This window comes from Streptomyces sp. NPDC103540 (genome assembly GCF_055584445.1).
The window spans coordinates 1-55,350 of sequence record NZ_JBVJMA010000012.1 but is presented as its reverse complement, the minus strand read 5'-3'; the positions used below and the strand labels follow the sequence as shown (position 1 = coordinate 55,350).

General features: G+C 72.5%; 56 protein-coding genes and 1 pseudogene (1 of these 57 only partly in view). 29 read left to right on the top strand and 28 right to left on the bottom strand.

Annotated elements, in window-relative coordinates:
- The 10 genes from ACZ6ZI_RS27280 to ACZ6ZI_RS27235 form a co-directional block, all read right to left on the bottom strand.
- Positions 1-409 carry the 5' portion of a TetR/AcrR family transcriptional regulator gene (locus tag ACZ6ZI_RS27280; RefSeq protein ID WP_469524993.1) on the bottom strand. The gene continues 341 nt to the left of window position 1, outside the view, so the window shows 409 of its 750 coding nt (coding positions 1-409); it begins with the start codon at positions 407-409; its stop codon lies off the left edge, out of view.
- Positions 410-420: 11 nt separating this feature from the next.
- Complete coding sequence (locus tag ACZ6ZI_RS27275) at positions 421-855, bottom strand: thiol-disulfide oxidoreductase DCC family protein (protein ID WP_469524992.1); 435 nt, start codon at positions 853-855, stop codon at positions 421-423.
- 3 nt (positions 856-858) lie between these two features.
- Positions 859-1,263, bottom strand: coding sequence for a hypothetical protein (locus ACZ6ZI_RS27270; protein WP_363058002.1), 405 nt, complete (start codon positions 1,261-1,263; stop codon positions 859-861).
- Between the two features lie 105 nt (positions 1,264-1,368).
- Positions 1,369-2,472 carry a BUD32 family EKC/KEOPS complex subunit gene (locus ACZ6ZI_RS27265; RefSeq protein WP_469524989.1) on the bottom strand — a complete coding sequence of 368 codons (1,104 nt, stop codon included), beginning with the start codon at positions 2,470-2,472 and terminating at the stop codon, positions 1,369-1,371.
- A 105-nt stretch (positions 2,473-2,577) separates the two neighbouring features.
- A complete protein-coding gene (locus tag ACZ6ZI_RS27260; RefSeq protein WP_469524987.1) occupies positions 2,578-3,132 on the bottom strand; it encodes a hypothetical protein in 555 nt (184 codons plus the stop codon).
- A gap of 153 nt (positions 3,133-3,285) precedes the next feature.
- Positions 3,286-4,044, bottom strand: coding sequence for a succinate dehydrogenase iron-sulfur subunit (locus ACZ6ZI_RS27255; protein WP_469524984.1), 759 nt, complete (start codon positions 4,042-4,044; stop codon positions 3,286-3,288).
- Positions 4,044-5,798, bottom strand: coding sequence for a succinate dehydrogenase flavoprotein subunit (sdhA, locus tag ACZ6ZI_RS27250; RefSeq protein ID WP_363057992.1), 1,755 nt, complete (start codon positions 5,796-5,798; stop codon positions 4,044-4,046). Before sdhA ends, ACZ6ZI_RS27255 begins: the two co-directional genes overlap by 1 nt.
- Before the next feature lie 23 nt (positions 5,799-5,821).
- The gene (locus ACZ6ZI_RS27245; RefSeq protein ID WP_363057990.1) at positions 5,822-6,304 is read right to left on the bottom strand and encodes a succinate dehydrogenase hydrophobic membrane anchor subunit; all 483 of its coding nucleotides are present in this window, start codon (positions 6,302-6,304) and stop codon (positions 5,822-5,824) included.
- A 5-nt stretch (positions 6,305-6,309) separates the two neighbouring features.
- Positions 6,310-6,690, bottom strand: a complete 381-nt coding sequence (gene sdhC / locus ACZ6ZI_RS27240) for a succinate dehydrogenase, cytochrome b556 subunit (protein WP_360872662.1) — start codon at positions 6,688-6,690, stop codon at positions 6,310-6,312.
- A gap of 152 nt (positions 6,691-6,842) precedes the next feature.
- Positions 6,843-7,475 (bottom strand): 2-oxo-4-hydroxy-4-carboxy-5-ureidoimidazoline decarboxylase, encoded by a 633-nt coding sequence (locus ACZ6ZI_RS27235; protein ID WP_469524981.1) that lies wholly within the window; start codon positions 7,473-7,475, stop codon positions 6,843-6,845.
- 318 nt (positions 7,476-7,793) lie between these two features.
- Between ACZ6ZI_RS27235 and ACZ6ZI_RS27230 the strand changes: the two genes are divergently transcribed.
- Positions 7,794-8,525, top strand: coding sequence for an RNA polymerase sigma factor (locus ACZ6ZI_RS27230; RefSeq protein ID WP_469525305.1), 732 nt, complete (start codon positions 7,794-7,796; stop codon positions 8,523-8,525).
- Positions 8,525-9,541: a hypothetical protein gene (locus ACZ6ZI_RS27225; RefSeq protein WP_469524980.1), complete on the top strand. Its 1,017-nt coding sequence runs from the start codon at positions 8,525-8,527 to the stop codon at positions 9,539-9,541. Before ACZ6ZI_RS27230 ends, ACZ6ZI_RS27225 begins: the two co-directional genes overlap by 1 nt.
- Positions 9,542-9,784: 243 nt before the next feature.
- Here ACZ6ZI_RS27225 and ACZ6ZI_RS27220 read toward each other — a convergent pair whose 3' ends face one another.
- Positions 9,785-10,666, bottom strand: coding sequence for a L,D-transpeptidase family protein (locus ACZ6ZI_RS27220; protein ID WP_469524977.1), 882 nt, complete (start codon positions 10,664-10,666; stop codon positions 9,785-9,787).
- A gap of 298 nt (positions 10,667-10,964) precedes the next feature.
- Between ACZ6ZI_RS27220 and leuE the strand changes: the two genes are divergently transcribed.
- Positions 10,965-11,615, top strand: coding sequence for a leucine efflux protein LeuE (gene leuE, locus ACZ6ZI_RS27215; protein ID WP_363057984.1), 651 nt, complete (start codon positions 10,965-10,967; stop codon positions 11,613-11,615).
- Here the strand turns inward: leuE and ACZ6ZI_RS27210 are convergent.
- Both ACZ6ZI_RS27210 and ACZ6ZI_RS27205 read right to left on the bottom strand, forming a co-directional pair.
- Positions 11,608-12,966, bottom strand: a complete 1,359-nt coding sequence (locus ACZ6ZI_RS27210; RefSeq protein ID WP_469524974.1) for a polysialyltransferase family glycosyltransferase — start codon at positions 12,964-12,966, stop codon at positions 11,608-11,610. The two genes, leuE and ACZ6ZI_RS27210, sit on opposite strands and share 8 nt — an antisense overlap.
- Positions 12,963-13,991 carry a glycosyltransferase family 2 protein gene (locus ACZ6ZI_RS27205; RefSeq protein WP_469524972.1) on the bottom strand — a complete coding sequence of 343 codons (1,029 nt, stop codon included), beginning with the start codon at positions 13,989-13,991 and terminating at the stop codon, positions 12,963-12,965. The genes ACZ6ZI_RS27210 and ACZ6ZI_RS27205 overlap by 4 nt, the downstream gene beginning before the upstream one ends.
- Before the next feature lie 203 nt (positions 13,992-14,194).
- Between ACZ6ZI_RS27205 and ACZ6ZI_RS27200 the strand changes: the two genes are divergently transcribed.
- From ACZ6ZI_RS27200 to ACZ6ZI_RS27145, 12 genes and pseudogenes are all read left to right on the top strand, one after another.
- Positions 14,195-15,529: a DUF6716 putative glycosyltransferase gene (locus tag ACZ6ZI_RS27200; RefSeq protein WP_469525303.1), complete on the top strand. Its 1,335-nt coding sequence runs from the start codon at positions 14,195-14,197 to the stop codon at positions 15,527-15,529.
- A pseudogene (locus tag ACZ6ZI_RS27195) lies at positions 15,526-16,026 on the top strand (acylneuraminate cytidylyltransferase family protein); the annotation flags it as partial. The gene ACZ6ZI_RS27200 and the pseudogene ACZ6ZI_RS27195, both read left to right, overlap by 4 nt.
- Before the next feature lie 366 nt (positions 16,027-16,392).
- Positions 16,393-17,322: an N-acetylneuraminate synthase family protein gene (locus ACZ6ZI_RS27190; protein WP_469525301.1), complete on the top strand. Its 930-nt coding sequence runs from the start codon at positions 16,393-16,395 to the stop codon at positions 17,320-17,322.
- A 36-nt stretch (positions 17,323-17,358) separates the two neighbouring features.
- Positions 17,359-18,531: a hypothetical protein gene (locus tag ACZ6ZI_RS27185; protein WP_469524970.1), complete on the top strand. Its 1,173-nt coding sequence runs from the start codon at positions 17,359-17,361 to the stop codon at positions 18,529-18,531.
- A gap of 137 nt (positions 18,532-18,668) precedes the next feature.
- Complete coding sequence (locus tag ACZ6ZI_RS27180; protein WP_469525299.1) at positions 18,669-19,913, top strand: amidohydrolase; 1,245 nt, start codon at positions 18,669-18,671, stop codon at positions 19,911-19,913.
- Positions 19,914-20,143: 230 nt separating this feature from the next.
- On the top strand, positions 20,144-21,205 hold the full coding sequence (locus tag ACZ6ZI_RS27175) for a BMP family lipoprotein (protein WP_469524968.1): 1,062 nt from the start codon (positions 20,144-20,146) through the stop codon (positions 21,203-21,205).
- A gap of 199 nt (positions 21,206-21,404) precedes the next feature.
- Complete coding sequence (locus ACZ6ZI_RS27170; protein WP_469524967.1) at positions 21,405-23,111, top strand: ABC transporter ATP-binding protein; 1,707 nt, start codon at positions 21,405-21,407, stop codon at positions 23,109-23,111.
- Positions 23,108-24,223 carry an ABC transporter permease gene (locus ACZ6ZI_RS27165; RefSeq protein ID WP_469524964.1) on the top strand — a complete coding sequence of 372 codons (1,116 nt, stop codon included), beginning with the start codon at positions 23,108-23,110 and terminating at the stop codon, positions 24,221-24,223. Before ACZ6ZI_RS27170 ends, ACZ6ZI_RS27165 begins: the two co-directional genes overlap by 4 nt.
- On the top strand, positions 24,220-25,482 hold the full coding sequence (locus ACZ6ZI_RS27160) for an ABC transporter permease (RefSeq protein ID WP_363057972.1): 1,263 nt from the start codon (positions 24,220-24,222) through the stop codon (positions 25,480-25,482). The genes ACZ6ZI_RS27165 and ACZ6ZI_RS27160 overlap by 4 nt, the downstream gene beginning before the upstream one ends.
- Positions 25,479-25,895: a cytidine deaminase gene (locus tag ACZ6ZI_RS27155; RefSeq protein ID WP_363057970.1), complete on the top strand. Its 417-nt coding sequence runs from the start codon at positions 25,479-25,481 to the stop codon at positions 25,893-25,895. Before ACZ6ZI_RS27160 ends, ACZ6ZI_RS27155 begins: the two co-directional genes overlap by 4 nt.
- Positions 25,896-25,990: 95 nt before the next feature.
- Complete coding sequence (locus tag ACZ6ZI_RS27150; protein ID WP_469524963.1) at positions 25,991-27,268, top strand: thymidine phosphorylase; 1,278 nt, start codon at positions 25,991-25,993, stop codon at positions 27,266-27,268.
- Between the two features lie 121 nt (positions 27,269-27,389).
- On the top strand, positions 27,390-27,728 hold the full coding sequence (locus ACZ6ZI_RS27145; RefSeq protein ID WP_363057967.1) for an STAS domain-containing protein: 339 nt from the start codon (positions 27,390-27,392) through the stop codon (positions 27,726-27,728).
- Here ACZ6ZI_RS27145 and ACZ6ZI_RS27140 read toward each other — a convergent pair.
- The 3 genes from ACZ6ZI_RS27140 to ACZ6ZI_RS27130 all read right to left on the bottom strand — a co-directional run bounded on the left by ACZ6ZI_RS27140 (position 27,615) and on the right by ACZ6ZI_RS27130 (position 30,944).
- Positions 27,615-28,640, bottom strand: coding sequence for a sigma-70 family RNA polymerase sigma factor (locus ACZ6ZI_RS27140; RefSeq protein ID WP_469524960.1), 1,026 nt, complete (start codon positions 28,638-28,640; stop codon positions 27,615-27,617). The genes ACZ6ZI_RS27145 and ACZ6ZI_RS27140 overlap by 114 nt on opposite strands.
- Before the next feature lie 76 nt (positions 28,641-28,716).
- Entirely contained in the window at positions 28,717-29,424 is a 708-nt protein-coding gene (locus ACZ6ZI_RS27135) for a L,D-transpeptidase family protein (protein ID WP_469524958.1), read from the bottom strand.
- Positions 29,425-29,600: 176 nt separating this feature from the next.
- Positions 29,601-30,944, bottom strand: a complete 1,344-nt coding sequence (locus tag ACZ6ZI_RS27130) for an MFS transporter (RefSeq protein ID WP_469524956.1) — start codon at positions 30,942-30,944, stop codon at positions 29,601-29,603.
- Between the two features lie 119 nt (positions 30,945-31,063).
- Between ACZ6ZI_RS27130 and ACZ6ZI_RS27125 the strand changes: the two genes are divergently transcribed.
- Complete coding sequence (locus ACZ6ZI_RS27125; RefSeq protein WP_363057960.1) at positions 31,064-31,981, top strand: LysR family transcriptional regulator; 918 nt, start codon at positions 31,064-31,066, stop codon at positions 31,979-31,981.
- A 37-nt stretch (positions 31,982-32,018) separates the two neighbouring features.
- Here the strand turns inward: ACZ6ZI_RS27125 and ACZ6ZI_RS27120 are convergent, their stop codons facing one another.
- Positions 32,019-33,089, bottom strand: coding sequence for a LuxR C-terminal-related transcriptional regulator (locus ACZ6ZI_RS27120; RefSeq protein WP_469524953.1), 1,071 nt, complete (start codon positions 33,087-33,089; stop codon positions 32,019-32,021).
- A gap of 264 nt (positions 33,090-33,353) precedes the next feature.
- On the opposite strand from ACZ6ZI_RS27120, the gene ACZ6ZI_RS27115 reads away from it, so the two are divergent.
- Entirely contained in the window at positions 33,354-34,466 is a 1,113-nt protein-coding gene (locus tag ACZ6ZI_RS27115) for an ATP-grasp domain-containing protein (RefSeq protein WP_469524952.1), read from the top strand.
- Here ACZ6ZI_RS27115 and ACZ6ZI_RS27110 read toward each other — a convergent pair.
- Positions 34,448-34,813 carry a cupin domain-containing protein gene (locus ACZ6ZI_RS27110; RefSeq protein ID WP_469524950.1) on the bottom strand — a complete coding sequence of 122 codons (366 nt, stop codon included), beginning with the start codon at positions 34,811-34,813 and terminating at the stop codon, positions 34,448-34,450. The genes ACZ6ZI_RS27115 and ACZ6ZI_RS27110 overlap by 19 nt on opposite strands.
- A gap of 45 nt (positions 34,814-34,858) precedes the next feature.
- The gene (locus ACZ6ZI_RS27105) at positions 34,859-35,602 is read right to left on the bottom strand and encodes an alpha/beta hydrolase (protein ID WP_469524948.1); all 744 of its coding nucleotides are present in this window, start codon (positions 35,600-35,602) and stop codon (positions 34,859-34,861) included.
- 113 nt (positions 35,603-35,715) lie between these two features.
- Between ACZ6ZI_RS27105 and ACZ6ZI_RS27100 the strand changes: the two genes are divergently transcribed.
- The 3 genes from ACZ6ZI_RS27100 (at position 35,716) to ACZ6ZI_RS27090 (ending at position 38,131) form a co-directional block, all read left to right on the top strand.
- Positions 35,716-36,864, top strand: coding sequence for an adenosine deaminase (locus tag ACZ6ZI_RS27100; protein ID WP_363057950.1), 1,149 nt, complete (start codon positions 35,716-35,718; stop codon positions 36,862-36,864).
- Between the two features lie 139 nt (positions 36,865-37,003).
- Complete coding sequence (locus tag ACZ6ZI_RS27095; protein ID WP_363057948.1) at positions 37,004-37,255, top strand: hypothetical protein; 252 nt, start codon at positions 37,004-37,006, stop codon at positions 37,253-37,255.
- Positions 37,256-37,381: 126 nt separating this feature from the next.
- Entirely contained in the window at positions 37,382-38,131 is a 750-nt protein-coding gene (locus tag ACZ6ZI_RS27090; RefSeq protein WP_469524945.1) for a hypothetical protein, read from the top strand.
- A gap of 36 nt (positions 38,132-38,167) precedes the next feature.
- Here the strand turns inward: ACZ6ZI_RS27090 and ACZ6ZI_RS27085 are convergent, their stop codons facing one another.
- The 3 genes from ACZ6ZI_RS27085 to ACZ6ZI_RS27075 all read right to left on the bottom strand — a co-directional run bounded on the left by ACZ6ZI_RS27085 (position 38,168) and on the right by ACZ6ZI_RS27075 (position 39,774).
- On the bottom strand, positions 38,168-38,380 hold the full coding sequence (locus ACZ6ZI_RS27085; RefSeq protein WP_363057945.1) for a PspC domain-containing protein: 213 nt from the start codon (positions 38,378-38,380) through the stop codon (positions 38,168-38,170).
- 53 nt (positions 38,381-38,433) lie between these two features.
- Positions 38,434-39,000: a VanZ family protein gene (locus tag ACZ6ZI_RS27080; protein WP_469524942.1), complete on the bottom strand. Its 567-nt coding sequence runs from the start codon at positions 38,998-39,000 to the stop codon at positions 38,434-38,436.
- A gap of 123 nt (positions 39,001-39,123) precedes the next feature.
- A complete protein-coding gene (locus ACZ6ZI_RS27075) occupies positions 39,124-39,774 on the bottom strand; it encodes a PH domain-containing protein (protein WP_469524940.1) in 651 nt (216 codons plus the stop codon).
- 118 nt (positions 39,775-39,892) lie between these two features.
- On the opposite strand from ACZ6ZI_RS27075, the gene deoC reads away from it, so the two are divergent.
- From deoC to ACZ6ZI_RS27060, 3 genes are read left to right on the top strand one after another with little or no spacing between them, the layout of a single operon-like run.
- Entirely contained in the window at positions 39,893-40,861 is a 969-nt protein-coding gene (deoC, locus tag ACZ6ZI_RS27070) for a deoxyribose-phosphate aldolase (RefSeq protein ID WP_469524939.1), read from the top strand.
- 5 nt (positions 40,862-40,866) lie between these two features.
- The gene (locus ACZ6ZI_RS27065) at positions 40,867-42,303 is read left to right on the top strand and encodes an aldehyde dehydrogenase family protein (protein WP_469524936.1); all 1,437 of its coding nucleotides are present in this window, start codon (positions 40,867-40,869) and stop codon (positions 42,301-42,303) included.
- Positions 42,296-43,195, top strand: a complete 900-nt coding sequence (locus ACZ6ZI_RS27060; RefSeq protein WP_469524934.1) for an aldehyde dehydrogenase family protein — start codon at positions 42,296-42,298, stop codon at positions 43,193-43,195. Before ACZ6ZI_RS27065 ends, ACZ6ZI_RS27060 begins: the two co-directional genes overlap by 8 nt.
- 333 nt (positions 43,196-43,528) lie before the next feature.
- On the opposite strand, the gene ACZ6ZI_RS27055 is transcribed toward ACZ6ZI_RS27060, so the two are convergent.
- Positions 43,529-43,885: a hypothetical protein gene (locus ACZ6ZI_RS27055; RefSeq protein ID WP_469524932.1), complete on the bottom strand. Its 357-nt coding sequence runs from the start codon at positions 43,883-43,885 to the stop codon at positions 43,529-43,531.
- A gap of 155 nt (positions 43,886-44,040) precedes the next feature.
- Here ACZ6ZI_RS27055 and ACZ6ZI_RS27050 point away from each other — a divergent pair, with 155 nt between their 5' ends.
- Positions 44,041-44,682: a uridine kinase family protein gene (locus ACZ6ZI_RS27050; protein WP_469524930.1), complete on the top strand. Its 642-nt coding sequence runs from the start codon at positions 44,041-44,043 to the stop codon at positions 44,680-44,682.
- A 147-nt stretch (positions 44,683-44,829) separates the two neighbouring features.
- Here ACZ6ZI_RS27050 and ACZ6ZI_RS27045 read toward each other — a convergent pair whose 3' ends face one another.
- Positions 44,830-45,525: a SigE family RNA polymerase sigma factor gene (locus ACZ6ZI_RS27045; RefSeq protein ID WP_363057929.1), complete on the bottom strand. Its 696-nt coding sequence runs from the start codon at positions 45,523-45,525 to the stop codon at positions 44,830-44,832.
- Positions 45,526-45,700: 175 nt separating this feature from the next.
- Here ACZ6ZI_RS27045 and afsQ1 point away from each other — a divergent pair, with 175 nt between their 5' ends.
- Genes afsQ1 through ACZ6ZI_RS27030 form a run of 3 tightly spaced genes read left to right on the top strand, consistent with a single transcriptional unit; the run spans position 45,701 to position 48,601 of the window.
- Positions 45,701-46,378: a two-component system response regulator AfsQ1 gene (afsQ1, locus tag ACZ6ZI_RS27040; RefSeq protein WP_180291024.1), complete on the top strand. Its 678-nt coding sequence runs from the start codon at positions 45,701-45,703 to the stop codon at positions 46,376-46,378.
- Entirely contained in the window at positions 46,276-47,862 is a 1,587-nt protein-coding gene (locus ACZ6ZI_RS27035) for a sensor histidine kinase (RefSeq protein ID WP_469525297.1), read from the top strand. The genes afsQ1 and ACZ6ZI_RS27035 overlap by 103 nt, the downstream gene beginning before the upstream one ends.
- A complete protein-coding gene (locus tag ACZ6ZI_RS27030) occupies positions 47,846-48,601 on the top strand; it encodes a GerMN domain-containing protein (RefSeq protein WP_469524926.1) in 756 nt (251 codons plus the stop codon). Before ACZ6ZI_RS27035 ends, ACZ6ZI_RS27030 begins: the two co-directional genes overlap by 17 nt.
- 87 nt (positions 48,602-48,688) lie before the next feature.
- Here the strand turns inward: ACZ6ZI_RS27030 and ACZ6ZI_RS27025 are convergent, their stop codons facing one another.
- From ACZ6ZI_RS27025 to ACZ6ZI_RS27015, 3 genes are all read right to left on the bottom strand, one after another.
- Positions 48,689-50,350 (bottom strand): phospho-sugar mutase, encoded by a 1,662-nt coding sequence (locus ACZ6ZI_RS27025; protein ID WP_469524925.1) that lies wholly within the window; start codon positions 50,348-50,350, stop codon positions 48,689-48,691.
- A gap of 31 nt (positions 50,351-50,381) precedes the next feature.
- Entirely contained in the window at positions 50,382-51,188 is an 807-nt protein-coding gene (locus ACZ6ZI_RS27020; RefSeq protein ID WP_363057921.1) for a purine-nucleoside phosphorylase, read from the bottom strand.
- 192 nt (positions 51,189-51,380) lie between these two features.
- On the bottom strand, positions 51,381-51,818 hold the full coding sequence (locus ACZ6ZI_RS27015) for a gamma-glutamylcyclotransferase family protein (protein ID WP_363057919.1): 438 nt from the start codon (positions 51,816-51,818) through the stop codon (positions 51,381-51,383).
- Positions 51,819-52,138: 320 nt separating this feature from the next.
- Between ACZ6ZI_RS27015 and ACZ6ZI_RS27010 the strand changes: the two genes are divergently transcribed.
- Together ACZ6ZI_RS27010 and ACZ6ZI_RS27005 are read left to right on the top strand one after the other, a co-directional pair.
- Positions 52,139-53,578: an NAD(P)H-quinone dehydrogenase gene (locus tag ACZ6ZI_RS27010; RefSeq protein WP_363057917.1), complete on the top strand. Its 1,440-nt coding sequence runs from the start codon at positions 52,139-52,141 to the stop codon at positions 53,576-53,578.
- 223 nt (positions 53,579-53,801) lie between these two features.
- Positions 53,802-54,746, top strand: a complete 945-nt coding sequence (locus ACZ6ZI_RS27005; RefSeq protein WP_469525294.1) for a DeoR/GlpR family DNA-binding transcription regulator — start codon at positions 53,802-53,804, stop codon at positions 54,744-54,746.
- A 94-nt stretch (positions 54,747-54,840) separates the two neighbouring features.
- On the opposite strand, the gene ACZ6ZI_RS27000 is transcribed toward ACZ6ZI_RS27005, so the two are convergent.
- Positions 54,841-55,350 (bottom strand): biotin/lipoyl-containing protein (locus ACZ6ZI_RS27000; protein ID WP_469524922.1); only part of this gene is annotated, 510 nt, incomplete at its 5' end.

The window sequence follows — 55,350 nt, the reverse complement described above, 5'->3', positions numbered from 1 at the left end:
TGTCGATGGCTGCGTTGCGGGCCGGCTCCGACTCCGGGGAGAACGGGCTGAGCGGGCTCTCCGGGTCCGCCGCGTTCTTGAAGAACTGCGAGGCGAACTCGTGGTACGGCGCCGCGATGTCCATCCAGCTCGTCAGGACGCCGGCGAGCCGCTTCTGGAGGTCCGCCTCGTTGTCCAGGATCGGCCGGACCGCCGCCTGGTGGGCCGCGCCGATCCGGTCGTAGAACCCCTGGACGAGGTGTTCCTTCGACTCGAAGTAGTAGTACGCGTTCCCGACCGAGACCCCCGCCTCCTTGGCGATGCCCCGCATGGTCGTCTTGTCGAAGCCGCGCTCCTGGAAGAGCCGGAGCGCGGTTTCGAGGATGAGCGTCCGGGTCTGCTCGCTCTTGGGTGCCTTCTGCTCTGTCACGGTGTCCGACCTTATCGGGGTGCGGCGCACCGGTCGTCACAGGCCGGGTCCTGGGCCGGTGACCCGGGCTCGGTGCGCACCGCGTGGCGCACCGCCGCCGCCGTGTGCATGGCCGCCCGGGCGAAGGGCCGCCCGGTCGGGGTGGCCAGCCAGTTGGCCTTCTGGCGGTGCTCGGCCAGGGCCCACAGGCACACCACGAAGGCGTCCGTGCCGGTCCAGAACTGGCCCTCGTCCCCGATCACGGTGATCTCGCGCAGCGTCGCCGCGTGGTCCAGGAGGGGGAAGCGCCGCCGCGCCTCGAAGGAGCCCGCCGGCACCAGCCGCAACGGTACGAGCCACCGCCGGCCGAGCAGCCAGTGCCGGATGTGGACGCACACCGGGCAGTCGGCGTCGTAGAGCACGGTCAGGTGCCGGACGGTCCCCGTGGTCCCCGTCGCGCGGGCCACGGTTCAGACCCCGGCCTGCGCGGTCCACCCCTGGGGGGCGACCGGCGGGGTGTGCTGCCGCTCCTGAATCCCGCGCCGGCGCATCCGGTTCAGCACCCACACGTTGCCCAGGTGCATGAAACCGAGGACCAGCAGGACGACGCCGAGCTTGACCGAGAGGGCCTCGAAGAGGTCGCGGGCTTCGAGGATCGTGTCCGCCGAGCGCAGGTAGAGGGTCACGAAGCCGATGTTGACGAGGTAGAAGCCGACGACCAGGAGGTGGTTCACCGCGTCCGCGAGCTTCTCGTTGCCCTGGAGGACGTCGCCGATGAAGACGCGGCCGTTGCGGCTGAGGGTCCGGGCCACCCAGATGGTCAGGCCGATGCTGATGAACAGGTAGATGACGTACGCGACCACGGTGAGGTCCATTGCCCCAGCCCCCTTTGAACGTGTTCAACTGCTGACGTCGTTGACTCTAGACCTCTTTTTGAACAGGTTCAAGCGAATGGGCGGGGCGGTTCCGGGCCCGGCCCCCTACGGCTGCCCGTACCCGTATGCCCCTCCCGCCCCGTACGTCTTCTCGTCCCCGTACGTCTCCCCGTGCTCGGGGTCGTGTTCGTGCCGGGCCAGCGCCTCCGCCGGGTAGGGGGTCCGCTTCGTCTCCTCCGTCAGCCGCCGGTGGAACTCGTCCAGCACGGCCGAGGTCCCCGCGCGCCGGTCCAACAGCGCCGCCACCTCGGGCCGCAGCCCGCCGGCCGGACGCCGCCCCGCCACCCAGCCCCGCAGCAACTCCTCGTGCTCCAGGCCGGCCCGGTCCCGCGACGACAGGTGGTGGCGCAGCAGGTGCGCGGCCGAGTACGCGCCGTCGTAGCCCAGGTGCGCCGTCAGGAAGCGGCGCTCCTCGGGGGACAGGTCGAAGGCCTCGGCGCAGGCCAGCCCGAAGTCGGTGAGGTAGAGCATCCGCCCGTCGGTGAGCACGTTGTGGAAGTGGGCGTCGAAGTGCACCAGGCCGCGCGAGCGCGTGAACTCCGCCGTCCGCGCGAGCGCCTCGGCCACCCAGGGCAGTTCCGCCACCGGATCGCGGCGACCCGCCAACCAGTCGGACAGCCGGTGCGGGACGTACTCCAGGAACAGCACGAGGCTGTGCGAGGCCCGCCCGATCGCCTCCAGCCGCCGGCGCACCGCGTCGGACCCCTCCCAGTGCGCGACGGCCCCGTCTATCCCGCCGAAGGCGTCCGCGAGGTGCTCGGGAGGGGAGTCCGGCAGCAGCCGCCAGTGGTACATGAGCGGGAAGCCGCGGTGGGCGCCGCCGAGCACCCAGTGCGTGGTCATGACGTGCGCGGCCAGCTCCCGCCACGCCCCGAACCCGGCCGAGCCGATCCCGTACTGGTAGAACAACGGCAGCCCGAAGAGGTTCTCCGTCGAACGCAGCCGGCGCGGCAGCAGCTCCGCGTCCGTGACCGGCACCCGCTTCACGAACACCCGCGTCCCGCCCACGTCCAGCTCCGCCGAACGGCCGCCGAGCCCCGCCCCGAGCGGGGCCGCGGCCGAGACCATCGCACCCAGGCGGTGGTCGCTGAGCAGGGACAGGGCGGTCGCGACGGCTCCGTGGGCCGCGAGGCGTTCATCGCTGTGCATGCGCGGACACTACCCATCGGTACCGGCCATGCCGACGTCGTTTTCCGGCGGTTCCCGATCAAGGCACGAGGGGCCGTCCGCGCCCGGCGGCGCCGGGCGGGCGACTCAGACGCTCAGCGAGCGCGCGTAGCTGAGCTGACCCATCACCCACTGCATCGTGTAGGCGTCCGCCGCCGGGATCATCGTCGCGTGGTGCCGGCCCCCGCTGGAGACGGTGACCTGGATGAACCCGGTGGTGACCTTCTCCTTCATCAGGAGGAAGAGCAGGCCCAGCAGGCAGGCAAGCGCGAAGACGATGGCCAGGACGATCGCGTGGGTCGGGATCTTCTCCTCGGTCCGCGAGAAGTCGACGGCGTTCCACATCGCGCCCTTGAGCGGCATCGTCCCCGACGGGGTGATGATCTGGTCGCCGGCGACGGTGATGTCGCCCAACGCGAAACCCCCCGCGCCGAAACCCCCCGCGCCGAAACCTGCGGCGCCGAATCCGCCCGCGCCGGGGCCCGGACCGAAACCGGGTGCGGGCATCCCGGCGCCCAGCGTCGGCTGCTGGTTCGCCGGCAGCTCCCCGTAGGGCTGCGGGTAGCCGTAACCGGGATTGCCGGGCCCCCACTTGTAGTCGCCCGAGTGGTCCGAGTACGGGTTCGGCTGCTGCTCGCTCATGCCCTGATCCTTGCACAGCCCCCCGACCCGCGACCGGGCGATCGCCCCGCCGGTCCCCACCCCCTCGGCGGGCCCTTCGGGGGAGACGCGGCGAGGGCCCCCGCCCCGGAACGAGTCCGGGGCGGGGGCCCTCGTGCGCGTACGTACCGCGGATCAGAAGCGGCGGGTGATCAGGGCCCGCTTGACTTCCTGGATGGCCTTCGTGACCTCGATGCCACGCGGGCACGCGTCGGTGCAGTTGAAGGTCGTGCGGCAACGCCACACGCCGTCCTTGTCGTTCAGGATCTCCAGGCGCTGCTCGCCCGCCTCGTCACGCGAGTCGAAGATGAAGCGGTGCGCGTTGACGATCGCCGCCGGGCCGAAGTACTGGCCGTCGTTCCAGAACACCGGGCACGAGGACGTGCACGCGGCGCACAGGATGCACTTGGTGGTGTCGTCGAAGCGCTCGCGGTCCTCGGCGGACTGCCGGCGCTCGCGCGTCGGCTCGTTGCCCTTGGTGACCAGGAACGGCATGACGTCCCGGTACGCCTGGAAGAACGGCTCCATGTCCACGACCAGGTCCTTCAGGACCGTCAGGCCCTTGATGGCCTCGACCGTGATCGGCTTCTCCGGGTTGATGTCCTTGATCAGCGTCTTGCAGGCGAGCCTGTTCTTGCCGTTGATCCGCATCGCGTCGGAGCCGCAGATGCCGTGCGCGCACGAGCGACGGAAGGTCAGCGTGCCGTCGAGGTCCCACTTGATCTTGTGGAGACCGTCGAGCACGCGCTCCTTCGGGTCGATCTCGACCTGGAAGTCCTGCCACTCGGCCTGGTCGGAGACCTCGGGGTTGAAGCGGCGGATCCGGAACGTGACCGTGATGAACGGCGAGGCGGCGGCGGCCGCCTCCATCTTGTCCAGGGTGGGGGTGGCCATCAGTACTTACGCTCCATCGGCTGGTAGCGGGTGACGACGACGGGCTTGTAGTCCAGGCGGACGGAGTCCTTGCCGTCGGCGCCGACCTCGCGGTACGCCATGGTGTGGCGCATGAAGTTGACGTCGTCGCGGTTCGGGTAGTCCTCGCGGTAGTGACCACCGCGGGACTCCTTGCGCGCGAGCGCGGACACGGCCATGACCTCGGCCAGGTCGAGCAGGTTGCCCAGCTCGATGGCCTCCAGCAGGTCCGTGTTGAAGCGCTTGCCCTTGTCCTGGACGGACACGTTCTCGTACCGCTCGCGCAGCTCCGCGATCTTCTCGACCGCGGTCTTGATGGTCTGCTCCGTACGGAACACCATCACGTTCGCGTCCATCGTCTCCTGGAGCTCCAGGCGCAGGTCGGCGACCCGCTCGGTGCCCGTGGAGTTGCGCAGGCGCTCGACGAGGTCGACGACGAGCTGCGCCGGGTTCTCCGGCAGCTCGACGTAGTCGTTCTCGGCCGAGTACTTGGCCGCCGCGATGCCCGAACGCTTGCCGAAGACGTTGATGTCCAGCAGCGAGTTGGTGCCCAGGCGGTTGGCGCCGTGCACCGACACGCACGCGACCTCGCCGGCCGCGTACAGGCCGGGGACGACGGTGGTGTTGTCCGACAGGACCTCACCCTCGACGTTGGTCGGGATGCCGCCCATGGCGTAGTGCGCGGTGGGCTGGATCGGGATCGGGTCCGTGTAGGGCTCGATGCCGAGGTAGGTGCGCGCGAACTCGGTGATGTCCGGGAGCTTCGCGTCGAGCTGCTCCGGCGGCAGGTGCGTCAGGTCCAGGTACACGTGGTCACCGGCGGGACCGCAGCCGCGGCCCTCACGGATCTCGGTGTAGATGGAGCGCGAGACGACGTCACGGGACGCGAGGTCCTTCATGACCGGCGCGTACTTCTCCATGAAGCGCTCGCCGTCCTTGTTGCGGAGGATGCCGCCCTCACCGCGGGCGCCCTCCGTCAGCAGGATGCCCATGCGCCAGATGCCCGTCGGGTGGAACTGGAAGAACTCCATGTCCTCCAGCGGCAGGCCGCGGCGGTAGCAGGCCGCCTGGCCGTCACCCGTGAGGGTGTGCGCGTTGGAGGTCACCTTGAAGAACTTGCCGGTGCCGCCGGAGGCGTAGATGACGGCCTTCGCCTGGAACACGTGGATCTCGCCCGTGGCGAGCTCGTACGCGACCACACCGGCCGACTTCTTGACGCCGTCCTCTTCGACGATGAGCTGGTCGAGGACGTAGAACTCGTTGAAGAACTCCACGCCCTCCTTGACGCAGTTCTGGTACAGCGTCTGGAGGATCATGTGACCGGTGCGGTCCGCGGCGTAGCAGGACCGGCGGACCGGCGCCTCGCCGTGGTTGCGGGAGTGACCGCCGAAGCGGCGCTGGTCGATGGTGCCGTCCGGGGTGCGGTTGAACGGCAGGCCCATCTTCTCGAGGTCGAGGACCGCGTCGATGGCCTCCTTCGCCAGGATCTCGGCGGCGTCCTGGTCGACCAGGTAGTCACCACCCTTGACCGTGTCGAAGGTGTGCCACTCCCAGTTGTCGTCCTCCACGTTGGCCAGCGCGGCGGCCATGCCGCCCTGCGCGGCGCCCGTGTGGGAGCGGGTGGGGTAGAGCTTCGTCAGCACGGCGGTGCGGCTGCGCTTCGTCGCCTCGATGGCGGCGCGCATGCCCGCGCCACCGGCGCCGACGATGACGGTGTCGTACTTGTGGATCTTCATGGGATTCGCCTCAGCCCCGTTGCCTAGCGGATGTTCGGGTCGAAGGTGAAGATCACCAGCGTGCCCAGAAGGATGGTGAACACCGTGGCGGTGTAGAGCAGGCCCTTCAGCCACAGCCGCGTGTTGGCGCGCTCCGCGTAGTCGTTGATGACGGTACGCAGACCGTTGGCGCCGTGCAGCATGGCCAGCCACAGCATCAGCAGGTCCCAGACCTGCCAGAACGGGGACGCCCAGCGGCCGGCCACGAAGGCGAAGCCGATCTTGGAGACGCCGCCGTCCAGCACCAGCTGGATCACCAGGTGGCCGATGACGAGGACGACGAGCACGATGCCCGAGAGGCGCATGAAGAGCCACGCGACCATCTCGAAGTTGCCGCGGGTCGAGCGCGGGGTCTTGCCCGTGCGCTTGCGCGGGGCCTCGATGTACGGCGCCGGGTTGTCGACGTCGTAGAGGGACACGCCCTCTACGTCGCCGATCGTCTTGGCGGAAGAAGTGTCAGAGGACATGCGCGTCACTTCCCGAACAGTTCAGCGGCTGCGTGGCCGAGCACGGGGTACAGGGCCCCGACCATCAGCACGACCCAGATGCCCACGACGGTCCAGAGCATCTGCTTCTGGTAGCGCGGGCCCTTGGACCAGAAGTCCACAGCGATGACACGGAGACCGTTGAGCGCGTGGAAGAGGATTGCGGCGACGAGGCCGTACTCCAGCAGCGCGACGATCGGAGTCTTGTAGGTAGCCACGACATCGTCGTACGCCTCGGGGGAGACGCGGACGAGAGCGGTGTCGAGGACGTGTACGAACAGGAAGAAGAAAATGAGGACGCCGGTGACTCGATGAGCCACCCAGGACCACATTCCTTCCCGGCCGCGGTACAACGTTCCAGCCGGCACGGAAAACCCTCCGGAAGCGGGGCGGGGGCCAGCCGGCTTCTTTGTCGGTCGGGCCCGGCCGGGTACGGTCCACCGGCCCCGGACATCGTAGCGACGCTTTGTCGGTTCCCTCGCGCGGGGTCCTTCGGTGTGATCAAACAGGCACGGACGGGCTATCCCACAGGGGCGAATAGCCCGAAATCAGCCGCAGACAGCCCATCGTCGGGCCCCTCCCCGGCCGTACCGGCCAGGGTGTCGAGCAAACGGACCAGTCGGGATCGCGCCACGAGCCGCAGTTCGTCGGCGGCGATCGAGCGTTCCTCGTCCACTTCGTGAGCCATCCTGCGGCGGATCGCGGCCAGCAGCTGGTCCACCCGCTCCTCCGGCGGGTGCCCGTCCAGGCAGATCACGAAGGCGTGCCCGAAGGTCCGCTCGTACTCCGCCCGCGCCGCGTCGAGGGCCAGCAGCGCGGCATAGGGGGCGCCGCGCCCCAGTTCCGCCGAGGACTCCCCGGCCAGGGCCTCGGTCAGATCGCCCTGCGAGAGGTCGTACGCCGCCTCGTCGGCCCCCGCCAGCAGCGCGGCCACGTCGGGGTAGGGGCGGTGGGCGGCCATCCGGTGCGCCCACCGGCGGCTGCCGCAGCAGTGCAGCAGGGCGGCCCGGGCGCTCTCGTACGGAAGGGAGTTCAGACGCGCCAGCCCCGAACCCGGGGCGGAGCCGGGGCCGCGGACCTGCGCCGGAAGGTGGCTGGACAGCGGAGGTCTCCTCGGGGCGGGACGGGGGTGTACCGCCACGCTAGCGAGCACGGAGAGGGTGTGGCGTACCCGTGTGAGGATTTCACCCGGAAGTGAGCCGAAAGGATGAAGGACGCGCCATGCGGTCGTCCGGAGGAAGGGGAGGACGACCGAGGCCGCCACCCCCCACAGGAGAGGCCCCGGTCGCCATCCGACACGGGCTCGTGCGACAAGCCCGTATCCCTGTCAGCGCCGCGGGTGCGTTTTGTGTCACACCTCGCTCCGCGCAGGGTTGGTTGCTGGTTGTACAACTCGTGGACGAGAGGTACGTGAAAGCCGTAACGTGCGGATTTGCGCCACACGTACAGGACGTTGAACGGGTTGGGGACTTTGCTGGGGGACGACGCGGAGCTGACCGCCGCGGTGCTCGCGGCACAGGACGGCGACGAGAGCGCGTTCCGGACTGTGTACCGCGCCGTGCACCCGCGCCTGCTCGGATACGTGCGCACGCTCGTCGGTGACGGCGACGCCGAGGACGTGACCTCCGAGGCCTGGCTGCAGATCGCCCGCGACCTCGACTCCTTCACCGGCGACGCCGACCGCTTCCGCGGCTGGGCCGCCCGCATCGCCCGCAACCGGGCCCTCGACCACATCCGCATGCGCGGACGCCGCCCCGCCATCGGCGGCGACGAGAGCGAACTGACGGGCCGCGCCGCCGACAGCGACACGGCGGGCGAGGCCATGGAGGCCCTCTCCACGGGCGACACCATGGCCCTCATAGCCCAGCTGCCCCAGGACCAGGCCGAGGCCGTCGTCCTGCGGGTGGTCGTCGGCCTGGACGCCAAGAGCGCCGCCGAGACCCTCGGCAAGCGGCCCGGCGCCGTACGCACCGCCGCGCACCGCGGCCTGAAGAAGCTCGCCGAGCTGCTGGCCGACGGGGCCGGCGCCGCGGGCCGGCGGGAAAACGAAGCGGAGCCACGCGCGGGGGTCGGCCATAATGCCGGGGGCCAGGCGTGGGAGGGCGACCTCGACGCGGTACCGGCGCAGCGCGCGCGGGCCGCCGAGCTCGTGGAACGAACCGGTGTGACGCATTCACGTTGGCGGACGCAGAAGGACATGTGATGGCCGACGAGCACAAGGGGTGGCTGGACGCCGCCGCGGCGGACCGACTGCTGCGCGGAGAACCGGCCGGCCCGGTCGGAGCCGACGCCGATCGCGTCGCCCGGGCCGAGGCCGCGCGGCTGCGCGCCGCCCTGGACGCCCTGACCCCGCCCCGATCCGCCGGGACCGCGGAACTGCCGGGCGAGGCCGCCGCCGTCGCCGCGTTCCGGGCCGCCGCGGCCGCCCGGAACGCCGTGCCCGCCGCGGACCGTCCCGCCGCGCGCCGGGCCGCGCCGGTCGCCGTGGCGGACGAACCCCTGGTCGACCTGGCGCCGATACCGCCCGTACGGATCCCCGCGCAGCGGCGCGCCGGCGCGCCCGTCCGCTTCGGGCTGGCCGCGGCCCTCGCCGGGGTCGCGGTCGGAGGGATCGCCGCCGTCGCGGGCACGGGCCTGTTCGACCGGGACTCCCACCACACGGCGGGCCCCGCCCCGGCGGTGTCCGTCAGCTCCGACACGGACCCGGCGCCCGCCGGCGACAGCGCCGCCCCCACCCTCGTCCCCCAACTGCGGCCCACGCCCCGGTTCGACGGCGACCACCTCCCGCCGTCCGCGGCGCCGGGTTTCTCGCGCGCGCCGGGCCCGGAGGAGAGTCGTACGACGCCCGGGACCACTCCCGCCACGCCCTGGACGCCGATCACCTCCGGCGCCGCCACCGTCGCCCCGGACGGGGGCCACGAGCCCACGCCCGACCGCAACTCCCTCACCGAGGACAAGGGGCGCGACCGGGACGGCCAGGCGGCGAAGCCGGTCGACCTGTGCCGCGAGTACAAGACGGGCAAGATCAGCGGGGAGCGGCGCGAGCGGCTGGTCAAGCTGGCCGGAACCCTGGCGAAGGTGTCCCGCTTCTGCGAGACGGCCATGGACGGCGGTCCCCGCGGCAACCCGCCGAAGGGTGGCTCCGCCGACCAGGGCAGTGCCGTCGTCAGCCCGCCGCCGCAGAAGCCGGGCGGTTCGCTCGGCTTCCGCAGCCGCTGACGGCGCCCCGGGCGCGGTCCGGGAAACACTCCCGTACGAGGGCAGTAACACTTTTCGAAGCCGCGGCGCAGTACATATTGAGCCGACTGGTCATCGGCCGCGCATGAGCCGGGGTTCCCCCCGTACCCCTGGGCTCTGCGCACCCGGCGCGGGCGGGGCACGTTCCCCCGGCCCTGCCCGCGCCCTCAATCTCCGACCCGAGTCCGGGTCCGGTTCCCGGCCCGATTCCGAGCCCGCCGCGGCTCACCAGTAGACGACGACCTTGTCGTTCACCTGGACCTGGTCGAACAGCGTCGCCAGCTTTCCGCGGTCGCGGACGTTTACGCAGCCGTGCGAGGCGCCGGCGTAGCCCCGGGCCGCGAAGTCCGAGGAGTAGTGCACGGCCTGGCCGTGGCTGAAGAACATCGAGTACGGCATGTCGGTGTGGTAGATCGTCGACCTCCACTCGCGGGCCTTCCACTCCACCTTGAACTCGCCCTCGCGGGTCGGCGTGTTCTCGGAGCCGAAGCGCACGTCCATCGTCGAGACGATCTTGCCGTCGATCATCCAGGCGAGGGTGCGGCTCTCCTTGCTGATGCACATGACCCGACCCTGCATGCAGCGCGGGTCCGGGGCGTCCACCTCGTTGGTGGTCGGCGGGCGCAGCTCCTCCTCCGTCGGCTGCTTGCTGACGGAGCGCACCTTCTCCCAGGTGGCCTGGTCCACCGCGCCGGTCGCGCCCAGTCCGTGCTGCGACTGGAAGGTCTTCACCGCCGCCGTGGTCTTCGATCCGTAGAAGCCCGTGGGCGCGGTGGACATCAGCTTGAGCTGGCGCAGCCGGGCCTGGAGTTCGCGGATCTGGTCGCTCTCGTCGCCGTTGGCCATGATCGGCTTGACGCCGGGGGAGGCCGAGGCGCCGGGGGAGGCCGCGGACGAGGACGGGGAGGGCGAGGACCCGCCCGGCTTGTCGTCCGAGGAGGGGGAAGCGGAGCCGGGGGCGGAGGGCGAACCGCCGGCGGACGGCGACGTGGACGTCGTCGCGCCGGCGTTCGGGTTCTGCGGACCGCAGCCGGTCGCGGCGGTCGCGGCGAGCGCGACGGCCGTCGCCAGGCCGAGCGTACGGATCATGACTGTCTGGCGCTGCATCGCGTTTCCCCCGTTTTCACGTCGTGTATCTAGGTGATGCCTGACGGGCGCCGACAGTTGCGGACAGTTCCGGGATGTTGCGCCATTGTGACCAGCGGCCGTCGCGGGGACGGTCGTACCGGTCCCGCGGGGCGATCGGGGGACACGACCCGAGCCGCGCCCCGACCCGCGGCACGTGCCGGCGAGGCCGGTAAGCGGAATGCCCGGCGCGCCGGTGCGCGGGCCGCCGGGCCGCGCCCCGCGGCTGGGACGAAAATCACGGGGCTGACAGGTGCAACCCTGTGGGACACTCCTGCTCATGCTGGGTGTCACTGACCTTCCGACGTACCTCGCCGCCGTGGTGCTCATCGTGCTGCTGCCGGGGCCGAACTCCCTCTACGTGCTCTCCGTCGCCTCCCGGCGCGGGGTCCGCGAGGGCTACAAGGCCGCGGCCGGGGTGTTCACCGGCGACACGGTGCTGATGGTGCTGGCGGCGGTCGGCGCGGGCGCGCTGCTGACGACCAGTCCGCTGCTGTTCACCGTCGTCAAGGTCCTCGGCGCCGGCTACCTCGGCTGGCTCGCCGTCGGCATGCTGCGGGCCGCCTGGGGCATGTGGCGCGACCGCGGCACGCGGCACGAGGACGCGGCGCCGCAGGGGGAGCCCGCGGGCGCCGCCGAGCGGCCCTACCGGCGGGCGCTGGTGGTGAGCCTGCTCAACCCGAAGGCCATCCTCTTCCTGCTGTCCTTCTTCGTGCAGTTCGTGGACCCGGACTACGCCTACCCGGCCGTGTCCTTCCTGCTCCTGGGCGCCGTCTCCCAGCTCGTCAGCTTCCTCTACCTGTCCACGCTGATATTCGCCGGCACCCGGTTGTCCGCCGCCTTCCGCCGCCGCAAGCGGCTCTCGGCGGGGGCCACCTCGGCGGCGGGCGTGATCTTCCTCGGCTTCGCCGCCAAGCTCGCCGTCAGCTGACCCGGCGCAACCCCCGCCGCAGCCGGTGCGCGGCGCGCCGCACGGCGGGGCTGCGGGGCAGGAACGCCAACCGGGCGGGGATCCCGCCCGGCAGGCCCAGCGCGGTGAGCCGGCGCCGCGTGAAGTAGCGCCGGGTGTCCGCGTCCGGGCCGCCGGCCAGATAGGCCTCCGTCCGCGCGCGGTGCTCGGCGAGGACGCGGGGCTGCATGCTGAAGCCGACCGCGCCGACGAGGCCCGGCAGGTCGGCGGGAGGGCGGTGCTCCGCCGCCTCGACCAGGTCCGGGACCAGGGCGTCCACCAGCGTCAGCGGGATCCGGTTGCTGTTCTGGTACGGGGCCAGGCGGGCCAGTATCGTCCCCGTCCCGGTCCGCGCCACGGGGATCCCGTACAGCGCCCGCGCGGTCAGCAGGCCGGTCGAGAAGCAGCCGACGACCAGCGCGGGGCTCAGCCGGAGGTACAACGTCTCGGCCAGGACCGGGGCGTCGAGCACCGTCAGGCGGGCCCCGAGCCGCTCGGCCTCGGCGCGGGCGCGCCGGCAGTGGGCGGCGGGGGCGTTCGGGTGCGGTTTGAAGACCAGTTCCCGGTGGCCCCGCCCGACCGCGCCGCGCACCATCGCGACGTGCAGTTCCTCCTCCTCCGCCGGCGACATCAGCTCCAGCGCCGACAGGTACTGGCCCAGCAGCAGGGCGGGCGGTTCGTCGGCGCGGGGCGCGTACGCGCCGGCGCCCACCGGGTCGGGCAGGTCGGCCAGCTCCGCCAGCACCTTCGCGAGGGCCGGGGAGGGGACCGGTTCCGCGCGGACGCCGAACTCCGTCAGCAGCAGCGGTCGCAGCCCCGGCACCAGGTCCGGGTGCAGGACGCGGCGCACGCGCGCGCCGATCTGCGGGTCGAGGCGGAAGCGGGTGGGGCCGTAGGACATGAGCCCGTCGGCGTAGACGTCGATCGCGGCTCCCGGGAAGAGCCGGGCCAGGCTCTGCGCCGGGGGCACCTGGAGGGACTCCACCACCAGCTCGACGCGGTCCTCGCCCAGCGACCACAGGGCGCGCAGCTGCCGCTCCCACAGCGGGACGTCCTCCGGGCGGGGGGCCCAGGTGCTCGGGTGCTGCGGGGCGAGCACCGCGTTCCAGTCGAGGACCTCGTCGAAGCGGGTGCGCAGGGAGGCGAAGCCGGGCATGGTCTCGATCCCCGGGGTGACCTCGGGGGCGGGGGAGTGGTTGCTCGTCAGCAGGATCCGCCGGGCGGCCGCGGGGAAGGCGCCCGCGTCAACGCAGGCGGCGAGGGTGGCCGTCCCGTAGAGGGTCGAGGCGAGGAAGACCTGGGTGACGCGGGCGCCGGGCCCGGTGCGGGTCACGCGGCGGCCCCGGGGGCGTCGGGGGCGTCCGGGGTCCGGGCGGGGCGGGCGGCGCGGCCGGGGCGGGCGGGGGTGCGTCGGCGCAGCCGGCGCAGCACGGCGGACCGTTCGACGTCCATCGAGTCCAGGGCCCCGTCCAGGACCGACCGGGGCATCCGCGCGAGTGCGTCGGAGGCCATGGCCCGGAGTTTCTTCGCCACGGCCGGTTCGAACCTTTCGATGGATCCGATGTGATGCGCGATGATCGCACAATATGTTCGGACGGCTTTGGGGAGCAGGAGTTCGGATTCCCGATCCCGTTCCGTTTCCGCCAATACCTGATCGAATGCGCGGATGAAATCGAGCTGCCGCTCGTCCCCGACCTGCGTGAGCGAGGTGGAAATGCCGCGCCGGTAGAACACCCCCGCCGTGCCGACCGCCGCGAAGGAGTCGGCCTCCCGGTGCAGCCGCCAGATCCACGGCCGGTCCTCCGCCGTCCGCAACCCGTCGGTGAAGTGCAGCAACCCGCGGTCCAACAGCCGCCGGTGGTACATCCCGGCCCAGGCGTACGGATAGTCCACCGCCGTCGCCCGCGAGGCCGGCAGGATGCCCGCGCGCGGATCGCCCACCACCCCCTGCGGACCGTACGGAACGCGCTGCACGCTCCGGTTCCGACCCGTCACCCGCACATGGTCCGTCCGGACGAAATCGCAGCTCAGGGCCTCGATGGCGGCCAGCGTACGGGCCAGGTGACCCGGCGCCAGCCAGTCGTCGCCGTCCAGGAAGGCGATGTACTCCCCGCGCGCCGCGTCCAGTCCGGTGTTGCGGGCGGTGGCCAGGCCGCCGTTGCGGTCCCGTCTGAGGAACACCGCCCCCGGCAGCGAGCGGGCGGCCCGCTCCAGCAGCTCGGGCGTCCCGTCCGTGGAACGGTCGTCGACGAGCAGGAACTCGAAATCATCCCGGGCGTTGAGTTCGAGCGCCTTCAGGGCTTCCGGTGCGTATGTCTGCACGTTGTAGAACGGCACGACGACAGAGAGCTTGGGCACCCGCGAGAGATTAGGGCGCGGTTCACCGTTCGGCGTGGCCCGGACGCGGATTCCATGTGAACGAAACGGGGCGGGCGCGTTAACCCGTGCGCTTTCGCATTTCGTCGACGGGTTGTTAACCCACCGTTGTGCGGTCGTTGGGCCGAACAGCGGAAATGCGGAATAGCTTCTGCCGGGTGTCAGCGCCACTGAGCAGAACGCCGATGGGCCGCAACCCGGCCGATCTCCGGATCGCCGTACTCGCCGATTCCGACACGCGGTGGAAATGGGGCGCGCTCACCGCGCGCCGCCTCGCCCCCGACACCGCCCCACGGCGGATCGACGGGTACCTGCTGCGCGGCCGCGCCACCCCCACCGCCCGCCAGCTCGGCGAGGTGGGCGCGGGCGAGGCGGTCGAGGTCACCTGCGCGCGGTTCCTCGCCCGGCTGTGCGAGGAGCCGTACGACGTGGTCGTGCTCGCCCTCGTCGGCGGGGCCGTCCAGGCCGTGCTGCACGGGATCCGGGCCCAGTGGCCCGAACCCGCCGCCCGCCCCGTCCTCGTCACCGGCTACGTCGGGGTGGTCTACGAGAAGCTCGCCGACGGACTGCTGCTGCGGCACGGCGCCGACCTCGTCCTCGCCAACTCCCGGCACGACGCGGACCGCTTCCGCGCCGTCTACGCGGGCGTCGGGGCGAGCACCGACGCCGTCACCGAGACCGCGCTGCCCTTCCTCGAAGGGGCCCCGTACGAGAGCCCCGGCGGCCGGGCCCACCGGGTGGTCTTCGCCGTCCAGCCCTCGGTGCCGGAGGGCCGGGCCGACCGCGCGTACCTGCTGGAGCGGGCCGCCCACCACGCGCGGGCGCACCCCGGGCGGGAGGTCCTGGTCAAACTGCGCAGCCGGCCCGGGGAGCACACCACGCACCTGGAGGAGCACCCCTACCAACGCCTGGTCGAGCGGCTGCCCGCCGGGCTCCCGCCCAACTGCCGCCTGGAGTACGGGAACATGGGCGAGGTCCTCGACACCACCGACCTGCTGGTCACCGTCTCCTCCACGGCCGCGCTGGAGTCCCTGCACCGGGGCATCCCGACCGCCGTCCTGACCGACCTCGGCGTCCGCGAGAGCCTCGGCAACCACCACTTCCTCGGCTCGGGCTGCCTGACGTCCTGGGACCACCTCGACGCGGGCCTCCTGCCGACCCCCGACCCCGCCTGGCTCGCCGCGCACGGAGTCCCCGGCGCGCGGGCCGCCGCCGCGGGGGAGCGCGACCCCCACGCCGCCGCCCGCGCGCGCCTCGCCGCCCTGCTCGGAGCCGGGGAACTCCCGCCCGTCGCCCCCTACTACACGCCCGCCACCGCCCCCGGATACCTGCCGGGGATCCTGGCCCGCCACCACCTCGCCCCCGACGGGACCCCGCGGCCGGACGCCGCCCGCCGGGCCGCGGGGGAGTCGGCGGCCCGCCGCTGGCTCCGCGCCCACCTGCGCGAGGCCGCCCGCGGGGCCTACCGGCACGGGGTGCAACGCGTGGCCCCGGCGATCCGCAGGCTGGGCGAACTGTGACCCCGCCCCCGCCCCGCGCGGCGGCACCGACCCGGGCGGCACCGCCCCCGGCCGCGCCCGGCCCGGCCGCGCCCGGCCCGGCCGCCCCTCCCGCTCCCGGCCCGGCCGTCCCCGTACGCGTCCCCCGCGTGCTCGCCGTCGTGCCCGCGCGCGGCGGCTCCAAGGGGGTGCCGGGCAAGAACACCGCGCCCGTCGCCGGGGTGCCGCTGGTCGCCCGGGCCGTACGGGCCTGCCTGGCCGCGCCCACCGTCACCGACGTGCTCGTCTCCACCGACTCCGAGGCCGTCGCCGCCGCCGCCCGCGCGGCCGGGGCCGCGGTGGTCCGCCGCCCGGCCGCCCTCTCCGGCGACACCGCGAGCAGCGAGGCCGCCGTCCTGCACGCCCTGGACTCCTTCGAGGAACTGCACTCCCTCACCGTGGACGTGGTCCTCCTCGTCCAGTGCACCAGCCCCTTCCTGACCCCCTGCGACGTCGAGTCCGTGGCCGCCGCCGTGGCCTCGGGAGGCGCCGACTCGGCCCTGACCGCGGCCCCGTTCCACGGCTTCCTGTGGCGCACCGACCCCGAGGGCCGCGGCAGCGGCGTCAACCACGAGGCGGCGTACCGCCCCCGCCGGCAGGACCGGCCCGCCGAACTGCTGGAGACCGGCGCCGCCTACGCCATGGCCGCCCCCGGCTTCCGGGCCGCACGCCACCGCTTCTTCGGGCGGATCCTGCCCGTCGCCACCGACCCGGCCCGGGTCCTGGAGGTCGACGACCCGCACGACCTCGCCCGCGCCCGCCTCCTCGCGCCCCTGCTCGACCAGCCCCGCCCCACCCTCACCCCACCGACCCCGCCGCGCACCGAACGAAGGGCACCCGCCGCCATGACCGTCGACGCCACCCCCCACTCCCGCCTGCGCACCTTCGGCTCGCGCACCGCCGGCCCCGGCCGGCCCGTCTACGTGGTCGGCGAGATCGGCATCAACCACAACGGCGACCTCGGCACCGCCCTCGCGCTGATCGACGCGGCCGCCGACGCCGGCTGCGACGCCGTCAAGTTCCAAAAGCGCACCCCGGAGATCTGCACCCCGCGCGACCAGTGGGACGTCGAACGCGACACGCCCTGGGGCCGGATGACCTACATCGACTACCGCCACCGCGTCGAGTTCGACGAGTCCGACTACCTCGCCATCGACGCGCACTGCGCCAAGCGCGGCATCGACTGGTTCGCCTCCCCCTGGGACACCGAGGCCGTCGCCTTCCTGGAGAAGTTCGACCTCCCCGCCCACAAGGTGGCATCCGCCTGCCTCACCGACGACGACCTGCTGCGCGCCCTGCGCGCCACCGGACGCACCGTCGTGCTGTCGACCGGCATGTCCACCCCCCGCCAGATCCGGCACGCCGTCGAGGTGCTGGGCAGCGACAACATCCTCCTGTGTCACGCCACTTCGACGTACCCGGCGAAGGCGGAGGAGCTGAACCTGAGGGTGATCAACACCCTCCAGGAGGCCTACCCGAACGTGCCCATCGGCTACTCCGGCCACGAGACCGGCCTCCAGACCACGCTGGCCGCCGTCGCCCTCGGCGCCACCTTCGTCGAACGGCACATCACCCTCGACCGGGCGATGTGGGGCTCCGACCAGGCCGCCTCCGTCGAGCCCGGCGGCCTCACCCGCCTCGTGCGCGACATCCGCACCATCGAGACCGCCCTCGGCGACGGCGTCAAGCGCGTCTACGACTCCGAACTCGCCCCGATGAGGAAGCTCCGCCGCGTCCCCGGTCAGGCGGGGGCCGGCGCCCCGACCGCGGTCTGACCACCCCACACCCCTCCTCCCAGAGCGGAGTACCCGGTGACCCCTCCCGCCCCGACCCTGGCCTTCGTCGAGAGCCCGGTCCAGCTCCTGAACGTGCTGGAGTGGGCCTACGCCCGCCACCGCGCCGCCGGTCCGCTGCTGACGGCGGTCCCGACCCAGCCCGGGCCCCTCGCGGCCAGGGCGCCCGGCGCGCAGGAGCCGCCCGCCGGCGCCCCGTACACCCCGCCCGCGTACGCCGAGCCGCTCGACGTCGTCGTCCTGCCGCCCACCGACCCCATGTCCCGCGGTCAGCTCCGCCGGATCGCCGGGATCGCCCGTGACGAGGGCCACACGGTCCACTGGCAGGAGGCCCGCGGCGGCGCGGGCGCCCCGGCGCGGGCCCTGGCCGCGCTCGCCGGCAGGGTGCGCGGGGCCCCGCGGATCGTCGTCGGGGACCCCTTCTCCCGCTTCGTGCAGTTGCTGCTGGTCCCGGCCCGCGCGGCCGAACTGGTCGTCGTGGACGACGGCACCGCCACCCTGGAGTTCGTCGCCCAGCTCGACCGGGGGGAGCGGCTGCGCCGCTGGCACCGCACCGGCGGCGGGGCCGCCTCCCGGCTGCGGGAGCTCGCGTACGCCCCGGTGTCCGCCGCGGCCCGCCGCCGGCTGACCCCGCGCGGCGGGCGCGGGGTGGAGCTGTTCACCTCGATGCCGGTGGCCCCGCCGACCGGGGCGCGCCTGCGGACCAACGACTTCGCCTGGACGCGCGCCCGCTTCGGCCCGCCCCGCCTGACCAGGGGCACCGACCTGGTCGGCACCTCCCTGGTGGAGACGGGCGTGGTCGATCCGGCCCACTACCTGCGGGCGGTGCGGTCCCTGACCGCGGAGCACGGCGCGACCCGCTACTTCGCGCACCGCAGGGAGGCCCCGGAGAAGCTCCGGGAGCTGAGCGAGGCGACCGGGCTGGAGATCGTACGGCCGGACCTGCCGCTGGAGCTGGTCGCCCGGCGCGGCCCCATCGGTCGTACGATCGTCAGCTTTCCGTCCACGGTCGTCCACACGTTGCCCTACGCACTCACCGGTACCGGTGTGACGGTGGCGGTGTGCGACGTCGACCCCGACTGGATCACGGCCGGCGCCTCGCCGCGCGCCCGGGGGTTCCTGGCCGGCGTGACCGAAACGGCCCGCGATGTGCGCAGACTCCCGCGCCGGCCGGCTCCGGCCGCCGGATGAGCGCGCGAGTTTACCCCCGCGCACATCCGGTCATGCGTCCAGAGGTCGGGTTTCTTTCCCCTAACGGCATGAACTTTTGGTGATCTCCAGCCAGTTGACCCATCCGTGCGCCTACCCTTCAACGGGTGAACCAGTTGATGTCCCGCGAGTCCACGTCCGCCCTGCCCGGCAAGCCCGTCCGGCCCGAGCTGCCCGGCAAGCTCCCGGATCACCTGCGTGCCGAACTGATCGCCTTCCGCCGGGACTTGCACATGCATCCCGAGCTAGGACACCAGGAGTTCCGCACCACGGCGGCGATCAAGGCCCGGCTGGAGAAAGCCGGCCTGCGCCCCCGGGTACTGAAGTCCGGAACCGGCCTGATCTGTGACGTGGGCACCTGGGACGGGGTACGGCCGATGCTGGCCCTGCGCGCGGACATCGACGCCCTGCCCATCCCGGACGCGAAGACCCACGTGGCCTACCGCTCCACCTACCCCGACCGCGCCCACGCCTGCGGCCACGACGTGCACACCGCCGTCGTCCTCGGCGCGGGCCTGGTCCTCGCGGACCTCGACCGCCAGGGCCTGCTGCCCCGACCCGTGCGGCTGCTGTTCCAGCCGGCCGAGGAGGTGCTGCCCGGCGGGGCGACGGAGGCGATCGAGTCCGGGGTCCTCGACGGGGTGGGGCAGATCATCGCCGTCCACTGCGACCCGCGCGTCGACGCCGGACGGCTCGGCCTGCGGCCCGGCCCGATCACCTCGGCCTGCGACCGGCTGGAGGTCACCCTGTCCGGCGCCGGCGGCCACACCGCCCGCCCGCACCTGACCACCGACCTGGTGACGGCCGCCGCCCGGGTCGCCGTCGACGTACCGGCGCTGCTGGCCCGCCGGATGGACGCCCGCTCGGGCATGTCGGTCACCTGGGGCCGGATCGAGGCCGGACACGCCTGCAACGTCATCCCGATGCACGCGGAGCTGTCCGGAACCGTGCGGTGCCTGGACCTCGACGCCTGGTACGAGGCGCCCGACATGATCCACGCGGCGATCGACGAGGTGGCCACCATGCACGGGGCCAAGTTCGAGATCAACCACGTGCGCGGGGTGCCGCCCGTGGTGAACGACCCGGTGGTCACGGAACTGCTGCGCGAGGCGATGGCCGCCCGCCGGGGCGCCGAGTCGGTCGAGGACACCGAGCAGAGCCTGGGCGGGGAGGACTTCTCCTGGTACCTGGAGCACGTCCCGGGCGCCATGGCCCGGCTCGGCGTCCGCAGGCCCGGGGACACCGCCAAGAGGGACCTGCACCGGGGCGACTTCGACGTGGACGAGGCCGCGATCGGCGTCGGAGTGGAGTTCTTCACTGCCGCCGCGCTGCTCGACGGACGGCGCGCACGGCCCGTGGCGTAAAAGATCCGGCAAAACTCCCTACATCATCGGCGGGTCTGCCGTCGGAGGCGTCCAACCCTTGGTACACAAGGGCTGGACGCCTTCGCCGTTACCGATCGGTCACTGTCCGGTTCGCGACGATCCGATAACGACTCATGAACGGGCCTTTAACTGACATCTACGCGCGTTACGATCGCCGCGAAACCAGCGCCGGTCGTGGCGCTTCGGTCAGGTTTTGAAGGAGCCTCCCCTTGCGCCGGATCACCAGGATCGCCACCGTGGGCATCGCGTCCGCGGCGCTGGCCCTCTCGGCCACCGCCTGTGGCGGTAAGAAGTCCACCGACACCCCGTCCTCCGACGGCACCGCGAAGGCCGCCGCCAGCGCCGCCATCGCGTACGACATCGGTGGCCGTGGCGACCAGTCGTTCAACGACGCCGCCTACGCCGGCCTGGAGCAGGCCAAGACCCAGCTGAAGGTCGCCGGCAACGAGGCCGAGCCCACCGACGGTGAGGGCGAGGCCGACAAGGTCCAGCGCCTGACCGAGCTGGCGCGCAAGGGCAACAACCCGGTCATCGGCGTCGGCTTCGCCTACGCCCCGGCCGTCAAGAAGGTCGCCGCGAAGTTCCCGAACACCACGTTCGGCATCATCGACGACACCTCGGTCACCGGCCCGAACATCGCCAACCTCGTCTTCAACGAGGAGCAGGGCTCCTACCTGGCCGGCGTCGCCGCCGCCAAGGCGTCCAAGTCCGGCACGGTCGGCTTCATCGGTGGTGTCGAGGTCCCGCTGATCAAGAAGTTCGAGGCCGGCTTCGCCCAGGGCGTCAAGGACACCAACCCGAACGCCAAGGTCCTCACCAAGTACCTGTCGCAGCCGCCGAACTTCGAGGGCTTCGCCAAGCCCGACCTCGGCAAGGCCGCCGCGCAGGGCCAGCTGGACGCCGGCGCGGACGTGATCTACGCGGCCGCCGGTCTGGCCGGTTCGGGCGCCATCGAGGCCGCCGCCAACAAGGGCGCGTGGGCCATCGGCGTCGACTCCGACCAGTACAACCAGGCCGGTCTGTCGAAGTACAAGGAGCGCATCCTGACCTCGGTCACCAAGGACGTTTCCGACTCCGTCTTCAACCTGATCAAGTCGGTCAAGGACGGCAAGCCCGAGTCCGGCGAGATCCGCTACGGCCTCGACAAGGACGGCGTCGGCCTGGCCGACTCCAACCCCGAGTACAAGAAGATGACCGACCTCATCGCCGCCGTGGACAAGGCGAAGGCCGACATCATCGCGAAGAAGATCACCGTCAAGACCGCGCCGTAAGGCCCCGTCTGACGAACGGTCGCGGGCTCCGGGGTCCGGAAGCGGTCTCCACCGCTCCCGGGCCCCGACCCGCGTCCCTCCCCAGTCCGTGTCGACTTGTGGCCGGTTGGCCGCAAGTTTTCACTTTCGACAGTGCTACGCGCGTAGAGGCATCGTGGACGCGATACCTTCTCTCCCCCGCCCTGTCCCCCCTGCCAACTTGGCTTTCCAGCTCCTTCCGCGCCAAGGAGAGTGCGTCATCAACGCGTCCAGCCCCCCTCTCGCCGTCGAACTGCACGGCATCACCAAGCGCTTCCCCGGCGTCGTCGCCAACAAGGACATCGCGATCAGCGTCCGCAAGGGCACGGTCCACGCCTTGATCGGCGAGAACGGCGCCGGCAAGTCGACCCTGATGAAGATCCTCTACGGCATGCAGAAGCCGGACGAGGGCACCATCGCCATCGACGGGGAGCAGGTCTCCTTCAGCAGCCCCGGCGAGGCCATCGTCCGCGGCATCGGCATGGTCCACCAGCACTTCATGCTGGCCGACAACCTCACCGTGCTGGAGAACGTCGTCCTCGGCGGCGAGAAGCTCCACGGCATCGGCGCCAAGGCCCGCAAGAAGATCAAGGAGATCTCGGACGCGTACGGCCTCGGCGTGCGCCCCGACGCCCTGATCGAGGACCTCGGCGTGGCCGACCGCCAGCGCGTGGAGATCCTCAAGGTCCTCTACCGCGGCGCGAAGATCCTCATCCTCGACGAGCCGACCGCCGTGCTCGTGCCGCAGGAGGTGGACGCCCTCTTCGACAACCTGCGCGAGCTCAAGGCCGAGGGCCTGACCGTCATCTTCATCTCGCACAAGCTGGGCGAGGTGCTGAAGGTCGCCGACGACATCACCGTCATCCGCCGCGGCACCACGGTCGGCACCGCCGACCCGCGGACCGCGACCCCCAAGCAGCTCGCCGAGCTCATGGTCGGCGCGGAACTGCCCTCCCCGGAGACCCGCGAGTCCACGGTGACGGACGTCCCGATGCTCCAGGTCAAGGGGCTGACCCTCGCCGCGAGCGACGTGGTCGTCGCCGAGCCGGAGGTCCTCGCGCCCGCCGCCCCGGCCGACTCCGCCGGCCGCGAGAACGTCGCCGTCGGTCGCCTGCTCCTGGACGACGTCGACTTCACGATCCACAAGGGCGAGGTCCTCGGGATCGCCGGCGTCGAGGGCAACGGCCAGACCGAGCTCATCGAGGCCCTCATGGGCATGGCTTCGGCCGACTCGGGCGTCATCACGCTGGACGGCAAGGACATCACCAAGTCGCCCGTCCGCGCCCGTCGCGAGGGCGGCATCGGGTACATCCCCGAGGACCGTCACCGCCACGGCCTGCTCCTGGAATCCCCCCTGTGGGAGAACCGCATCCTCGGTCACGTCACCGAGGCGCCGAACTCCAGGAAGGGCATCCTCGACCCGAAGGCCGCGCGCAAGGACACCGAGCGCATCGTGCGCGAGTACGACGTCCGCACGCCCGGCATCGACGTCACCGCGGCCTCGCTCTCCGGCGGCAACCAGCAGAAGCTGATCGTCGGCCGCGAGATGAGCCACAACCCGAAGTTCCTCATCGCCGCCCACCCGACCCGCGGTGTGGACGTCGGTGCGCAGGCGCAGATCTGGGACGCCATCCGCGAGGCCCGCCGCGAGGGCCTGGCCGTGCTCCTGATCTCCGCCGACCTGGACGAGCTCATCGGCCTGTCCGACACCCTGCGCGTGATCTACCGCGGCCGCCTGGTCGCGGACGCCGACCCCGCGACCGTCACCCCCGAGGAGCTCGGCACCGCCATGACGGGCGCCGCCTCCGGGCACCTGGAAGCCCCCGACAACCACTCCGCCGCCGGTACCGACGCTGGTACCGACTCCCCGGAGGACGAGGCCCGATGAAGAAATTCGACAAGGACCGGCTGCTCATCGCCGCCGCGGGACCGCTGCTCGCGCTGGTCACCGCCTTCCTGCTGACCATGGTCGTGCTGGCGGCGACGGGCATCGACCCGATCGAACCGCTGCGCCTCATGGTCGAGAACGCCGGTTACGAGGACGTCCAGGTCCTCATCCTCAACCAAGCGGGCACGTACTACCTGGCAGCCCTGGCCGTCGCCATCGGCTTCCGCATGAACCTCTTCAACATCGGCGTCGACGGCCAGTACCGCCTGGCCGCGATGGTCTCCGCGGTCGTCGGCACGGCCGTCACCCTGCCGGGCCCGCTGCACATCCTGCTGATCGTGCTCGTCGCCATGCTGACCGGTGCCTTCTGGTCCGGCATCGCCGGCGTCCTCAAGGCCAAGCGCGGCGTCAGCGAGGTCGTCTCGACGATCATGCTGAACGCCATCGCGACCAGCCTGATCGCCTGGCTGATCCTGCCGAAGAACCTCGGCGTGCAGCCCGCGGGCTCCAACGACCTGACGACCGGCGACATCGCCGAGTCCGGCTGGTTCCCCGCCCTGACGATCGGCGACGGGCTGGAGATCTACGGCTTCACCTTCGTGGCCTTCGCCCTGGGCGTCGTCTACTGGTTCGTGCTCAACCGCACCCGCTTCGGCTTCGACCTGCGCGCCACCGGTGCCAGCGAGTCCGCCGCCCAGGCCTCCGGCGTGGACGCCAAGAAGATGATCATCACCTCGATGCTGATCTCGGGCGCCGTCGCCGGTCTGTCCGGCATGCCGCAGCTGCTGGGCGAGACGCACACGTACAACCTGTCCTTCCCGGTGGGCGTCGGCTTCACCGGCATCACCATCGCGCTGCTCGGCCGCAACAGCCCGGTGGGCATCCTCTTCGCCGCCTTCCTGATGGCCTTCATCGACAAGGCCTCGGCCTCGCTCGACACGGCCGGGTTCGCGAAGGAGATCGGCACGATCATGAAGGGCCTGATCGTGATCGCGGTGGTCGTCTCCTACGAGCTCGTCCGCCGTTACGGGATCCGCCGCCAGCAGCAGAAGGTCGGCGAGGAACTGGCCGCGGGCCACGCCATCAAGACCGAGAAGGAGGTCGCGGCGTGAGCACCAGCACCGTTCCCACGAAGAACGCCGCCCCGAAGAAGCAGGGCGGCCGCTCGAAGCTCAGCCTGGCCACCATCATGCTGATCATCGCCGGCGGCCTCGCGCTCGTCTCGCTGGTCCGCATCATCAGCGGCGCCAACGACCTGACCTCCGTCGGCCAGGTCTCCGGCGCCCTGTCCCTCGCCGTGCCGATCGGCCTCGCCGGTCTCGGCGGTCTGTGGGCCGAGCGCGCGGGCGTCGTCAACATCGGCCTCGAAGGCATGATGATCCTCGGCACCTGGTTCGGTGCCTGGGCCGGCTACCAGTGGGGCCCCTGGACCGGTGTCCTCGTCGGCATCGCCGGCGGCGCCCTCGGCGGCCTGCTCCACGCGATCATCACCGTCACGTTCAACGTCAACCACATCGTCTCCGGTGTGGCCGTGAACATCCTGGCGCTCGGCTTCACCCAGTACCTGTCGAACTTCACCTTCGCCGACGCCCCGGGCGGCTCCTCCAAGCAGTCCCCGCGCGTCGAGGAGATCTACAAGATCACCGTGCCGGGGCTGTCCGACTGGATGGACAGCCTCCAGGGCAAGCACTGGTTCTTCGTCTCCGACCTCGCCGGCGTCATCGGCGGCCTCGTCACCGGTCTGTCCCTGCTGACCGTCGTCGCGCTGCTGCTCATCCCCGGCACCTGGTGGGTGCTGTGGCGCACCACCTTCGGCCTGCGCCTGCGCTCCTGCGGCGAGAACCCGATCGCCGCCGAGTCCCTCGGCGTCAACGTGTACAAGTACAAGTACATCGCCGTGGTCGTCTCCGGCGCCCTCGCCGGTCTCGGCGGCGTCTTCCTCTCCGAGGTCGCCAGCCCGATCTACCAGGAGGGCCAGACCGGCGGTCGCGGTTACATCGGTCTCGCCGCGATGATCTTCGGCAACTGGATGCCGGGCGGCATGGCGCTGGGCGCCGGCCTCTTCGGCTTCGTCGACAGCCTCAAGCTGCGCGGCTCCGAGAACGTCCACGCCCTGCTGCTCCTGGTCGCGATCCTGCTGGTGCTCGTCGCGGCGTGGCAGGCGTACCGCAAGAAGTACCTCCAGGCCGGCATCTCGGCGGTCTTCGCCGTCCTGCTGTTCGTCTGGTACGCGACGACCGACTCGATCCCGAGCCAGTTCGTGGACGCCGCCCCGTACCTGACGACGCTGCTCGTGCTCGCCCTGTCGGCGCAGCGCCTGCGGATGCCGAAGGCGGACGGCATGCCGTACCGCAAGGGCCAGGGCAAGTGACCCCGGACCCCGCGGCGCACGAGGGCGCCGGCGTGGACTGGGAGGCCCTGCGGGTCGCGGCGCGCGAGGCGATGACCCACGCGTACGCCCCCTACTCGGGCTTCCCGGTCGGCGTCGCGGCCCTCGTGGACGACGGGCGGGTCGTGACCGGCTGCAACGTCGAGAACGCCAGCTACGGCCTCGGCCTGTGCGCGGAGTGCGGTCTGGTCTCCGCACTCCAGGCCGGCGGCGGCGGTCGGCTGACCCACTTCACCTGCGTGGACGGCAAGGGGCAGAGCCTCGTGCCGTGCGGACGCTGCCGTCAGCTGCTCTACGAGTTCGGCGGTCCCGAGTTGCTGGTGGAGACGCCGGACGGGATCCTGCCGCTGAGCGCGATGCTGCCGCAGGCCTTCGGGCCCGACCACCTGAAATAGCCGTACCGACGGCCCTTCGCCCCCGCGGGCGGAGGGCCGTCTCCCTTCCCCTCTCCCCAACCCCTCTCTCTATGCGCGTAGAAGGAAGTCACCTCATGGACGTCATCTCCGTCATCCGCACCAAGCGGGACCGCGGCGAGCTCAGCCCCGAGCAGATCGACTGGGTCATCGACGCGTACACCCGCGGGGTCGTCGCCGACGAGCAGATGTCTGCGCTGGCCATGGCCATCCTCCTCAACGGCATGAACCGCTCCGAGATCGCCCGCTGGACCGCGGCGATGATCGCCTCCGGCGAGCGGATGAACTTCGACTCCCTCTCCCGCCCGACCGCCGACAAGCACTCCACCGGCGGCGTCGGCGACAAGATCACCCTCCCGCTGGCCCCGCTCGTCGCCGCCTGCGGCGCGGCCGTGCCGCAGCTCTCCGGCCGGGGCCTCGGCCACACCGGCGGCACCCTCGACAAGCTGGAGTCCATCCCCGGCTGGCGCGCGCTGCTGTCGAACGAGGAGATGCTGAACGTCCTCGACACCACCGGCGCCGTCATCTGCGCCGCCGGCGACGGCCTGGCCCCCGCCGACAAGAAGCTCTACGCCCTGCGCGACGTCACCGGCACCGTCGAGGCCATCCCGCTGATCGCCTCCTCGATCATGTCGAAGAAGATCGCCGAGGGCACCGGCTCGCTCGTCCTGGACGTCAAGGTCGGCACCGGCGCCTTCATGAAGAACATCGAGGACGCCCGCGAGCTGGCCTCCACGATGGTCGCCCTCGGCACCGACAGCGGCGTCAAGACGATCGCCCTGCTCACCGACATGTCCACCCCGCTGGGCCTCACGGCGGGCAACGCCCTGGAGATCCGCGAGTCCGTCGAGGTGCTGGCGGGCGGCGGCCCCTCCGACGTCGTCGAGCTGACCCTGGCCCTGGCCCGGGAGATGCTGGACGCCGCCGGCATCAAGGACGCCGACCCGGCCAAGGCCCTCGCCGACGGCTCCGCGATGGACGTGTGGCGCCGGATGATCGTGGCCCAGGGCGGCGACCCGGACGCGGCCCTGCCCGTCGCCCGCGAGCAGCACGTGGTCACCGCCTCCGCCTCGGGCGTCCTGACCCGCCTGGACGCGTACGCGGTCGGCGTCGGCGCCTGGCGCCTGGGCGCGGGCCGCGCCCGCAAGGAGGACCCGGTGCAGGCCGGCGCCGGCATCGAGCTGCACGCCAAGCCGGGCGACACGGTCACCGCGGGCCAGCCGCTGATGACCCTGCACACGGACACCCCGGAGAAGTTCGAGTACGCCCTGGCCTCCCTGGAGGGCTCCTACGACGTCGCCCCGGCGGGCACCGCGTTCTCGCCGACCCCGATCGTCCTGGACCGCATCGCGTAACGGTCCCCGCGGGGCACCGCCCCGGGGCGAAGCCCTCCCGCACCCCACGGCGCGGGAGGGCTTCGTCGTACCGCCCCGCGCCCGGCCGATGAGTTCCGGGGCCCCGGCGAGTCAGCCCCTCGTGACGACCCCACGCATCGAACTGCCCGGACCCGGCCCCCGCCGCGCGGAGGTGCCCCTGCTGTGCGCCCGACTGGCCCGCCTCTACGACGACGGGGCCCGGGCGGTGGTGTGCGACGCGACCGCCGTCACGGCGCCGGACCTCCTCGCCGTAGAGGCTCTGGCCCGGCTGCGGCTGACCGCCCGCGGGCGCGGCGCGTTCACCGTCGTCGGGGCGCCGCCGCCCTTACGCGCCCTGCTGGGCCTCGTCGGTCTCGTCGAGCTGCTCGGGGAGGTCGAAGAGCGGGAACCAGCGGTCGGTGTCGAGGAAGGCGTTCAGCCCGACGATCTTCCCCTGTGAGACCTCCAGGACCTGGAGCGCCCACGGCACGTACCCGGGCGCGCCGTCCTCGCGCGGCCGGTACTGGCCGAAGGCCGGCAGACCGTTCGCCGTGGTGGGTACCAGGCGCGAGCCCTTGCAGCCGATGCCCTGCTCCAGGTGCCAGGCGGCGATGTCCTCGTGCCCGCGCAGCCACAGGTCGTACGGCGGCATCGACAGCACCGCGTCCTCGTGCAGCAGGGTGGTCAGCCGGGTGATGTCGTAGGCCTCGAAGGCCGACAGGTACGCCTCCAGCAGCTTGGCCTGCTCGCCGTCGAGCGGGTCGACGGGGTCGCTCGCGCGCAGTTCGCGGCCCGCGAGGGTGGCCCGGGCCCGTTGCAGGGCGCTGTTCACCGAGGCCACGGTGGTGTCGAGGAGACGGGCCACCTCGTCGGCCTTCCAGGCCAGCACCTCGCGCAGGATCAGCACGGCCCGCTGCTTGGCCGGCAGGTGCTGGAGGGCGGCGACGAAGGCCAGCCGCACCGATTCCCTGGCCAGCGCCGTCTCGGCCGGGTCGGCGGTCTGCGGCAGCACCCGCCCGTCCGGCACCGGCTCCAGCCAGGTCACCTCGGGCCGCTCGTTGAGCACGGCGGAGGCCTGGTGCTGCGGGGCGCCGAAGTCCATCGGGCGGGCCCGCTTGCGGCCCGCGTTCAGCTGGTCCAGGCAGACGTTGGTGGCGATCCGGTACAGCCACGAACGCAGCGAGGAACGGCCCTCGAACCGCGCGTGGGCCCGCCAGGCGCGGATGTACGTCTCCTGCACGGCGTCCTCGGCGTCGAAGGCCGAACCGAGCATCCGGTAGCAGTAGCCGGTCAGCTCCACCCGGTGGCGCTCCATCGCGGAGTCCAGGTCGTTCGGGTCCGCTTCCGTCGGCGTGGTGGCGAGATCACTCATGGCTGTCGTCCCCCAGGTGGTTTCCGCTCTCTTCGGAAACTACCCGAGGGCACTGACAACGGCAGCCGGGGAGGGCTCAGGTCCCGGGCTTGCGGCCGTACACGTAGACGTCCTCGCCGTTGCCCAGCATGCTCCAGTAGGCCTTGGCGTCGGTCGTGGTCATGTTCACGCAGCCACCGGAACCGGGCGGGTTCCACATGCTCTTGGTGACCGAGTGGAAGGCGATGCCCCCGTCGAAGAACTGCGAGTAGGGCATCGCGACGTTGTAGATCGTCGACCAGTGGTTGATGCTGCGGTAGTAGATCTTCTTCAGGCCGGTCCGGGTCGGGGTCCCGGCCTTGCCCGTGCGGACCGGCACCGGCCCGTACTTCAGCACCGTGCCGTCCTGGATCCAGCTGAGCTGCCGCGTCAGGTCGACGCAGGCGATCCGGCCCCGGTTGGTGGGGCACTGACCGGCGGCGTTCGGGTTCTTCCCGGCCGCCCGCTGGGCCAGCATGGTGTTCATCGTCTGCCACGTCAGCGGGCCCGCGTACCCCGCCGTCGGCGTGATCCCGTGGGTGGCCTGGAAGCTCTGGATGGCGAGGCAGTCGGCGGTCGACTGCACCCCGTCCACCGGCCGCCCCAGGAACTGCTCCACCTGCCGCTGGTGCGGCCCCGTGGTCACGTTGCAGGCGGCGGCCGATGCCGATCCGCCCCCCGCGACCACCAGCGGCGCGGCCAGTGCCAACGCCCCGCCGAACACCACCGCGGCCCGTCGCCGCGCGCGCGTGCGTATCCCCGCCATCCGGTCCCTCCCCTGTCGGAATCGCACCTTGACGGATCGATGCCCGCCCGACAAGGGGGTGGACCGTAACGGGACGGCGTATTTTTCCTCAGCCCCGGAGCCGGACCGGACCCGGTCCGGCTCGGCCCGGGGCCCGCTCCCGAACCGGCTCCCCGAACCGGCTCCCCGGTCCGGCCTCAGCGCGCCGCGGCGGCCACGGCCGACAGCCGGCGCTCGGCGCGCGCGGCGTGCGAACCCCACAGGGTGATCGCGACGACGCCCACCACCGCGAGCAGCGCGATCCCGACCGTGGCCGCCCAGCCCGAGGCGTGGTAGGCCAGCGCGCCCAGGGTGCCGCCGGCGCTGGAACCGAGGTAGTACGCGGACTGGTACAGGGCCGAGGCCTGCGCCCTGCCCGTCGTCGCGGTCCGGCTGACCGCCGCCGAGGCCACGGCGTGGCCGGCGAAGAATCCCGCGGTGATCAGCACCAGCCCCGCCAGGATCGCGGCCAGCGAGTCCGCGAGGGACAGCAGCAGACCCAGCGCGGTCGTGGTCACGGCCAGGTACAGGGCCCCGCGCCGCCCGGCGCGCGCCACCAGCCCGCCCGCCGCCGCCGAGGAGACCGTCCCCACCAGGTACACCAGGAAGATCGACCCGACGACGCCCTGGCCCAGCGAGAACGGCTCGTCGATCAGCCGGTAGCCGATCACCGTGTACACCGCCCCGAAGACGGTCATGAACAGTGCGCCGATCCCGTACAGCCGCAGCAGCAGCGGATCGCGCAGGTGCCCGGCGACGGTGCGCCCCACCGCGCGCGGATCCAGCGAGGCCGGACGGAAGAACCGCGCCCGGGGCAGCAGCACCAGGAAGGCCACCGCGCACGCCAGCGCCATCAGCCCGACGGCCGTCAGCCCGGCCCGCCAGCCCCACGCCTGCGCGGCCCACCCGGTGACGACGCGGCCGCTCATGCCGCCGATGGAATTGCCCGCCACGAACAGGCCGATCGCCCCGACCAGTGCCTTCGGTCGGACCTCCTCCGCCAGGTAGGCCATCGCGGAGGCGGGGACGCCGGCGATCGCCGCCCCCTGCACCGCCCGCAGCACGACCAGCCACTCCAGGTTCGGCGCGAACGGCACCGACAGGCCGACGACCACGGCGACCACCAGCGACCAGGTCATCATCCGGGTCCGGCCGAACCGCTCCGACAGGGCGCTCAGCGGCAGGACGAACAGGGCGAGCGAGCCGGTGGCCGCGGACACCGTCCAACTGGCCTGACCCGCCGTCACGCCGAACCCGGCGGAGATCGCGGGCAGCAGGGCCTGGGTGGAGTAGAGGAGGGCGAAGGTGGCGAGTCCGGCGGCGAACAGCGCGAGGCTCATCCGGCGGTAGCCGGGTCGGCCGGGCGCGTGCCGCTCGGGCGCGTGCCGCTCGGGGGCGCGCGGTGCGGGGCGCGGGTCCCGGGCGGGGGCCTCGTAGGGGAGAGGGGACGACGGGGTGGAGGCGCCCGGCTTCACGGGCGCCCCGGTATGAGCGGGAGGCATACGTCGACGGTAGGCCCGTCTTTTTCATGCGTCCAATGCACGAATTCGCCATAATCGATCCACTCACGCATCACCGCAGTTCAGAGGGGCGCATGTCAACGAACCGTTACGAAGAAGACATGGCCGTGACAACCATGCTGGCCCCCAGGCTGGCCTGGTTCGCCGCCGTCGCCCGGCACGAGCACGTCACCCGCGCCGCGCAGGAGCTGGGTGTGCCCCAGTCCACCCTGTCCCGGGCCGTGGTCCGCCTCGAACAGGACCTGGGCGTCACGCTGTTCGCCCGCAAGGGCCGCACCGTCACCCTCACCACCGCGGGCCGCGCCTTCCTCGCCTCCACCGAGCAGGCCCTCGACAAGATCGCCCACGCCGCCGGATCCGTCCAACGGGACGCCGACCCCGCCTTCGGCAAGGTCGCGTTCGGCTTCCTGCACACCCTGGGCCCCGAGACCGTGCCCGGACTGATCCGGGCCTTCCGCGCCGACCACCCGGGCGTGCGCTTCGCACTCGTCCAGAACTACGGCGAGGCCATGCTGGAAAAGCTGCGGGCCGGCGAACTCGACCTCTGCCTCACCTCCCCGCTGCCCGACGCCCCCGACCTCGTGGCCCGACGCCTGGACGAACAGCGGCTGCGCCTGGTGGTCCCCGACGACCACCGCCTCGCCGTGCGCAAGCGGATCCGCCTCGCCGAGGCCGCCGAGGAAACCTTCGTCACCCTGGAGGCCGGCTACGGCCTGCGCCGCATCACCGACGACCTGTGCGCGGAGGCCGGCTTCACCCCGCGCGTGGCCTTCGAGGGGGAGGAGGCCGAGACCCTGCGGGGCCTGGTCGCGGCCGGTCTCGGCGTCGCCCTGCTGCCGCCGCCCGCCGTGCCCCGGCCGGGGGTGGTCGAGCTGACGGTGACCGCCCCGCGCGCCGTCCGGGAGATCGGCGTCGCCTGGCTCGACGGCCACCCCGACACCCCGCCGGTCGCGGAGTTCAAGCGGTTCCTCCTCTCGCGGCGCGGTCGCCTGATCCCGGAACTGGAACCCCCGGCCTGACCGGCCGCCGCCCCGCCGTACCGCCGCCCCGCCGTGCCTAGACGGTGTCCTGCGCCCCGTCCTTCTCCGCGTTCAGGGACAGCAAGTACCCCATCTGGAAACGGGACTTGGCGCCCACCGCCCGCATGATCTCCGCGATGTGCCGCTGACAGGTGCGCTCCGACATCCCGAGCCGGCGCGCGATCACCTTGTCCTCCAGCCCCTCCGACAGCAGCCGCACGATCGTCTGCCGCAGCTCGTCGGAGAGGGAGCGGGCCGCCTCCGGGCTCACCGTCGTGGGGAACGGCCGCGCGCCCAGCCAGGACCGTTCGAAGGCCGCCGTCATGAAGTGCACGACGCTCGGCTCCCGCACCACCAGGGCCGCCCCGGCCCGGTCCGGCACCGCCATCAGCCCCGTCCGCTCGTCGAAGACCAGCATGCGCATCAGCCCGTCGCCCAGGGTGCGCACCTGCGCGCCCAGCGCCGTCACGCGTTCCACGTACGCCGCCGTCGGCCGCGAGTAGCGCGCCGTGTGCTGGTAGATCGTCCGCATCCGCACCCCGCGCGCCAGCAGCGACTCGTCCCGCCCGACGGCCTCCTCCAGGGTCTCCAGCGGCCGCCCCCCGCCCGGCTGCGAGGTGAGCAGCTCCCGCTCGCACCCCGCCACCAGCTCGGAGATCAGCCCGCGCACCGCCCCCAGGTCCGTCACCAGCTCCAGCCGCTCACCGGCGCCCGGCTCCCGGCGCGCGCTGCCTGCCTCGTACGCGGGCACCAGCGCCTCCAGGCGCCCGCGCAGCCGGTCCATCTCGTCGTGGGTCTCCCGCACCAGCAGGGCCAGCGGGGCCAGGGCCCGGGCCGCCGCCGCCCGGGGCGCCACCGCGCTCCAGAGGTCCGGCCCGCCGCCGGGGGCGCGCTGCAACAGGTGCGCCGCGGCCAGCTCGGTGACGGCGGCACCCGCGCGGGCGCCCAGCGCGGTGGTGGCCTCCTGCGGCGTGAAGGCGTGCCGCTCGACGGCGTACGCGTACAGGCGGCGCGCGGCGGGGCTCAGCTCGCCCGCGCGCGGGCCGCGGGCCCCGTCGGGCCCCGCGGCCCCGTCGACCCCGCTGACTCCGTCGGCTTCGGCTGGCATATGCGTATTCGTCCCTGCCTGTACGTGTTTATAAACCCCTCGTGTTCCCGCAAGGCGGCAAGTGGACGCCTGAACCCGTACGTCCGGCATATGCCGAACCGGCACAGTGGAGGCACGGCGTGACGGGGGGAGCGCGGATTGCGGCAAGAGACCACCGGCCGACGGGACAGACCCGTCGCCGTCCTGCTCAGTCCACGCACCGCCGAGGTGGCGGCCGCACGCCGCGCGGGAACGCGCACCGTGGTGGTCGCGCCGGATCCATCGGTGCCATCCGACCGTGAGGGGGCGGAGCGGCGGGTACGGACGGACTGGCGCGACCACCCCCGCCTCGTCGAGGAGATCGGCGGGCTGGAGGAGGTCCGCCGGGGCCGCGCCGCCGTCTTCGGTTTCGGCCCCGCGACGGCGCTCGCCGCCGCCCGCGCGAACGAGGCGCTCGGCCTGCCCGGCACCACCACCCCCGCCGCCGTCACCGCCCTCATGGACAAGGCCGTCCTGCGCGCCCGCTCCAACACCCTCCACCCGGGCCGGCCCGTCTCCTTCGCCCGCTGTGGCCGGGCCTCGCTGCTGCCCTTCATCGCCGGACTCATCGGCTACCCCTGCGTGGTCAAGCCCCGCTGGGGCGAGCGCGGGGAGGGGGTCGGGCTGCTCGTCGACGACGCCGCGGCGCGGGCGGCCGCGGGGTTCTACCCCGAGGTCACCGACCTCCTGGTCGAGGAGTTCCTCGAAGGGCCCGAGCTCGCCGTCGAAGCCCTCTCCCGGCAGGGCCGCCACCGCGTCCTCGGCTGGACCCGCCGCCTGACGGGCCCCGACCTCGCCGCCGTCGGCCACGAACTGCCGGTCGCCCTGGACCCCGCCGAGGCCGAAGCCGTACGGGCCCTCGTACGGGCCGTCCTCGACCTCGCGGGCCACCGCGACGGCCCCTCCCACACCGAGGTCGTCCTCACCCCGCGCGGCCCCCGCCTGATCGAGGCGCACGCCCGCCCCGGCGCCGAGGACCTCGTACGACTGCTGCGTCTGGCCCACGGCACCGACGTGCTCGCCCTCGCCCTCGCCGCCGCCCTCGGCCTGCCCGACCCGCCCCGCCGCCCCCGCGCCGCCCACGCCGGACTGCGCTACGTCGACTTCCCGCCCGGGTTACGCCTGGCCCTGGCCGCGCCGGCCCTCGCCGCGGCCCGCGCGGTGCCCGGCGTCGTACGGGCCCGCCTGGACGTGCCCGCGCACGCGACCGTGCGCCACGCCCCGACCGGCGCCCTGCACCACGCGCACGTCATCGCCGCGGCCCCCACCGCCGCCGCCCTGCACCGGGCCCTCGACCGCGCCACCGCCCTGCTGCGCCCCTCGGACGCGGACCGCGCCGGCTACGCGGGCTTCGCGTAGTCGTGGAACCCGGTCCAGTCGACCACCACGCACCGCTCGTCGCCCACCACCCACGCGTCGTGCCCGGGCGCCACCTGCATGAAGTCCCCGGGGCCGAACTCCGTGTCCTCGCCGTCGTCCATCACGACGCGCATCCGACCGCTCGCCACGTACCCCGTGTGCGCCGCCCGGCAGCTGTCCGTACCCGCCAGCGGCTTGATGTGCAGCGACCAGCGCCAGCCCGGCTCGAACACGGCGCGCCCCACGTCCCCGCCGTCGGTCCGGATCAGGTCCAGCCTGCCCGTACCGGCCTCGAAGGGTCGCGTCTCGTCGGCGCTGTCGAAGTTCCTGCGCACCAGTCCGGCCATGGCCCATCGCCTCCGGGAGAGGAGTGCCCCGAGTCCGTTCCCACTCTACGCCCGGGCCCGGGGCCCGGACCGGCCCCGCGGCGAGCGCCCGAACCCCGAGGCCAGCGGCATCCGCAACCCCAGCGGCGGGGGCGCGGCCAGGGCGTCGACGACCGGCCGCGACCAGGGGCCCGAGAACATCGCCCCGAGGACGAAGTCCACGCCCAGCGCCACGACTTCCTCCCGGTGCTCCCGTAAGCCGTGGCCGTCCGAATGCACCTCGAAACGGCACGTGGATCGATTCGCCTTCTTCGCCCGCTCGGCGAGCCGGAAGGAGGACTCCGGGTCGCTGCGCGCGTCGTTGGTGCCGTGCACGATCAACACCTGTCGACCGGCGAGCTGTTTCACCGGTTCAGGGGAGCGGTCGTCCGCACTCTCCGCCAGACAAGGGGCCATCGCCAGGACGGAGTTGACCGCCGCGTGCCCGGCGGCGAAGAGCGCCGCCCGGCCGCCGGCCCCGTAGCCGGCCAGGCACACCGGCACGTCCCCGTAGCGGCGCACCACCTCCTCGGCGGCCCAGCGCGCGGCCTCCTCCCGGGGCGCGTCGCCGTGCACGACACCGTGCGCGACCAGGCCCCGCGCACCTCCCGCCCGGGCCAGGGCGCGCGCGAGCGGGCGCACCGGACCGGGGGAGAACCGGGACGCTCCGGGGAGCAGGAGCACCACACCACTGACCGTCGAGACCGAGCCGTTCGCGCCGGCAGCCCGCCCCAGGCGGGCCCCGCGCGCCGGCGGCGCATGCTGTGCCATGGCGGAACAGTCTCAGACGCGGAGGTGTACACCACCCGTCCTTACGGTCTCTGTTACATATCGACCGCCGATGCCGACGCGTGCTCTACGCGCGTAGGAGCTAGAGTGCGCAGATGACGAGCGAGACCGCCAACCTGCCCACCCCGGATCAGATCCGCCGCTCCCCGAAGGTGCTGCTGCACGACCACCTCGACGGTGGCCTGCGGCCCGGGACCATCATCGAGCTGGCCCGCGAGGTCGGCTACGACAAGCTGCCCGAGACCGACGCCGACAAGCTCGGCGTCTGGTTCCGCGACGCCGCCGACTCCGGCTCCCTCCCGCGCTACCTGGAGACGTTCGCGCACACCTGCGCCGTCATGCAGACGAAGGCGGCGCTCTTCCGCGTCGCCGCCGAGTGCGCCGAGGACCTCGCCGAGGACGGCGTCGTCTACGCCGAGATCCGCTACGCCCCCGAGCAGCACCTCGAAGCCGGCCTGACCCTCGAAGAGGTCGTCGAGGCGGTCAACGACGGCTTCCGCGAGGGCGAGCGCCGCGCGCGGGCCAACGGCCACCGCATCCGCATCGGAGCCCTGCTCACCGCGATGCGCCACGCCGCCCGCGCGCTGGAGATCGCCGAGCTGGCCAACCGCTACCGCGACAACGGCGTGGTCGGCTTCGACATCGCCGGCGCCGAGGCGGGGTTCCCTCCCACCCGCCACCTCGACGCGTTCGAGTACCTCAAGCGCGAGAACAACCACTTCACCATCCACGCGGGCGAGGCCTTCGGCCTGCCGTCGATCTGGCAGGCCCTGCAGTGGTGCGGCGCCGACCGCCTCGGTCACGGCGTGAAGATCATCGACGACATCGAGGTCGCCGCCGACGGTTCGGTGAAGCTGGGTCGCCTGGCCTCCTACGTCCGCGACAAGCGCATCCCCCTGGAGATGTGCCCCACCTCGAACCTCCAGACCGCCGCGGCCGCCTCGTACGCCGAGCACCCGATCGGCCTGCTGCGCAAGCTGCACTTCCGGCTGACGGTCAACACCGACAACCGCCTGATGAGCGGCACCAGCATGAGCCGCGAGTTCGAGCACCTGGTGGACACCTTCGGCTACACGCTCGACGACATGCAGTGGTTCACCGTCAATGCGATGAAGTCCGCGTTCATTCCTTTCGATGAACGACTGGCCATGATCAACGACGTGATCAAGCCCGGTTACGCGGAGCTGAAGTCCGAGTGGCTGTTCCGTCAGACCGCTTCGACCAGCGGTTCCGTCTCGGCCTAGGCCACGGATTGACGGACCGAAAGCGCCCGGGAGGAGCAATTCCCGGGCGCTTTCTCGTATTTGATGATGTTTGCGGGCGAGGGTTTGAAGTGACTAGTTTGCGGAGCCGCTCAATTCCCCGTCGCAAGGACGAACCTTCATGAAGAAGTCTGCAAAGACCCTCGGTGTCGCCGCGCTCGGCGCCGCCTTCGTCGCGGCCGCCGCCGGCGCCGCCTCCGCCACCCCGGCCGTCGGCCTGGGCGACGCGCTCGGCGCGGTCCAGGGCCTCACCAGCCAGCAGCAGGTCAGCGGCGAGGAGGGCAAGCCGGCCACCGACGCCGCCGCCCCCGTCACCGGCCTCCTCGGCGGCCTCGCCCCGGCCACCGGCGCGCTGAACGGCCTCGGCGGCTGACGCTGCCGCGATCCGCACGCACGTACGGCGGGCGCACGCACCTTCGACGGGGTGTGTGCGCCGCTGTGCGGTGTGTCACCATCACCCCCAACCGGCCGCCGACACACGGGGTATGAGGTTTTGGTCATGCGCATCAAGGCACGAGCGACGAGGGTCGCGTTGGTTCCCGTCCTGCTGTTCGCGGCCGTCGGCTGCGGCGGTACGGACACCCCCGCGGCGGACAAGGCCCCCGCCGCCAAGGACTCCCCGGCGGCCGCCTCGGGCGCCCCCGGAGCGCCCGCGGGCTCCGCGACACCGCGGCCCGCGCCCACCGGCCTGGAGCGCGCCGCGCTGGAGCAGGGCGATCTCGCCGGCTACCAGATCTCGGCGCAGGGCAAGAACCCCAACGCCCCCGACGGTCAGCCGCAGTCCGACAAGAAGGTCTGCCAGCCGCTCGCCGACATCATGGGCGACAAGCCCGACCCCGCCGCACGGCAGACCGTCAACCGCGGCATCGGCTCCCAGAAGGCCGTCGGACTCGCGGTCTCCGCCTCCGTCAGCTCCTACGACGAGGCCGGCGCGAAGCGGGTCCTGTCCCGGCTGCGCGAGGCCGTCGCGGCCTGCTCCTCCGGCTTCACCGCCACCGTCGAGCAGCAGACCGGCACCTACAAGGACGTGAAGGCGGCGTCGTACAAGACCCCCGGCGACGAGAGCGTCAGCTGGACCACCACGGTGGCCGCCCAGAACGTTTCCGCGCAGGTCCACCTCGTCGTCGTGCGCGAGGGCGACACCGTCGTGCGGCTGATGGCCCTCAATCTGGCCGCCGCCGACCAGAAGGCACTGGTCCCCCGCGAAGTGGTCGACAAGCAGCTGGAGAAGGTCAAGAAGGTCGCCTGACCCCGGCCGGAGCCCGGGCGGGCGCGCGGACCGTCGTTACCAGGCGGTCCGCGCCGAGCCGGCGGAGGCCTTCTCGTTGGGCAGCAGCAGCCACAGGGCCAGGTAGATCAGGAACTGCGGGCCGGGCAGCAGGCACGAGACGACGAAGATGATCCGCATCGTCCGCGCCTTGATCCCGAAACGCCGCGCGAGTCCGGCGCAGACGCCGCCGATCATCCGTCCGTCACGGGGGCGGGTAATCGCGCTCATGGGGCTTCTCCTTCGTAGGGATCCGCGCGAAGGTGAGGTGCCCTCGCGATGCCTCAATACTCGCGCGGCACCGCCGACAGGACCTCGGTCCACGGGCCGATGCCGACCCTGGTAATTCTCGGGGTGACCCCCTGAGAGCGCCGCAGCCTGCGCCTGAGGGCCGGTACGACGGCCACGTGCGCGAGCAGCGCCCCGGCGGTGTTCAGCAGCAGCGAGTCGACGTCGACCACCTGCCCCGGGACCGCCGTCTGGAGCATCTCGATCCCGAGCGAGATCAGCACCGTCGCGGAGAGCGTCCGGGCCAGTGAGGCCCACGCGCCCGACGGCGCCGCCGCGAGCCTCCCCCCGGCCAGCGGCAGCAGCACCCCGAGCGGGGCCAGCAGGGCCAGCCCCTCGCCGATCCGCCGGGCCGCCTCCAGCGGGCCGTAGGCCAGGTCGGCGCGGATCCCGTCCAGGAACGTGAGGTTCGACGCGGCCGTCCAGGGGACGTCCAGCGGTCTCAGGGTGAGCCAACCGACGAGCACCAGATGCGCGGCCAGCAGGGCCCCGCCCAGGATCCGGAGCCGGAGGGGGAGCTGTGTGGCGGTGGCGGCGGTGCCGCTGCCCTCATGACGGTGCACACCAGGCAGGACGCGCCCCCCGGTGGCGGCGGTTCCGGCCGGCCCCGCCCCGTGGCCCACGCCACTCTCCCGGGGGGCCCGCGGGGCGGCAGCGCCCGCCGGCGGGCCGGGGGGCCGCGTGACTCAGCCCGTGGCCCACAGGACGACGAGGGCCACCGCGCCCACGACGGCCGGGACGATGATCTCGTAGGCCCAGCGCACCGAGACGGTGCCCTGCGCGCCGGGGCGCGCCGCGCCGCGCTCGGCGAGCTCGCGCAGCTCGTCGATGACCTTGTCGGCCGCCGCCCGCGGCGGGCCCTCGGGGGCCGCGGCCGGCGTCGGCGTTCCGGCGACGCCCGCGCCGCGGGCCTGGCCCTTGCCGCCCAGCGCCTCGCGCCGGCTGAAGGTGCGGGCCGCCTTCTTGCGCTCGCGCAGCGACACCGGCACCGACCACAGCTGGTACTTCGACCCCTCGGCCAGCACCTCCGCCGAGTACCCGGCGCGCACCGCGTCCACGGCGCCCCAGGGCAGCTCGATCACCCGGAAGGGATTGCGGATCCGCATCCGGTCGTCGTTGGCGAAGACGGCCGGCCGGACCGTGAAGGCGATCGTCATGGGCACGGCGAACAGGGCGACGGCCAGCGCGGTCCAGCGCGCCGAGCCCCCGCCGCGCACGACGGCGTCCCCGCACAGCCAGCCGATGAGCGCGAGCAGCAGCACCCCGGTGACGACGGCCATGGAGGAGCGGTAGACGCGGTCGTCGTAGACCGGCTCGTGGGGGGAGGGCGTAGTCATGGCGCCGATTCTGCCGTACGGGTCCGCGGCCGGCCCGGCCGCACCGATGGTGGACGTCACGCCCATATGTGCGCCGAGGGGGGTGACAGGTCGCTACGCGCGTAGATATGCTCATGTGGTGACCATGCCCACCACCCTCACCGCATTCGCTGACGTGACGACGTCCGACAGTGCGCTGCGCCGCTTCCTGCACGGGCTGCCCGGCGTCGACACGGTCGGACTGGAGGCCCGCGCGGCCTCCCTCGGCACCCGTTCGATCAAGACGACGGCCAAGGCGTACGCCATCGACCTGGCCATCTCGATGATCGACCTGACGACGCTCGAAGGCGCTGACACCCCGGGCAAGGTCCGGGCGCTCTCCGCCAAGGCCGTCAACCCCGACCCCCTCGACCGTACGACGCCCATGACCGCCGCGGTCTGCGTCTACCCCGACATGGTGGCCACCGCCAAGGCCGCGCTGAACGGCGCCGACGTCAAGGTCGCCTCCGTCGCCACCGCCTTCCCGGCCGGCCGCGCGGCCCTGCCCGTCAAGCTCGCCGACACCCGCGACGCCGTCGCCGCCGGCGCCGACGAGATCGACATGGTCATCGACCGTGGCGCCTTCCTCGCCGGCCGCTACCTGGAGACGTACGAGCTGATCAAGGCCGTCAAGGAGGCGTGCGTCCGCCCCGACGGCACCGCCGCCCGCCTGAAGGTCATCTTCGAGACCGGCGAACTGTCGACCTACGACAACATCCGCCGCGCCTCCTGGATCGGCATGCTCGCGGGCGCCGACTTCATCAAGACCTCCACCGGCAAGGTCGGCGTCAACGCCACCCCCGCCAACACGCTGCTGATGCTCGAAGCCGTCCGCGACTTCAAGGCGCAGACCGGCATCCAGATCGGCGTGAAGCCGGCCGGCGGCATCCGCACCACCAAGGACGCCATCAAGTTCCTGGTCCTGGTCAACGAGAGCGCCGGCGCGGACTGGCTGACCAACGAATGGTTCCGCTTCGGCGCCTCCAGCCTGCTGAACGACCTGCTCATGCAGCGCCAGAAGCTGAGCACCGGGCGTTACTCCGGCCCCGACTACGTGACGGTGGACTGATCACCATGGCATCCCTCTTCGAGTACGCACCGGCCCCCGAGTCGCGGTCCGTCGTCGACATCGCGCCCTCCTACGGCCTCTTCATCGACGGCGAGTTCGTCGAAGCCGCCGACGGCAAGGTCTTCAAGACCGTCTCCCCCTCCTCGGAGGAGGTCCTCTCCGAGGTCGCCCAGGCCGGCGCCGCCGACGTCGACCGCGCCGTCAAGGCCGCCCGCAAGGCCTTCGAGAAGTGGTCCGCGCTGCCCGGCTCCGAGCGCGCCAAGTACCTCTTCCGCATCGCCCGGATCATCCAGGAGCGCAGCCGCGAGCTCGCCGTCCTGGAAACCCTGGACAACGGCAAGCCGATCAAGGAGACCCGCGACGCGGACCTCCCGCTGGTCGCCGCCCACTTCTTCTACTACGCGGGCTGGGCCGACAAGCTCGACCACGCGGGCTACGGCGCCAACCCGCGCCCCCTCGGCGTGGCCGGCCAGGTCATCCCCTGGAACTTCCCGCTGCTGATGCTCGCGTGGAAGATCGCCCCGGCGCTCGCCGCGGGCAACACCGTCGTCCTCAAGCCCGCCGAGACCACGCCGCTGTCGGCGCTGTTCTTCGCGGACATCTGCCGCCAGGCGGGCCTGCCCCGGGGCGTCGTCAACATCCTCACCGGCTACGGCGACGCGGGCGCGGCCCTCGTCGAGCACCCGGACGTCAACAAGGTCGCCTTCACCGGCTCCACCGCCGTCGGCAAGGCCATCGCCCGCTCGATCGCCGGCACCGACAAGAAGGTCACCCTGGAGCTGGGCGGCAAGGGCGCCAACATCGTCTTCGACGACGCCCCCATCGACCAGGCCGTCGAGGGCATCGTCACCGGCATCTTCTTCAACCAGGGCCAGGTCTGCTGCGCGGGCTCCCGCCTGCTGGTCCAGGAGTCGATCCACGACGAGCTGCTGGACTCCCTCAAGCGCCGCCTCTCCACGCTGCGCCTGGGCGACCCCCTCGACAAGAACACCGACATCGGCGCGATCAACTCCGCCGAGCAGCTCGCCCGGATCACGGCGCTCGCCGAGACCGGCGAGGCCGAGGGCGCCGAGCGCTGGTCCCCGGCCTGCGAGCTGCCGTCCTCCGGCTACTGGTTCGCCCCGACGCTCTTCACGAACGTCACCCAGGCGCACACCGTCGCCCGCGACGAGATCTTCGGCCCCGTGCTGTCCGTCCTGACCTTCCGCACGCCCGACGAGGCCGTCGCGAAGGCCAACAACAGCCAGTACGGCCTGTCCGCCGGCATCTGGACGGAGAAGGGCTCGCGCATCCTCGCGGTCGCCAACAAGCTCCGCGCCGGCGTCGTCTGGGCCAACACGTTCAACAAGTTCGACCCGACCTCGCCCTTCGGCGGCTACAAGGAGTCGGGCTTCGGCCGCGAGGGCGGTCGCCACGGCCTGGAGGCATACCTCGATGTCTGAGTCGACGACCACGCGCCTGAACGTCTTCAAGACCTACAAGCTGTACGTCGGGGGCAAGTTCCCCCGCTCCGAGAGCGGCCGGGTGTACGAAGTGACGGACTCGAAGGGCAAGTGGCTGGCCAACGCCCCGCTGTCCTCCCGCAAGGACGCGCGTGACGCGGTCGTCGCGGCCCGCAAGGCCTTCGGCGGCTGGTCGGGCGCGACCGCCTACAACCGCGGACAGATCCTCTACCGCATCGCCGAGATGCTGGAGGGCCGCCGCGAGCAGTTCGTGCGCGAGGTCGGCGAGGCCGAGGGGCTGTCGAAGTCCAAGGCCGCCGCCGTCGTCGACGCCGCGATCGACCGCTGGGTCTGGTACGCGGGCTGGACCGACAAGATCACCCAGATCGTGGGCGGCGCCAACCCCGTCGCGGGCCCCTTCTTCAACCTGTCCACCCCGGAACCCACCGGCGTGGTCACGGTCGTGGCCCCGCAGGACTCCTCCTTCCTCGGCCTGGTCTCGGTGATCGCCCCCGTCATCGCCACCGGCAACACCGCGGTCGTCATCGCCTCGGAGAAGGCGCCCCTCCCGGCGCTCTCCCTGGGCGAGGTGCTGGCCACCTCCGACCTGCCCGGCGGAGTCGTCAACATCCTCTCCGGCAAGGCCGCCGAGATGGGCCCGCACCTGGCCTCCCACCAGGACGTCAACGCGATCGACCTGGCCGGGGCCGACACCGCCCTCGCCAAGGAACTGGAGATCGCCGCGGCCGACAACCTCAAGCGCGTCCTGCGTCCACAGCCTGTGGACGACTGGAGCGCCGACCCGGGCACGTCGCGCATGACGGCCTTCCTGGAGACCAAGACGGTCTGGCACCCGACGGGCTCCATCGGCGCCGGCGGCTCTTCCTACTAGGGCTCGTTCGCCCCATTTTTTGGGGCTCGGTTCGCCTCCGGGGGCGCCGCAGTCGGCTCGGCGTACGTCCTCCTTTTTGGGGCTCGTTCGCCTCCGGGGGCGCCACAGTCGGCTCCAGGAGGGCGTACGTCCTCGAAAACGCTCGTTCCTCGCGTTTCCTCCGGGCGTTCGCCCTCCTTCGCCGACGCGCCCCCTTCGGCTCACTCGCCCGTGCGGGCTGCGAGGAGGGGCCGGGCGGGCGCCCACGCGCCCCCTTCGGCTCACTCGCCCCGCGCGAAGACCACCCCCGGCAGCGACCCCGTGCTGCCGGGGGTTTCGCGCGCTTCGGGACGGTCAGCGGGCGGCGGGGCCGTTCAGGGGGCCCAGCAGGGACGAGGCCGCCGCCGTCGGGAGTTCGGACACCGAGGGGCCCTGCGTCAGGATGCCCGTGACCATGCCCGTGCCCACCGACGGGAAATCGGCGACCTTCGTGGCCACGCCGTTGTCCAGCGGATCCACGCCGGTGTGGGCCAGCGGGTTCACCTTGAGGTTCGCGATCGGGTCCGTGACACCCGCCAGGGCCGCCGGTACGGACAACTCGCCCGCCTGCGCCCCACCGGCGGCCATCGCCAGGGCCGCACCGGCCATGGACAGGGTCAGGCCCGCCGAACGGAGCCGCTTCGAGGGGTCGGAATGTGCGTGACGTGCCATGGGTTCCCGCCTGTGGTCGTAGTCGCGTGGCCACACAGGGTAGTCGAGGCGGCTCCTCCGGTTCCAACCGGCGCCGCCCGGCCGGGTGTGAGGGTTCTCGCAGCGTTCGTCTCCAATGTGTTGATAACCCCGGTCATGCCTCACACTGGTGTCCCGTGAGCCGTTCCCCTGCCTTGCCTACGCGTGTCGTCCTGTTGACCGGTCCCTCGGGTTCCGGCAAGTCCTCGCTCGCGGCTCGCTCAGGGCTGCCCGTACTGCGCCTCGACGACTTCTACAAGGAATGCACGGACCCGACCCTCCCGCTGGTCGAGGGGAGCTCCGACATCGACTGGGACTCCCCGCAGTCCTGGGACGCGGACGTGGCCGTCGCCGCCGTCGCCGAACTGTGCCGCTCCGGCCGCACCGAGGTCCCGGTCTACGACATCTCCACCAGCTCCCGCACCGGCACCGACACCCTCGACATCTCGCGCACGCCGCTGTTCATCGCCGAGGGCATCTTCGCCGCCGACATCGCGGTCCGCTGCCAGGAACTCGGCCTGCTCGCCGACGCGATCTGCCTGCGCGGCCGGCCGTCGACCACCTTCCGCCGCCGCTTCGCGCGCGACCTGCGCGAAGGCCGCAAGTCCCCGTTCTTCCTGCTGCGCCGCGGCCTTCGCCTGATGCGGGCCGAACGCGACATCGTGGCCCGGCACGTCACCCTCGGCGCGCACCCCTGCGGCCGAGACGAGGCCCTCGGACGGCTCGCCGCCGCCGCGGCCGGCCGGCACCGCGCGGCGACCGGCGCCCCCGCCGCGTAGCCCCGCCGCCCGGCCCCCGCACGACCCCCGGACATGGGTGCGCGGGGCCGACCGGACCCCCATGGCCGGTCGACCCCGCGCTTTCCCCCCGTGGCCTCCGTCCCACCCCCGTAGGACGGACCCCCTTGGCCCGATGGTTCGTGTCGGCTACGCGACGAGCTCCCCGAAGGACTCCGCCTCGTCACGGCCGAAGCTCAGCACCTCGTCGTCGCGCAGGCGGCGCAGCGAGCGCCAGATGCTCGACTTCACGGTGCCGACGCTGATGCCCAGGATCTCGGCGATCTCCGGGTCCGTGCGGCCCTCGTAGTACCGCAGCACCAGCATCGTGCGCTGCGGCTCCGGAATGCGGGCCAGCGCCTGCCACAGCACGGCGCGCAGCTCGGTGCCGCGCATCGCGTCCGTGTCGGAGGCCGTCTCCGGCAGTTCCTCGGTCGGGTACTCGTTCAGCTTGCGCCGGCGCCACGCGCTGATGTGCAGGTTCGTCATGGTGCGGCGCAGGTAGCCGCCCACCGCCGCCTTGTCGCTGATGCGGTCCCAGGCGCGGTAGGTGGAGAACAGCGCGCTCTGCAACAGGTCCTCGGCCTCGTGGCGGTCGCCGGTGAGGTGGAAGGCCGTCGCGAAGAGCGCGGCCCGCCGCTCCTGCACGTACGCCGTGAACTCGGCCTCCGAGGCGGAGGACGTGGAGCGCGGTGCGGGAACCGCCTGGTACTGGTTCGCGTCAATGGCTGTGACGTGCGCCGGTCGCGGACGGGCGACCGGCACCGTACGGACACCCGCCCGGCGGTTCACATCGTGCAGCCGCGTGACAACCGCGCTGGTCGTGGTGCTGTGCAGCGTGTTCATCTCGCGCCCCCCGTCGTGGAGTCTGCTTCGGTCCGTCGTGTTGATGACAGAAGCCTGCCCGCCGGACATAACCGGGGTGTCCTTCGACTGTCACAGGCCTGTCACAGCCACCCGTGGCCGGATCCGTGGAGCCCGACGGTCGAAGTCCCGAGGGTCGATGGGACAGAATGAGCGCGTGCCTTTCCTGTTGCTGATCGAGGACGACGACGCCATCCGCACGGCCCTCGAACTTTCCCTGTCACGCCAGGGCCACCGTGTGGCCACCGCGGCGACGGGCGAGGACGGCCTGAAACTGCTGCGCGAGCAGCGGCCGGACCTGATCGTGCTGGACGTGATGCTGCCCGGGATCGACGGCTTCGAGGTCTGCCGGCGGATCCGCCGCACCGACCAGCTGCCGATCATCCTGTTGACCGCGCGCAGTGACGACATCGATGTCGTCGTGGGCCTGGAGTCAGGCGCCGACGACTACGTCGTCAAACCCGTCCAGGGACGCGTGCTCGACGCCCGGATCCGCGCCGTGCTGCGCCGCGGCGAACGGGAGGCCAGCGACTCCGCCGTCTTCGGCTCCCTGGTCATCGACCGGGCCGCGATGACGGTGACGAAGAACGGCGAGGACCTCCAGCTCACCCCGACCGAGCTGCGGCTGCTGCTGGAACTGAGCCGCCGCCCCGGCCAGGCCCTGTCGCGCCAGCAGTTGCTGCGCCTGGTGTGGGAGCACGACTACCTCGGCGACTCCCGCCTCGTCGACGCCTGCGTGCAGCGGCTGCGCGCCAAGGTGGAGGAAGTGCCCTCCTCGCCCACCTTGATCCGTACCGTCCGCGGCGTCGGCTACCGGCTGGACTCACCGCAGTGATCAAGGCCCTGTTCGCGGGCCGGCGCTGGACCAGCCTGCGGCTGCGCCTGCTCTTCGTGTTCGCCCTCGTCGCGCTGACGGCCGCGGTCTCCGCGTCCGGGATCGCGTACTGGCTCAACCGCGAGGCGGTCCTGACCCGTACGCAGGACGCCGCCCTCGGCGACTTCCGCCAGGAGATGCAGAACCGGGCCGCGGCCCTGCCCGCCGACCCGACGCCCGAGGAGCTCCAGCGCACCGCCGAGCTGATGGCGGGCAGCAGCCCCGGGTACAGCGTGCTCCTGGTGCACGCGCGCAAGGACGGCCGCGAGGTGTTCGGCGCGGCCGGCTCCGACTCCTTCGGGCTGGACGACGTACCGAAGTCCCTCCAGAGCGCCGTCAACGACCGGCAGAAGACGACCGCCGCCAACGACGCCGAGTACCACATGTACTGGCAGCGGACGAAGCCCGGCGGCAACCCCTACCTGGTCGGCGGCACCCGCATCGTGGGCGGCGGCCCGACCGGCTACATGTACAAGTCGCTCGCCACCGAACGCGACGACCTCAACGCGCTGGGCTGGTCCCTGACCATCGCCACCGGGCTCGCGCTGCTGTGCTCCGCGCTGCTCGCGCAGGCGGCGGCGCGCACGGTCCTGCGACCCGTGCAACGACTCGGGGAGGCCGCGCGCCGGCTGGGCGAGGGCGAACTCGACCACCGGCTGGACGTGTCGGGCACCGACGAGCTCGCCGACCTCTCGCACACCTTCAACACGACGGCGGAGGCGCTGGAGAAGAAGGTCGCCGACATGAGCGCCCGCGAGGAGGCGAGCCGGCGGTTCGTCGCCGACATGTCGCACGAACTGCGCACCCCGCTCACGGCGTTGACCGCCGTCGCCGAGGTGCTGGAGGAAGAGGTCGACGGCCTCGACCCGATGATCGCGCCGGCCGTGGGCCTGGTGGTCAGCGAGACCCGACGGCTCAACGACCTGGTGGAGAACCTGATGGAGGTCACCCGCTTCGACGCGGGCACCGCACGCCTGGTCCTGGACGACGTGAACGTCGCCGACCAGGTCACGGCCTGCATCGACGCGCGGGCCTGGCTCGACGCCGTGGAACTCGACGCCGGGCGCGGGATCGTCGCCCGCCTCGACCCGCGGCGCCTGGACGTGATCCTGGCCAACCTGATCGGCAACGCGCTCAAGCACGGCGGATCGCCGGTGCGGGTGTCGGTGCTCGTGGAGGGGGAGTGGCTGGTGATCGCGGTCAAGGACAACGGGCCGGGCATCCCCGAAGAGGTGCTGCCGCACGTCTTCGACCGCTTCTACAAGGCGAGCGCGTCCCGGCCGAAGTCGGACGGCAGCGGGCTCGGGCTGTCGATCGCGGTGGAGAACGCGCACATCCACGGCGGTGACATCACCGCCGAGAACGGGGACGGGGGCGGCGCCGTGTTCACGCTGCGGCTGCCGGTGGACGTGGGGAAGGTGATCGCCGGTGACGTGGAGGCGTAGGGCCCTGACGGTCGTGGTGGGCCTGTGCGCCCTCGGCGGCCTCGCGGGGTGCGGGATCAGGGCGACGACCGTGCCGGTCGACGTGGGCGCGGCGCCGTCCCGGGTGTCCTGCGAGAACCCGGACGAGGCCCCCTCGGGCCAGAGCGGGGTGCAGGGGTTCCGGACCACGGTGGAACTGGTGTGCGGATCGCAGCTGGTGGGCGTGGAGCGGCTGGTCCCCGTACCGGAGAAGCGGCCGGCGCGGGACGCGGTGGCGCTCGTCACCCAGGCCCTGCTGGAGGCCCTCCAGAAGGAGCCCACCGCGGGAGAGCGGGACGCCGGCTTCACCACCGGGGTCCCGGCCGGACTGACGGCCGCCGCGCCGCGCGCCGGGGATCCGGTGGGCACCGTACGGCTCAGCCGCAAGCCGGAGGACCTGCCGCCGGTGGCGCTGTCGCAGATCGTGTGCACCCTGTCGGACAGCGACGCGCTCTCCGCGGGCACGGGCCCGATCGTGCTGGGCGGGCCGGACGCCGACCCGCCGCGGGCCTGGGAGTGCAGTGACGCCGTCCGCGCCCGTCCGGAGGCGGTCCCGACGCTGGGCGACGTCGTCCGGCCGGGCACCACCCCGGCCACCGCCTCGGGCAGCCCCGGCCCTTCGCCGTCGCCGTCGGTGCCCACGCCCACGCCGTCGCCGCTGCGCGGCGCCTCGGCCGAACCGTCGGCCTCGGAACCGACGCCCACGCCGTCGAAGAGCTGACGCCCGACCGCACGGAGCGGACGTACGAGGACCGGCCCCGGACCAGGAGGTCCGGGGCCGGTCTTCGTACGGGGACGATCCGGAGGACTAGAGGCCCATCGCGGCCGCGAGGTCCTTCTTGATCGAGTCCAGGACGCCCTGACCCGTGGCGCGGGCCGAGGCCAGGTCGGAGGCCTCGGCCACCGGGACCACGACCTCCAGGTAGCACTTGAGCTTCGGCTCCGTACCCGACGGGCGGACGATCACCCGGGCCTTGTAGTCGCCCTCCAGGTAGTACCGCAGGCCGTCCGTGGGAGGCAGCGTCTCGGTGCCCCGGCTCAGGTCCTCCGCCGAGGCGACGCGCAGGCCCGCAAGGGACACCGGCGGCTCGGCCCGCAGGGCCGCCATCGCCGAGGCGATGACCGACAGGTCCGAGACGCGGACCGACAGCTGGTCGGTGGCGTGCAGGCCGTGGGCCATCGCCAGGTCGTCCAGCAGGTCGCTCAGGGTGCGACCCTGCTCCTTCAGCTCCGAGGCCAGCTCCGCCACCAGCAGCGCGGCGGTGACGCCGTCCTTGTCGCGGACGCCCTCGGGGTCCACGCAGTAGCCGAGCGCCTCCTCGTAGCCGTAGCGCAGGCCCTCGACGCGGGAGATCCACTTGAAGCCCGTCAGGGTCTCCTCGTGGCCGACCCCGGCCGACTCCGCGATCCGCCCCAGCAGCGAGGAGGAGACGATCGACTCGGCGAAGACGCCGCGGGCGCCCTTGTGCACCAGGTGCGCCGCCAGCAGCGCGCCGACCTCGTCGCCGCGCAGCATGCGCCAGCCCGACGCGGACGCGTCGTCCGGGACGGCCACCGCGCAGCGGTCGGCGTCCGGGTCGTTCGCGATCACGATGTCCGGGACCACCTCGGCGGCCTTCGCGAAGGACAGGTCCATCGCGCCCGGCTCCTCCGGGTTGGGGAAGGCCACCGTCGGGAAGGCCGGGTCCGGCTCCGCCTGCTCGGCGACCAGCACCGGGGCCGGGAAGCCGTGCCGGGCGAAGGCCGCCATGACCACGTCCTTGCCGACGCCGTGCATGGCCGTGTAGACGGTCCGCACCCCGCGCGGGGAGCCCGGGGTCAGGACGGCGTCCGTGCGGGCCAGGTAGGCCTCCAGCACCTCGTCGCCGAGGTCCTCCCAGCCGGACTCCGGCCGGGGGACGGACGCGAGGGTGGCCACGCGGTCGATCTGCGCCGCGATCTCGGCGTCCGCCGGGGAGACGATCTGCGAGCCGTCGCCCAGGTAGACCTTGTAGCCGTTGTCCCGGGGCGGGTTGTGGCTCGCGGTCACCTCGACGCCCGCGACGGCGCCCAGGTGCCTTATGGCGTACGCGAGGACCGGCGTCGGCAGCGGCCGCGGCAGGACGGCCGCGCGCAGCCCGGCGCCGATCATCACGGCGGCCGTGTCACGGGCGAAGTCCGCCGACTTGTAGCGCGCGTCGTAGCCGACGACGACCAGACCTCCGGCGTGCCCCTGGTCCTTCAGGTAGGCCGCCAGGCCCGCCGCCGCCCGGATGACCACGCCGCGGTTCATCCGCATCGGACCCGCGCCGATCTCACCGCGCAGTCCGGCGGTGCCGAACTGGAGCGTGCCCGAGAAGCGGTCCGCGAGCTCCGCGGTGTCGCCCGCCTCCAGCAGGGCCGCGAGCTCCGCCGCCGTCTCCGGGTCCGGGTCCTCGGCCAGCCAGGCCTGCGCCCGGGTGATCAGGTCGTCCTGTGCCTGTTCCTGCACGGCTTCCGCCTTACCTCTCGTACGTCGTCGGTCAGATGCGGGCGAGGACCTGCGTCAGCAGCGTGCCCATGCGGGCGGCCGAGTCGCGGCCGGCCTGGAGGACCTCTTCGTGGTTGAGCGGCTCGCCGGACAGGCCCGCGGCCAGGTTGGTGACCAGGGAGATGCCCAGCACCTCGGCGCCGGCCTCACGGGCGGCGATGGCCTCCAGCACGGTGGACATGCCGACCAGGTCGGCGCCCATGACGCGGATCATGTTGATCTCGGCCGGGGTCTCGTAGTGCGGGCCGGGGAACTGCACGTAGACGCCCTCTTCGAGGGAGGCGTCGATCTCCTTGCACATCGCGCGCAGGCGCGGCGAGTACAGGTCGGTGAGGTCCACGAAGTTCGCGCCGACGATCGGCGAGGTCGCGGTGAGGTTCAGGTGGTCGCTGATCAGGACCGGCTGGCCGGGCTTCATGCCCTCGCGCAGGCCACCACAGCCGTTGGTCAGCACGACGGTCTTGCAACCGGCGGCGACGGCGGTGCGCACACCGTGGGCGACGGCGGCGACGCCGCGGCCCTCGTAGAAGTGGGTCCGGCCGAGGAAGACCAGCGCGCGCTTGTCGCCGATCTTGTAGGAGCGGATCTTGCCGCCGTGGCCCTCGACGGCGGCGGGCGGGAAGCCGGGCAGCTCGGTGACGAGGAACTCGGTCTCGGGGGCGCCGAGGGCCTCGGCGGCGGGGGCCCAGCCGGAGCCCATGACGAGGGCGACGTCGTGGGTCTCCACGCCCGTCAGCTCGCGGAGGCGGGCGGCGGCGGCGTCGGCGGCGGCGAAGGGGTCGGTAACAGATGCGTTCACGCCGACGAGCGTAGCCGCTCTTCGCCTACGCGCGTAGATGGCGCAGCTCACGGTGTTCGGATCGTTGCCTTGTCGTTTCCGCCGAATGGTCCCGGGCGGGGCGATACGTCCCGGGGCCGCGACAGGCGCCGCGACGGGCCCGCGGGGGGCGCCGGGCCCGCGGGGGCGGCCGGGGCCGCGGGGGCCGCCGGGTCAGCAGGGGCGCTTGCGCAGCTCCATCACGTAGTCGTGCGGGGCGCCCGCCGATTCGGCGGCGTCGGCGATCTCGCCCAGGTACCGCGCCGAGGGCAGTCCGCCCTCGTAACCGTTCAGGACGTACACCCAGGCGGCCTCCTCGCCGTCCAGGGTGTGCACCCGCACCCGCATGCGGCGGTAGATGTCGAGCCCGACGCCCTCCCACCGGTCCATGGAGTCCTCGTCGAGCGGGGCGATGTCGTAGAGGGCGACGAAGACCTGCTGCCGGGGAGCCTCCACGATGGTGGCCAGCGCCCCCTCCCAGCCCATCTGCTCGCCGCCGAAGGTCAGCCGCCAGTCGTTGATCCAGCCCGTGCCGCGCAGCGGCGAATGCGGAGCGCGGCGCGTCATCAGCCGCGGGTCGAGGTTGCCGGCGTACGCGGCGTAGAGCGACATGGGGTCGAGGGTACGGGAGGGGCGAGCGGGGACGCGTGCCCGGTCGGTCCCCGGATGGCGGGACCGGGCACGAAGCACCTTGAAGCGTGCGGGACAATGGAGCACGGAATGCATCCCCCGGGGAGAACCCCCGGAACACCGGCCGGGGCGGCAGCCGGCCGGGTAGCGGCGAGTGAGCCCAAGGGGGCCCGTCGGCGAGGAGGGCGAGCGCCCCGAGGTACGGCGCGGAACGGGCCGTACCGAGGACGCACGCCGGCCTGGAGCCGACTCGGGCGCCCCCGGAGCGAACCGAGCCCTAGTAGACGTGAGGCGGACTTTTCGTGACCCGGATCGTGATCATCGGTGGCGGACCCGGCGGGTATGAGGCAGCCCTGGTGGGGGCCCAGCTCGGCGCGGAGGTGACCGTCGTCGACTGCGACGGTCTGGGCGGAGCGTCGGTCCTGACCGACTGCGTCCCCTCGAAGACGCTCATCGCGACGGCCGAGGTCATGACGACCTTCGACTCGTCGTACGAGGAGCTCGGCATCGTCGTCGCCGACGACACCCCGCACATCGAGCAGGCCGCGCGCGTCGTCGGCGTGGACCTCGGCAAGGTCAACCGGCGCGTCAAGCGCCTCGCGCTGGCCCAGTCCCACGACATCACCGCCTCCGTGACCCGCGCCGGCGCCCGCGTCATGCGCGGCCGCGGCAAGCTCGGCGGCCCGCAGGGCATCGACGGCACCCGGGACGTCATCGTCACCGCCGCCGACGGCACCGAGACCATCCTCACCGCCGACGCGGTCCTGATCGCCACCGGCGGCACCCCCCGCGAGATCCCCGACGCCATGCCCGACGGGGAGCGGATCCTCAACTGGACCCAGGTCTACGACCTGGAGGAGCTCCCCGAGGAGCTCATCGTGGTCGGCTCCGGCGTCACCGGCGCCGAGTTCGCCGGCGCCTACCAGGCCCTGGGCTCGCGCGTCACCCTGGTCTCCTCCCGCGACCGCGTGCTGCCCGGCGAGGACCCGGACGCCGCCGCCGTCCTGGAGGACGTCTTCCGCCGCCGCGGCATGAACGTCGTCGGCCGCTCGCGCGCCGAGTCCGTCAAGCGCGTCGGCGACCGCGTCGAGGTCACCCTCTCCGACGGGCGCGTCCTCACCGGCACGCACTGCCTGATGGCCGTCGGCGCCATCCCGAACACCCGGAACATGAACCTGGAGGAGTCCGGCGTCCGGCTCAAGGAGTCCGGCCACATCTGGACCGACAAGGTCTCCCGCACCTCCTCGCCCGGCGTCTACGCGGCCGGCGACGTGACGGGCGTCTTCGCGCTGGCCTCCGTCGCCGCGATGCAGGGCCGCATCGCGATGTACCACTTCCTCGGCGACGCGGTGGCCCCGCTGAACCTCAAGACGGTCTCCTCCAACGTCTTCACCGACCCCGAGATCGCCACCGTCGGCTACACCCAGGCCGACGTGGACGCGGGCCGGATCGACGCCCGCGTGGTCAAGCTGCCCCTGCTGCGCAACCCGCGCGCCAAGATGCAGGGCATCCGGGACGGCTTCGTGAAGATGTTCTGCCGTCCGGGCACCGGCATCGTCGTCGGCGGCGTCGTCGTCTCGCCGCGCGCGAGCGAGCTCATCCACCCGATCTCGATCGCCGTGGACAACAACCTGACGGTCGAGCAGATCGCAAACGCGTTCACCGTGTACCCCTCGCTGTCGGGCTCGATCGCCGAGGTGGCCCGCCAGCTGCACACGCGCAAGACCGGCAGCGAGGCGTAGTACGGCGCCAACCGCCCCCGCCCCCACGGGGGTTGGGGCGGTTGGCGAGTCGCGGGACGGGTGGGGAACCGGGCTCCCGGCGGCAACTGGACCGCGTATACCACCTGTTGCCCTCCCGTATGGACAACTTCGGTATTCCGGCGCAAAGAGCTGAAAGCAGACGGTCGTCCGGGTTACTGTCAGTTTCGTGTTCGCTGCAGAACGTCGCCAATTGATCCTCGAAATGGTGCGCGCCAACGGTGCGGTATCGCTCCGTGAGCTCGCCCGCGTCGTCCAGACCTCCGAAGTGACCGTACGGCGGGACGTGCGGGCACTGGAGGCAGAAGGACTCCTCGACCGCCGACACGGCGGTGCGGTATTGCCGGGCGGTTTCACGCGGGAGTCCGGCTTTCCGCAAAAGTCCCATCTCGCGACGGCGGAGAAGACCGCCATCGCCGATGTCGCGGCCGGCCTCGTCGAAGAGGGCGAGGCCGTCGTCGTCGGCGCGGGCACCACCACCCAGGAGCTGGCCCGACGGCTCGCCCGGGTGCCCGGCCTGACCGTCGTCACCAACTCGCTGCTCGTCGCCCAGGCACTGGCGCACGCCAACCGGGTGGAGGTGGTGATGACCGGCGGCACCCTGCGCGGTTCGAACTACGCCCTCGTCGGCAGCGGCGCCGAACAGTCCCTCCAGGGGCTACGGGTCTCCCGCGCCTTCCTGTCCGGGAGCGGCCTGACCGCCGAGCGGGGCCTGTCCACCTCCAACATGCTCTCCGCGAGCGTGGACCGGGCGCTGGTGCAGGCCGCCGCCGAGGTGGTGGTCCTCGCCGACCACACGAAGCTCGGCACCGACACGATGTTCCAGACGGTGCCGACCGACGTGATGACGCGGCTGGTGACGGACGAGCCCCCGGCGCACGACGACCGGGCCGCCACGGAACTCCAGGCGCTGGCCGACCAGGGCGTACAGATCACCGTGGCCGGTTCCGCGCCCGCCTCGGGCGGCGGACACGGTACGGGCGCGGCCGGGGACGGCATGCAGGGCCGCAGGCCCCGGCGCGGGGACTCCCCCCTCCCGGTCCAGCGGCGCGGCGGGCCCACCGACCGGCTGCGGAGCGCCCCCGCGTCGATGCTGGAACAGCAGGCGGCGGGAGAGCGCGCCCGCGTCGCGGACATGCGGCGTCGATAGGGCCGTACGGCGAAGGCCCCGCCCGGGTGTTCCGGGCGGGGCCTTCGCGGTGTGGCCGTGGGACCGTGTGGCTGTGGGGTTGTGTGGCCCGGGGTCAGTCCTTGATCTCGCAGATGGTGGCGCCGGAGGTGAGGGAGGCGCCGACCTCGGCGCTGAGGCCGACGATGGTGCCGGAGCGGTGGGCGTTGAGGGGCTGTTCCATCTTCATGGCCTCCAGGACCACGATGAGGTCGCCCTCGTTGACCTGCTGGCCTTCCTCGACGGCGACCTTGACGATGGTGCCCTGCATCGGGGAGGCGAGGGTGTCGCCGGAGGCGGCGGGGCCGGACTTCTTGGCGGCGCGGCGCTTGGGCTTGGCGCCGCCGGCGGCGGCGGTGCGGGCCAGGGTCATGCCCAGCGAGGAGGGCAGGGAGACCTCCAGGCGCTTGCCGCCGACCTCGACGACGACCGTCTCGCGGCCCGGCTCGTCCTCGGTGTCCTCGGCCGCGGGGGCCGTGAACGCCGGGATCTCGTTGACGAACTCGGTTTCGATCCAGCGGGTGTGGACGGTGAAGGGGGTGTTGTCGGTGGGGGCGAAGGCGGGGTCGGTGACCACGGCGCGGTG

Coding starts and splice junctions, on each gene's coding strand:
- ACZ6ZI_RS27270 (WP_363058002.1), bottom strand. CDS start 1,263: ATGGACCTCACCGTGGTCGCGTACGTCATCTACCTGTTCATCAGCATC.
- ACZ6ZI_RS27265 (WP_469524989.1), bottom strand. CDS start 2,472: ATGCACAGCGATGAACGCCTCGCGGCCCACGGAGCCGTCGCGACCGCC.
- ACZ6ZI_RS27260 (WP_469524987.1), bottom strand. CDS start 3,132: ATGAGCGAGCAGCAGCCGAACCCGTACTCGGACCACTCGGGCGACTAC.
- ACZ6ZI_RS27255 (WP_469524984.1), bottom strand. CDS start 4,044: ATGGCCACCCCCACCCTGGACAAGATGGAGGCGGCCGCCGCCGCCTCG.
- sdhA (WP_363057992.1), bottom strand. CDS start 5,798: ATGAAGATCCACAAGTACGACACCGTCATCGTCGGCGCCGGTGGCGCG.
- ACZ6ZI_RS27245 (WP_363057990.1), bottom strand. CDS start 6,304: ATGTCCTCTGACACTTCTTCCGCCAAGACGATCGGCGACGTAGAGGGC.
- ACZ6ZI_RS27225 (WP_469524980.1), top strand. CDS start 8,525: ATGGCCGACGAGCACAAGGGGTGGCTGGACGCCGCCGCGGCGGACCGA.
- ACZ6ZI_RS27220 (WP_469524977.1), bottom strand. CDS start 10,666: ATGCAGCGCCAGACAGTCATGATCCGTACGCTCGGCCTGGCGACGGCC.
- leuE (WP_363057984.1), top strand. CDS start 10,965: ATGCTGGGTGTCACTGACCTTCCGACGTACCTCGCCGCCGTGGTGCTC.
- ACZ6ZI_RS27200 (WP_469525303.1), top strand. CDS start 14,195: ATGGGCCGCAACCCGGCCGATCTCCGGATCGCCGTACTCGCCGATTCC.
- ACZ6ZI_RS27190 (WP_469525301.1), top strand. CDS start 16,393: ATGACCGTCGACGCCACCCCCCACTCCCGCCTGCGCACCTTCGGCTCG.
- ACZ6ZI_RS27180 (WP_469525299.1), top strand. CDS start 18,669: ATGTCCCGCGAGTCCACGTCCGCCCTGCCCGGCAAGCCCGTCCGGCCC.
- ACZ6ZI_RS27165 (WP_469524964.1), top strand. CDS start 23,108: ATGAAGAAATTCGACAAGGACCGGCTGCTCATCGCCGCCGCGGGACCG.
- ACZ6ZI_RS27150 (WP_469524963.1), top strand. CDS start 25,991: ATGGACGTCATCTCCGTCATCCGCACCAAGCGGGACCGCGGCGAGCTC.
- ACZ6ZI_RS27140 (WP_469524960.1), bottom strand. CDS start 28,640: ATGAGTGATCTCGCCACCACGCCGACGGAAGCGGACCCGAACGACCTG.
- ACZ6ZI_RS27135 (WP_469524958.1), bottom strand. CDS start 29,424: ATGGCGGGGATACGCACGCGCGCGCGGCGACGGGCCGCGGTGGTGTTC.
- ACZ6ZI_RS27130 (WP_469524956.1), bottom strand. CDS start 30,944: ATGCCTCCCGCTCATACCGGGGCGCCCGTGAAGCCGGGCGCCTCCACC.
- ACZ6ZI_RS27125 (WP_363057960.1), top strand. CDS start 31,064: ATGGCCGTGACAACCATGCTGGCCCCCAGGCTGGCCTGGTTCGCCGCC.
- ACZ6ZI_RS27120 (WP_469524953.1), bottom strand. CDS start 33,089: ATGCCAGCCGAAGCCGACGGAGTCAGCGGGGTCGACGGGGCCGCGGGG.
- ACZ6ZI_RS27110 (WP_469524950.1), bottom strand. CDS start 34,813: ATGGCCGGACTGGTGCGCAGGAACTTCGACAGCGCCGACGAGACGCGA.
- ACZ6ZI_RS27105 (WP_469524948.1), bottom strand. CDS start 35,602: ATGGCACAGCATGCGCCGCCGGCGCGCGGGGCCCGCCTGGGGCGGGCT.
- ACZ6ZI_RS27100 (WP_363057950.1), top strand. CDS start 35,716: ATGACGAGCGAGACCGCCAACCTGCCCACCCCGGATCAGATCCGCCGC.
- ACZ6ZI_RS27095 (WP_363057948.1), top strand. CDS start 37,004: ATGAAGAAGTCTGCAAAGACCCTCGGTGTCGCCGCGCTCGGCGCCGCC.
- ACZ6ZI_RS27090 (WP_469524945.1), top strand. CDS start 37,382: ATGCGCATCAAGGCACGAGCGACGAGGGTCGCGTTGGTTCCCGTCCTG.
- ACZ6ZI_RS27085 (WP_363057945.1), bottom strand. CDS start 38,380: ATGAGCGCGATTACCCGCCCCCGTGACGGACGGATGATCGGCGGCGTC.
- ACZ6ZI_RS27075 (WP_469524940.1), bottom strand. CDS start 39,774: ATGACTACGCCCTCCCCCCACGAGCCGGTCTACGACGACCGCGTCTAC.
- ACZ6ZI_RS27065 (WP_469524936.1), top strand. CDS start 40,867: ATGGCATCCCTCTTCGAGTACGCACCGGCCCCCGAGTCGCGGTCCGTC.
- ACZ6ZI_RS27060 (WP_469524934.1), top strand. CDS start 42,296: ATGTCTGAGTCGACGACCACGCGCCTGAACGTCTTCAAGACCTACAAG.
- ACZ6ZI_RS27055 (WP_469524932.1), bottom strand. CDS start 43,885: ATGGCACGTCACGCACATTCCGACCCCTCGAAGCGGCTCCGTTCGGCG.
- ACZ6ZI_RS27045 (WP_363057929.1), bottom strand. CDS start 45,525: ATGAACACGCTGCACAGCACCACGACCAGCGCGGTTGTCACGCGGCTG.
- ACZ6ZI_RS27015 (WP_363057919.1), bottom strand. CDS start 51,818: ATGTCGCTCTACGCCGCGTACGCCGGCAACCTCGACCCGCGGCTGATG.
- ACZ6ZI_RS27005 (WP_469525294.1), top strand. CDS start 53,802: ATGGTGCGCGCCAACGGTGCGGTATCGCTCCGTGAGCTCGCCCGCGTC.